The sequence below is a fragment of the Burkholderia sp. BCC0506 genome (assembly GCF_902833145.1).
Classification (GTDB): domain Bacteria; phylum Pseudomonadota; class Gammaproteobacteria; order Burkholderiales; family Burkholderiaceae; genus Burkholderia.
In genome coordinates, this window is the sequence record NZ_CADFEN010000008.1 from 337196 (window position 1) to 379407 (window position 42212).

General features: G+C 68.3%; 38 protein-coding genes and 1 pseudogene (1 of these 39 cut by a window edge). 29 read left to right on the top strand and 10 right to left on the bottom strand.

What is annotated here, in order from left to right:
• Positions 1-611, bottom strand: the start of a protein-coding gene (locus tag HWX62_RS20660) for an ATP-binding protein (RefSeq protein ID WP_175932098.1). Its footprint begins 1285 nt before the window's first position; only the first 611 of its 1896 coding nucleotides appear in the window; its start codon is at positions 609-611; the stop codon falls past the left edge of the window.
• A gap of 115 nt (positions 612-726) precedes the next feature.
• Positions 727-2091, bottom strand: a complete 1365-nt coding sequence (locus tag HWX62_RS20665) for a 2-hydroxycarboxylate transporter family protein (RefSeq protein WP_175932097.1) — start codon at positions 2089-2091, stop codon at positions 727-729.
• 422 nt (positions 2092-2513) lie between these two features.
• Here HWX62_RS20665 and HWX62_RS20670 point away from each other — a divergent pair, with 422 nt between their 5' ends.
• The 11 genes from HWX62_RS20670 to HWX62_RS20720 all read left to right on the top strand — a co-directional run bounded on the left by HWX62_RS20670 (position 2514) and on the right by HWX62_RS20720 (position 13575).
• The gene (locus tag HWX62_RS20670; protein ID WP_175932096.1) at positions 2514-3344 is read left to right on the top strand and encodes a MetQ/NlpA family ABC transporter substrate-binding protein; all 831 of its coding nucleotides are present in this window, start codon (positions 2514-2516) and stop codon (positions 3342-3344) included.
• A 10-nt stretch (positions 3345-3354) separates the two neighbouring features.
• Positions 3355-4767, top strand: a complete 1413-nt coding sequence (locus HWX62_RS20675; RefSeq protein ID WP_175932095.1) for an LLM class flavin-dependent oxidoreductase — start codon at positions 3355-3357, stop codon at positions 4765-4767.
• Between the two features lie 18 nt (positions 4768-4785).
• The gene (locus HWX62_RS20680; protein ID WP_175932094.1) at positions 4786-5964 is read left to right on the top strand and encodes an ATP-binding cassette domain-containing protein; all 1179 of its coding nucleotides are present in this window, start codon (positions 4786-4788) and stop codon (positions 5962-5964) included.
• Positions 5957-6613, top strand: coding sequence for a methionine ABC transporter permease (locus HWX62_RS20685; protein ID WP_027781522.1), 657 nt, complete (start codon positions 5957-5959; stop codon positions 6611-6613). The genes HWX62_RS20680 and HWX62_RS20685 overlap by 8 nt, the downstream gene beginning before the upstream one ends.
• A 51-nt stretch (positions 6614-6664) precedes the next feature.
• A complete protein-coding gene (locus HWX62_RS20690; RefSeq protein WP_175932093.1) occupies positions 6665-7507 on the top strand; it encodes a hypothetical protein in 843 nt (280 codons plus the stop codon).
• The gene (locus HWX62_RS20695; protein ID WP_175932092.1) at positions 7504-8715 is read left to right on the top strand and encodes an acyl-CoA dehydrogenase family protein; all 1212 of its coding nucleotides are present in this window, start codon (positions 7504-7506) and stop codon (positions 8713-8715) included. The genes HWX62_RS20690 and HWX62_RS20695 overlap by 4 nt, the downstream gene beginning before the upstream one ends.
• A 158-nt stretch (positions 8716-8873) precedes the next feature.
• Positions 8874-10082 carry a zinc metallochaperone GTPase ZigA gene (gene zigA / locus HWX62_RS20700; protein WP_175932091.1) on the top strand — a complete coding sequence of 403 codons (1209 nt, stop codon included), beginning with the start codon at positions 8874-8876 and terminating at the stop codon, positions 10080-10082.
• A gap of 60 nt (positions 10083-10142) precedes the next feature.
• On the top strand, positions 10143-11063 hold the full coding sequence (folE2, locus tag HWX62_RS20705; protein ID WP_175932090.1) for a GTP cyclohydrolase FolE2: 921 nt from the start codon (positions 10143-10145) through the stop codon (positions 11061-11063).
• A complete protein-coding gene (locus tag HWX62_RS20710) occupies positions 11057-11638 on the top strand; it encodes a 6-carboxytetrahydropterin synthase (RefSeq protein WP_175932089.1) in 582 nt (193 codons plus the stop codon). The genes folE2 and HWX62_RS20710 overlap by 7 nt, the downstream gene beginning before the upstream one ends.
• Positions 11635-12195, top strand: coding sequence for a carbonate dehydratase (locus HWX62_RS20715; protein WP_175932088.1), 561 nt, complete (start codon positions 11635-11637; stop codon positions 12193-12195). The genes HWX62_RS20710 and HWX62_RS20715 overlap by 4 nt, the downstream gene beginning before the upstream one ends.
• Positions 12196-12198: 3 nt before the next feature.
• Positions 12199-13575 (top strand): dihydroorotase, encoded by a 1377-nt coding sequence (locus HWX62_RS20720; protein ID WP_175932087.1) that lies wholly within the window; start codon positions 12199-12201, stop codon positions 13573-13575.
• Between the two features lie 211 nt (positions 13576-13786).
• On the opposite strand, the gene HWX62_RS20725 is transcribed toward HWX62_RS20720, so the two are convergent.
• Positions 13787-14635: a helix-turn-helix transcriptional regulator gene (locus HWX62_RS20725; RefSeq protein WP_175932086.1), complete on the bottom strand. Its 849-nt coding sequence runs from the start codon at positions 14633-14635 to the stop codon at positions 13787-13789.
• Positions 14636-14698: 63 nt separating this feature from the next.
• Here HWX62_RS20725 and HWX62_RS20730 point away from each other — a divergent pair.
• Positions 14699-15115: pseudogene (locus HWX62_RS20730) on the top strand (site-2 protease family protein); the annotation flags it as partial.
• 65 nt (positions 15116-15180) lie between these two features.
• Here HWX62_RS20730 and HWX62_RS20735 read toward each other — a convergent pair.
• Positions 15181-16575: an MFS transporter gene (locus HWX62_RS20735; RefSeq protein ID WP_175932085.1), complete on the bottom strand. Its 1395-nt coding sequence runs from the start codon at positions 16573-16575 to the stop codon at positions 15181-15183.
• A gap of 246 nt (positions 16576-16821) precedes the next feature.
• Between HWX62_RS20735 and HWX62_RS20740 the strand changes: the two genes are divergently transcribed.
• A complete protein-coding gene (locus HWX62_RS20740; RefSeq protein ID WP_175932084.1) occupies positions 16822-18399 on the top strand; it encodes an aldehyde dehydrogenase (NADP(+)) in 1578 nt (525 codons plus the stop codon).
• A gap of 193 nt (positions 18400-18592) precedes the next feature.
• Positions 18593-19147: a hypothetical protein gene (locus HWX62_RS20745; RefSeq protein ID WP_175932083.1), complete on the top strand. Its 555-nt coding sequence runs from the start codon at positions 18593-18595 to the stop codon at positions 19145-19147.
• 111 nt (positions 19148-19258) lie between these two features.
• Here HWX62_RS20745 and kdgD read toward each other — a convergent pair whose 3' ends face one another.
• The gene (gene kdgD, locus HWX62_RS20750) at positions 19259-20173 is read right to left on the bottom strand and encodes a 5-dehydro-4-deoxyglucarate dehydratase (protein WP_175932082.1); all 915 of its coding nucleotides are present in this window, start codon (positions 20171-20173) and stop codon (positions 19259-19261) included.
• A 229-nt stretch (positions 20174-20402) separates the two neighbouring features.
• Between kdgD and garD the strand changes: the two genes are divergently transcribed.
• From garD to HWX62_RS20770, 4 genes are all read left to right on the top strand, one after another.
• Positions 20403-21956 (top strand): galactarate dehydratase, encoded by a 1554-nt coding sequence (gene garD, locus HWX62_RS20755; RefSeq protein ID WP_175932081.1) that lies wholly within the window; start codon positions 20403-20405, stop codon positions 21954-21956.
• A gap of 184 nt (positions 21957-22140) precedes the next feature.
• Positions 22141-22533, top strand: a complete 393-nt coding sequence (locus HWX62_RS20760) for a nuclear transport factor 2 family protein (protein WP_175932080.1) — start codon at positions 22141-22143, stop codon at positions 22531-22533.
• 79 nt (positions 22534-22612) lie between these two features.
• Positions 22613-23068, top strand: coding sequence for an RbsD/FucU family protein (locus HWX62_RS20765; RefSeq protein ID WP_174434526.1), 456 nt, complete (start codon positions 22613-22615; stop codon positions 23066-23068).
• A 192-nt stretch (positions 23069-23260) separates the two neighbouring features.
• Positions 23261-23698, top strand: coding sequence for a DoxX family protein (locus tag HWX62_RS20770; RefSeq protein WP_006491342.1), 438 nt, complete (start codon positions 23261-23263; stop codon positions 23696-23698).
• Between the two features lie 102 nt (positions 23699-23800).
• Here HWX62_RS20770 and HWX62_RS20775 read toward each other — a convergent pair whose 3' ends face one another.
• On the bottom strand, positions 23801-25120 hold the full coding sequence (locus tag HWX62_RS20775) for an MFS transporter (RefSeq protein ID WP_175932079.1): 1320 nt from the start codon (positions 25118-25120) through the stop codon (positions 23801-23803).
• A 313-nt stretch (positions 25121-25433) separates the two neighbouring features.
• A complete protein-coding gene (locus tag HWX62_RS20780; protein ID WP_175932078.1) occupies positions 25434-26570 on the bottom strand; it encodes a branched-chain amino acid ABC transporter substrate-binding protein in 1137 nt (378 codons plus the stop codon).
• A 568-nt stretch (positions 26571-27138) separates the two neighbouring features.
• On the opposite strand from HWX62_RS20780, the gene HWX62_RS20785 reads away from it, so the two are divergent.
• Positions 27139-27933, top strand: coding sequence for an AraC family transcriptional regulator (locus HWX62_RS20785; protein WP_175932077.1), 795 nt, complete (start codon positions 27139-27141; stop codon positions 27931-27933).
• Between the two features lie 78 nt (positions 27934-28011).
• On the opposite strand, the gene HWX62_RS20790 is transcribed toward HWX62_RS20785, so the two are convergent.
• Both HWX62_RS20790 and HWX62_RS20795 read right to left on the bottom strand, forming a co-directional pair.
• Positions 28012-28275, bottom strand: coding sequence for a hypothetical protein (locus tag HWX62_RS20790; RefSeq protein WP_006489463.1), 264 nt, complete (start codon positions 28273-28275; stop codon positions 28012-28014).
• 281 nt (positions 28276-28556) lie between these two features.
• Complete coding sequence (locus HWX62_RS20795) at positions 28557-30449, bottom strand: sugar phosphate isomerase/epimerase and 4-hydroxyphenylpyruvate domain-containing protein (RefSeq protein ID WP_175932076.1); 1893 nt, start codon at positions 30447-30449, stop codon at positions 28557-28559.
• Between the two features lie 257 nt (positions 30450-30706).
• On the opposite strand from HWX62_RS20795, the gene aroQ reads away from it, so the two are divergent.
• The 3 genes from aroQ to HWX62_RS20810 are packed head-to-tail and all read left to right on the top strand — an operon-like array spanning position 30707 to position 33394.
• Positions 30707-31162 (top strand): type II 3-dehydroquinate dehydratase, encoded by a 456-nt coding sequence (gene aroQ, locus HWX62_RS20800; protein WP_175932075.1) that lies wholly within the window; start codon positions 30707-30709, stop codon positions 31160-31162.
• Positions 31159-32013 carry a shikimate dehydrogenase gene (locus HWX62_RS20805; protein WP_175932074.1) on the top strand — a complete coding sequence of 285 codons (855 nt, stop codon included), beginning with the start codon at positions 31159-31161 and terminating at the stop codon, positions 32011-32013. The genes aroQ and HWX62_RS20805 overlap by 4 nt, the downstream gene beginning before the upstream one ends.
• A gap of 37 nt (positions 32014-32050) precedes the next feature.
• Positions 32051-33394, top strand: coding sequence for an MFS transporter (locus HWX62_RS20810; RefSeq protein ID WP_175932073.1), 1344 nt, complete (start codon positions 32051-32053; stop codon positions 33392-33394).
• A gap of 102 nt (positions 33395-33496) precedes the next feature.
• Here the strand turns inward: HWX62_RS20810 and HWX62_RS20815 are convergent, their stop codons facing one another.
• Positions 33497-34606, bottom strand: coding sequence for a 2-aminoethylphosphonate--pyruvate transaminase (locus HWX62_RS20815; RefSeq protein WP_175932072.1), 1110 nt, complete (start codon positions 34604-34606; stop codon positions 33497-33499).
• A gap of 261 nt (positions 34607-34867) precedes the next feature.
• On the opposite strand from HWX62_RS20815, the gene phnS reads away from it, so the two are divergent.
• The 7 genes from phnS to HWX62_RS20850 are packed head-to-tail and all read left to right on the top strand — an operon-like array spanning position 34868 to position 42162.
• Complete coding sequence (phnS, locus tag HWX62_RS20820; protein ID WP_175932071.1) at positions 34868-35959, top strand: 2-aminoethylphosphonate ABC transporter substrate-binding protein; 1092 nt, start codon at positions 34868-34870, stop codon at positions 35957-35959.
• Between the two features lie 34 nt (positions 35960-35993).
• The gene (gene phnT / locus HWX62_RS20825; protein WP_175932070.1) at positions 35994-37097 is read left to right on the top strand and encodes a 2-aminoethylphosphonate ABC transport system ATP-binding subunit PhnT; all 1104 of its coding nucleotides are present in this window, start codon (positions 35994-35996) and stop codon (positions 37095-37097) included.
• Positions 37075-37995 carry a 2-aminoethylphosphonate ABC transporter permease subunit gene (locus HWX62_RS20830; RefSeq protein WP_175932069.1) on the top strand — a complete coding sequence of 307 codons (921 nt, stop codon included), beginning with the start codon at positions 37075-37077 and terminating at the stop codon, positions 37993-37995. The genes phnT and HWX62_RS20830 overlap by 23 nt, the downstream gene beginning before the upstream one ends.
• Entirely contained in the window at positions 37985-38845 is an 861-nt protein-coding gene (gene phnV, locus HWX62_RS20835) for a 2-aminoethylphosphonate ABC transport system, membrane component PhnV (RefSeq protein ID WP_175932068.1), read from the top strand. Before HWX62_RS20830 ends, phnV begins: the two co-directional genes overlap by 11 nt.
• Entirely contained in the window at positions 38842-40152 is a 1311-nt protein-coding gene (gene phnA, locus HWX62_RS20840; protein ID WP_175932067.1) for a phosphonoacetate hydrolase, read from the top strand. The genes phnV and phnA overlap by 4 nt, the downstream gene beginning before the upstream one ends.
• Positions 40149-41603 (top strand): phosphonoacetaldehyde dehydrogenase, encoded by a 1455-nt coding sequence (gene phnY / locus HWX62_RS20845; RefSeq protein ID WP_175932066.1) that lies wholly within the window; start codon positions 40149-40151, stop codon positions 41601-41603. Before phnA ends, phnY begins: the two co-directional genes overlap by 4 nt.
• Positions 41604-41607: 4 nt before the next feature.
• Positions 41608-42162 (top strand): phosphonate degradation HD-domain oxygenase, encoded by a 555-nt coding sequence (locus HWX62_RS20850; protein WP_175932065.1) that lies wholly within the window; start codon positions 41608-41610, stop codon positions 42160-42162.
• Positions 42163-42212: the final 50 nt, after the last annotated feature.

The window sequence follows — 42212 nt, forward strand, 5'->3', positions numbered from 1 at the left end:
ATCGCGGCGACGCCCGGCGCACGCCATGCCGATTCGAGCGGATCGACGCTGATCTTCACGGCGGCCACGCCGATCGGCGCGCCGTCGCTGCGTACCGCGCTGGCGAAGTAGACGCCCGGCACGCCGGTGTTGGTGCCGATGCCGAAGAAGCGGCCGCTGCCGCGCGCGAGCGCGTCCTTGAAGTACGGCCGGTACGACACGTTGGTGCCGACGAAGCTGATCGTCTCGTTCCAGTTGCTGGCGGCGATCACGTCGCCTTGCAGGTCGATCACGTCGACCGCGCCGCTGCCCGCGTCGCGGTTCACGGCCTCGAGATAGGTGTTCACCGCATGCACGAGCGCGGGCGCATCGTTCGGCGCGGCTTTCAGCATGGCCCGCACGCCGTCCTGCCGCGCGACCAGGCCGGGCAGGATCTCGAAGCGGCCGAGCTCGCTTTTCAGGCTCGACGCATACAGGTCGAGCCGGTGCGCGCCGGCTTCCTCGAGCGCGTCGATCGCGCGTTCCCACGCGAAATCGACGGCCGCGCCGGCCACGCCGACATACAGCACCGCGGCCGAGGCCCAGCCCCACCACGGGATTCCCTTGAAGCTCTTCTGCACGTTCGTCCTCATCGAAGCCCGCAACGCGCGTGAACGGGGCTCGTCCCGAACGACGCGCGCCGCGCGCCGGCAGGGCCGGCGGCGGCGCGTGAGAGGCAGCCGGCGCGACGACGCGCGCGGCCGCGCATCATCCGAAGTGCGCGACCAGGATCAGCGTCACCGTGACGACGATCGCGCCGCCGATGCGCGTGGCGATCTGCGCGAACGGCATCAACTGCATCCGGTTCGCGGCGGTCAGGATCGCGACGTCGCCGGTGCCGCCTTGCCCGCTGTGGCAGGCGTTCACGATTGCGGTGTCGATAGGGTACATCTTCAGCAGGCGGCCGACCACGAAACCGGTGCCCATCAGCGTCGCGACGGTCGACACGATCGTGACCACGTTGACGATCGTGAACGCGGCGGTCAGCTTGTCCCACGGCGTCATCGCGACGCCGATCGCGAACAGCAGCGGGTACGTGACGGCGGTCGAGAAGAACTTGTAGACGACGAACGCGCCTTCCTGCAGCGGCGGCGACACCGCGCGCGCCAGCTTCACGAGTACCGCGAGGAACAGCATCGCGACCGGCGCGGGCAGGCCGAACAGCTTGTGCGCCATCAGGCCGACGAGGTACAGCGTGATCGCCGTGATGCCGGCGCCCGCGATGTGCGTGACGTCGACGTGGCCGCGGATTTCCTCGCTTTCCGGCGTCATGTCGCCGCTTTCGCCGACCTGCAGGCGGCCGTTGCCGGTCAGGTGCGGCAGGCGCTTGCCGAGCATGTCGAGCGCGCCCGACAGGATGATCGCGGTCAGGCTGCCGAGCATCACCGGCGGCAGCACCATCGCGAACATCTCGCCCTGCGGCAGGTGCATCAGTTCCGAATAGCCGATCGACAGCGGAATCGCGCCTTCGCCGACGCCGCCCGCCATGATCGGCACGACGATGTACAGCAGCGTGTGGCGCGCGCCGAGGCCGAGCGCGGTGCCGACCGCCGTGCCGACGATCGCCGCGGCGACCGAGCCGGCCGCGAGCGGAATGAAGATCTTCACGAAGCCCTGGATCAGCACGCGGCGGTCCATGCTCAGGATGCTGCCGACGATGATCGACGCGATGAACAGGTACAGGAAGTTGGTCGACTTCGTGAATTCGACCGTCAGGTTCAGCACCGGCTTCGGCAGCACGTGGTAGTACGTGAGCGCCGACGGCACGAAGGTCGCGAAGATCGCGGCCGCGCCGATGTTGCGCAGGAGCGGCAGGCGCTTGCCGAGTTCGGCGCACGTGAAGCCGAAGAACGCGAGCACGGCGATCGCCATCGAGATCTCGCCGGGCACCTTGCCCGTCACCGCGAAGCCGACGATCAGCCCGAACAGGATCACGTAGACCGGCAGCGGGATGATGCCGATGCGGATTTCCATCAGCTTCCACCAGCCTTGCGGCCAGAAGCGTTCGCGTGTGGCGGGGCCGGCTGCGGCAATCGGCTCGGGATGGGACGGGGTATGGATAGAGGTCTGCAAGACGTGTCTCCTGATGTTTGGAATGCCTGCATCGCTTCGCGGCATCGTGTGCCGTCTATTACGCAACCCCCATGCCAGTATTCCGGTTGGCCGGGATATTTTTAATCCATTGATTCATAAGGAATTTGTTTCGTCTGAGGAAAGGGTTTGCCAGGCGGGATGGCCGAGATTTCGGAATCGGCGCGGCGCCCGGGCCGAGATTTCGGCCTGACGGCGGCCCGGTCGCCCGGCCGTGCCCGTCGCCCGCCATATCGCCGCGCGCGATTTTCTTCGCACAATCGCTTCGTAGACCGCCCTCCCGCCGCTCTCTATCATCGGCTGATCTTTTTCCGATGCGACGACGACTGTCCGGAGAACGCCCGCGCGTTCGCCGCGGCGTCGCTCATCCGTCGATACCGTCTTTGGACAGGAGAGTGGTTCCCATGCTGCATCCCGTGTTTTCCGCCCGCTTTTCCGCCGGGCGCCTCGCCCGCCTGTTGACGGCCGCGCTGCTCGGCGTCGTGCTGCTGAACGGCGCGCGCGCCGACACCGCGCCGCTGAAGGTCGGCATCTCGACCAGCCCGCAGATCGAGGCGCTGAAGATCGCCGCGAAGGAGGCGAAGGAGCAGGGGCTCGACGTGAAGATCGTCGAATTCACCGACTGGAATACGCCGAACGCGGCGCTCGCGAACAAGGACATCGACGTCAACTACTTCCAGCACATCCCGTTTCTCGAGAACGCGAAGAAGCAGGGCGGCTACAACTTCATCTCGATCGCGCCCGGCACGATCATGAAGATCGGCCTCTATTCGAAGAAGGTGAAAAGCTTCGCCGAGCTGAAGGACGGCGCGCGCGTCGCGATCGCGAACGATCCGGTCAACGGCGGGCGCGGGCTGTTGCTGCTGCAGCGCGCCGGGCTCATCACGCTGAAGCCGGGCGCGGACTACCGCGCGACCACGCACGACATCGTCGCGAACCCGAAGCACCTGAAGATCATCCCGCTCGAGGCGTCGCAGCTCGCGCGTTCGCTCGACGACGTCGATCTCGCGCAGGGTTACCCGAGCTTCATCAAGCTCGCCGGCACGACCGACCCGAACAGCGCGCTGCTGTTCGACGGCACCGAGAACAAGAACTTCGCGATCCAGTGGGTCGTGCGGCCGGAGAGCGCGAACGATCCGCGCATCCGCAAGTTCATCGCGATCTACCAGCACTCGCCGGCGGTGCGCAAGGCACTCGACAACGCGTTCGGCTCGCTGTACGCGATCGCGTGGTGACGGAGGCGGCATGACGACGGCGAACCGCAAGAAGATCCTGCTCAACGCGTTCAACATGAACTGCGTCGGGCACATCAACCACGGGCTGTGGACGCATCCGCGCGACCGCTCCGCGCACTACACCGATCTCGACTACTGGGCCGATCTCGCGAAAACGCTCGAACGCGGCAAGTTCGACGGGATCTTTCTCGCGGACATCGTCGGCGTGTACGACGTGTTCGGCGGCGGGCCGGACGTCGCGCTGCGCGAATCGGTGCAGGTGCCCGTCAACGATCCGCTCTTGCTCGTGCCGGCGATGGCGCAGGTCACGCGGCATCTCGGTTTCGGCGTGACCGCGAACCTGACCTACGAGCCGCCGTACCTGTTCGCGCGCCGCATGTCGACGCTCGATCATCTGACGAAAGGGCGCGTGGGCTGGAACATCGTCACCGGCTACCTCGACAGCGCCGCGCGCGGGATGGGCCTCGCGCAGCAGATCGGCCACGACGACCGCTACGAGCGCGCCGACGACTACATGGACGTCGTCTACAAGCTGTGGGAACAGAGCTGGGACGACGACGCGGTGATCCGCGACGCGCAGGCGCGCGTGTTCGCGCAGCCGGACAAGGTGCGGCGCGTGAAGCACGACGGGCCGTTCTATTCGGTCGATGCGATCCATCTGAGCGAACCGTCGCTGCAACGCACGCCGGTGCTGTACCAGGCCGGCTCGTCCGCGCGCGGCGTCGAGTTCGCGGGCCGTCACGCGGAATGCGTGTTCGTGAACGGACAGAGCAAGGCCGCGGCGCGCGCGGCGGCGCTCGACATCCGCGCGGCCGCCGCGCGGCAGGGCCGCGACCCGGCGTCGATCAGGATCTTTGCCGGCGTGAGCGTCGTGACGGCCGAGACCGAATTGCTCGCGCGCGAAAAGTTCGACGAATACCGGCGCTACGCGAGCCCGGAAGCCGGCCTCGCGCATTTCGCGAGCTCGACCGGCATCGACTTCGCGAAGTACGGCCTCGACGAGCCGATCTCGTACGTGAAGACCGATTCGATCCAGTCGGCCGTCGACGCGATCTCGAAGAAGAGCACGACCGGCACGTGGACCGTGCGCCGCATGCTCGAACAGATGTCGCTCGGCGGCCGCTATGCGCCGATCGTCGGTTCGCCGTCGCAGGTCGCGGACGAGCTGCAGTCGTGGATCGACGAGACCGGCATCGACGGCTTCAACCTGACGCGCACCGTGATGCCCGAGTCGTTCGAGGATTTCGTCGACTGGGTCGTGCCCGAGCTGCAGAACCGCGGCGTCTACAAGGAAGACTACGATCCCGCGCCGACGCTGCGCGAGAAGCTGTTCGGCGCAGGCCCGCGCCTGCCGGCCTGGCATACGGGCGCGCAGCATCGGCCGGCGGCCGTGGCCGAACCCGCGTATCCCGGGCATGCCTGAACGTGACGGAGCGAAGCGATGACGCAATTGTTCGATACGCTGGGGTTCATCGAGGCGTCGGCCGTGCGTGCCGGCGCCGGTGCGGCGGCGCATGAGGAAGGCGTGACGCCCGCCGCCGGCGCGGCCGTGTCGCTGGAACACGTCGGCAAGGTGTTCGCGACCCCGCGCGGCCAGGCCGCCGCGCTGCGCGACGTGACGCTCGACGTGCGGCGCGGCGAGGTATTCGGGATCATCGGCCGCAGTGGCGCGGGCAAGAGCACGCTGCTGCGGCTCCTGAACGGCCTCGAACGGCCGAGCTCGGGCCGCGTGCGCGTGCAGGGCGTCGACGTCGGCGCGCTCGACGAGGACGGCCTCGTCGCGTTGCGGCGCCGCACCGGCATGGTGTTCCAGCATTTCAACCTGCTGTCCGCGAAGACGGTGTTCGAGAACGTCGCGCTGCCGCTGAAGATCGCCGGCGTGCCGAAGGCCGAGCGCGCGCGCAAGGTCGACGCGCTGCTCGACCTCGTCGGGCTCGCCGCGAAGCGCGACGCGTATCCGGCCAGCCTGTCGGGCGGCCAGAAGCAGCGTGTCGGCATCGCGCGCTCGCTCGTGCACGATCCCGAGGTGCTGCTGTGCGACGAAGCGACGTCGGCGCTCGATCCGGAAACCACGCAATCGATCCTCGCGCTGCTTGCCGACATCAACCGCCGTCTCGGGCTCACGATCGTGCTGATCACGCACGAGATGGAAGTGATCCGCGCGGTGTGCGACACGGTCGCGGTGATCGAACAGGGCGAAGTCGTCGAAACTGGCCCCGTGTGGCGCGTGTTCGGCGATCCGCGCCACGGCGCGACGCGTGCGCTGCTAAGCACGCTGCAGCACGACCTGCCGGCCGAGCTGGCCGCGCGCGTGCGGCCGCTGCCGGAACACGCCGCGCTGCCCGACGGCGCACAGATCGTGCTCGACGTCCGCTATACGGGCGAGAGCGGCGGCGAACCGGACGTCGGCGCGCTCGCGGCGGCGCTCGGCGGCTCCGTGCGGTTCCTGCACGGCGGCATCGAAAGCATCCAGGGGCACGCGCAGGGGCGGCTCGTGATCGCCGCGACGCCGCGTGCGGATGACGCCGGCTCGCCGGCGGCGCGCGGCGGCGCGGTCGCCGCGCTACTCGAACGCGCGCGCCGTCATGCGAATCATGCGGAGGTGCTCGGCTATGTTTGAGCTCTGGTGGCCCGAACTGCTCGACGCGATCCGCGACACGCTGTCGATGGTCGCCGCGTCGGCCGCGATCGCGGCGCTGATCGGCATCCCGCTCGCGGTGATCCTCGTGACCACCGCGCCCGGCGGCATCTACGCGCGGCGCGGCGTGAACGCCGTGCTCGGCGCGCTCGTCAACGTGTTCCGTTCGACGCCGTTCATCATCCTGCTGGTCGCGCTGCTGCCGTTCACGCGTGTGCTGATCGGCACGACGATCGGCGTGTGGGCGGCCGTCGTGCCGCTGTCGATCGCCGCGATCCCGTTCTTCGCGCGGATCGCCGAAGTGAGCCTGCGCGAAGTCGATCGCGGGCTGATCGAGGCCGCGCTCGCGATGGGCGCGAAGCGCCGCCACATCGTGTGGCACGTGCTGCTGCCCGAAGCGCTGCCCGGCATGCTCGGCGGCTTCACGATCACCGTCGTCGCGCTGATCGGCTCGACCGCGATGGCGGGCGCCGTCGGCGCGGGCGGGCTCGGCGATCTCGCGATCCGCTACGGCTATCAACGTTTCGACACCACCGTCATGGCGACCGTGATCGTGATCCTGATCGCGCTCGTCTCGGCCGTGCAAATCACGGGCGACCGCCTGGTCCGACGCGTGACCCGGCGAACCTGAGCGACGCCACAAGCGTCCGCTCGCTTCATTCCTGATCCTGAGAGAAAACCTATGACTTTGCCCATCGGCGCGCCGCGCGAATGGAACGGACAATTCGAGGAAGCGCTGTTTCTCGACGTGGCGCGACGCCATCGTCCGGACTTCCCCGACAAGGTGGCGACGCCGCCGCGCGAGCCGCGCAACGACGACGAGCTGGCCGCCGTCGCCGACTACTACACGAAGATGGCGTCGCACGACCTGTTCATCGTGCAGGTCGTCGCGAAGGCGATCGACACGCTGTTCCGCGACGATCCGCATTTCCAATTGATCCTGTCGCGCCAGCTCGGTGACGACGGCGCGCACGCGGTGATCGGCCGCGAACGCGTGACCGAACTCACCGGGCGCGATCCGCTGCCGGAAGTCGACCGGCTCGTCGCCGCGCACTGGGCGCGTATCGGCGACATCGCGGTGCGCGACGTCGCCGGCTTTCTCGCGTTCGAATGGCATTACGAGCTGCACATCCTCGCGAAGCTGTGGATCCAGCGCAAGACCGGCCGCATCGGCGACGGCGCGATGCGCGAGCATGGCGAGAACCGGATCCGGCCGGACGAGGAATGGCATCGCGTGCAGATCGTCCAGTGGTGGTTCGACACGCTGCAGGCGCTGCCGGTGGCCGAGCGCGACGCGTTGATCGATCGCGTGATCGCGGCCGACGAGGAAACCCAGGCGCGGCTCGACGGCTACCTGCACGACGAGTACGCGCATACCGCACTGGTGTTCGGCGCGGATATCGCCGAATATCGTGCGATCTACGACGACTGGCGGCGCGAGATCCTGTCGCGGCTGACCGGCCGCGAGCTTCGCGCGCTCGTACCGCTGTCGGGCGAAACCGTTGAACAGGAAGCTGTCGCATGAACGATCCACGCGGCCCGGCGACGCTGGCGCCGGATACCGAACCACCGGCCGTCGACCGCGAAGCGCTGGCGCGCGCGATCGACGCGCTGCGCGTGAGTGCCGCCGAGCGCGACCGCGCGGGCGGCCATGCCGCGCAGGAAAAGCAGTGGCTCGCCGACGCAGGCCTGCTGACGCTCGCGGTGCCGCGCGCGTTCGGCGGCCAGGAAGCGCCATGGCCCGCGATCTACGACGCGATCCGGCAGGTCGCGCGGGTCGACAGCGCGCTTGCGCATCTCGTCGGCTTCCAGTGCCTGCAGGTGGTGAGCGTCGACGTGTGGGGCAATGCCGCGCAGCGCGAGCGCTACCTGCGCGGCACGGTCGACGGGCGCTGGTGGTGGGGCAACGCGGTCAATCCGCTCGACACGCGGCTCGTGGCCACGGCGACGCCCGACGGCGGCTACCGGCTCGACGGCGTGAAGGGATTCTGTTCCGGCACGCGCGGCTCGCAGCGGATGACGGTATCCGCGCACGATCCGGCCATCGGCCGCACCGTGTTCGGCGTGGTGCCGACCGATCGTGCCGGGATCACCGTCAACGACGACTGGGATCCGGTCGGCCAGCGCCAGACCGACAGCGGCAGCGTGCGCTTCGACGGCGTGACGCTCGCGGCGGACGAGGTGCTGCACCGCTCGGAAGCGCCGCCGACGCCGCGCGCGACGCTGCGCACGCTCGTGTCGCAGCTCGTGCTGACGAACCTGTTCGTCGGCCTGGCCGAAGGCGCGCTGGCCGAGGCGCGCGACTACGTGCGCCAGCATGGCCGCCCGTGGATTCACTCGGACGTCGAGCGGGCCGAAGACGATCCGTACACGCTGCAGCGCTTCGGCGACATGCGCGTGCGCGCGGTGGCCGCGGCGGCGCTGGCCGATCGCGCGGCCATCGCGCTGCAGCACGCATGGGCGCGGCAGGAGGCGCTGACGGCCGACGAGCGCGCCGAGGTCGCGCTCGCGGTATCGGAAGCGAAGATCGTCGCGCAGCGCGCGGCGCTCGACAACGGCGAGGCGCTGTTCGACGCGTGCGGCGCACGCGCGACGGCCGCGTCGCTCGGCCTCGACCGCTTCTGGCGGAATGCGCGCACGCATACGCTGCACGACCCGCTCGACTACCGGCTGCGCGACGTGGGCCGGTTCGCGCTGAGCGCGGAATTGCCGCCGGCGTCGCTCTATACGTGATGCGCAGCGGGGCGGTACCGGCGCGGCGCCGCGTACTGCCCTCGCTGTCAGCACAAGCACATCGATGAGCGGGACAGCTGGACGTTCGAAATGATATGTTATATCGTAGCGATACAATATATCATCTGATCCTCGACGTCCTCTTCCGGAATCGCCCGATGAACCCCGCCCTTCAACCGTCCACGCGGCTTCCCGTGACTGTCCTGTCCGGCTTTCTCGGCGCCGGCAAGACGACGCTGCTCAACCACATCCTCAACAATCGCGAGGGCCGGCGCGTCGCGGTCATCGTCAACGACATGTCGGAGGTCAACATCGACGCCGCGCTCGTGCGCGACGGCGGCGCGGGGCTGTCGCGCACCGACGAGAAGCTGGTCGAGATGAGCAACGGCTGCATCTGCTGCACGCTGCGCGAGGATCTGCTGATCGAGGTCGACCGGCTCGCGCGCGAAGGGCGCTTCGATCAGTTGGTAATCGAATCGACCGGCATCTCGGAGCCGCTGCCGGTGGCCGAGACGTTCACGTTCGAAGGCGAGGACGGCCGCAGCCTCGGCGAAGTCGCGCGGCTCGACACGATGGTGACGGTGGTCGACGCGCTCAATTTCCTGCGCGATTACGCGTCGCGCGACAGCCTGCAAGCGCGCGGCGAATCGATGGGCGACGACGACGCGCGCACGGTCGTCGATCTGCTGATCGACCAGATCGAGTTCTGCGACGTGCTCGTGATCAACAAGATCGACCTGATCGACGCCGGCGCGCGCGAGCGGTTGGTCGCGCTGCTGCGCGGGCTGAACCGGCGCGCGCGGATCGAGATCGCCGAATTCGGCAAGGTGCCGCTCGAGCGTGTGCTCGACACGGGCCTGTTCGATTTCGACGCGGCGTCGCGCGCGCCGGGCTGGCTGCAGGAGCTGCGCGGCACGCACACGCCGGAGACCGACGAATACGGGATCCGCAGCTTCGTCTATCGCGCGCGGCGGCCGTTTCATCCGCGGCGCTTCTTCGATCTCGTCGAAAGCGAATGGCCGGGTGTCGTCCGCTCGAAGGGGTTCTTCTGGCTCGCCACGCATCCGACCGTCGCCGGTTCGTGGTCGCAGGCCGGCGCGGTCGCGCGGCACGGGCCGGCCGGCCACTGGTGGGCGGCCGTGCCGCCCGAGCGCTGGCCGCAGGACGCGGAAGCCGTCGCGCAGATCCGCGCGCGCTGGGACGAGCACGTCGGCGACGCCCGGCAGGAACTCGTGCTGATCGGCATGGACATGGACGAGCCGGCGCTGCGCGCGCGCTTCGACGCGTGTCTGCTGACCGATGCCGAGATGGCTGCCGGCCCCGAACACTGGACCACGTGGGACAGCCCGTTTCGCGACTGGCCCTGACCTGAACGCGCGCTTCCTGCATCGATCCGGATGGAGAAGGCGCTTCACCGGATTTCAAGCATGAATGCAGCGCTTCCCGATATTTCCCTGACCGATGCCGCGCCGGGCCGTCGCCCGCTCGAATGGGTCGGCATGCAGGGCATCGACCTGCCCGTCGTCGTGGCGGAGCCCGGCTGCCGGCGCGACGTGCATGCGCGTGTCGACGTACAGGTCGATCTGCCCGCGCCGCAGGTGAAAGGCATCCACATGTCGCGGCTGTACGCGCTGCTCGACGGGCTGGCCGACGGCGAAGCGTTGTCGCCGGCCGGCCTGCGGCGCGTGCTGCGCGCGATGGTCGACAGCCATCGCGATTGCGATACGGGCCGCGCGCGCGCGCGGTTGCGCTTCGACCTGCTGGCTCGCCGCGCGGCGCTCGTGACCGACGGGCTGGCCGGCTGGAAGGCCTATCCGGTGCGGATCGACGCGACGCTCGCCGGCGACGCGTTCGAACTGCGCGCGCAGGCGACGGTTATCTATTCGTCGACGTGCCCGTGCTCGGCCGCGTTATCGCGGCACTGGATCGAACAGGCGTTCCTGAGCACGTTCGGCGGCGACGCTCGCGTGGAGCCGGCGGCGGTCGCCGCGTGGCTGAAACGGCAGGCGACGGCCGCCACGCCGCACAGCCAGCGCAGCGAAGCCGTCGTCAGCGTGGCGCTGCCGGCCGATCGCGCAACGTTGGGGCTGATCGACCTGATCGATCGCGTCGAGCATGCGCTCGGCACGCCGGTGCAGACCGCCGTCAAGCGCGCGGACGAGCAGGCGTTCGCGGTGCTGAACGGCGGGAACCCGATGTTCGTCGAGGACGCGGCGCGCCGCGTGCAGGCCGCGCTGGAAGATCGTCATGCGAGCCCGCGCGTGCATGTGCGTCATCTCGAAAGCCTGCATCCGCACGATGCGGTGGCGTGGGCTGCGCCGCTGGATGAAGGCGCCGACGCATGCTGATCCGCAAGCTGTTCCGCTTCGAGAATGCGCACGTCGTGCGCGGCTGCAGCACGCGGCGCTGCTCGCATTCGATCCACGGCCATTCGTACCGCGTGGAGCTGCTGCTCGAAGCGCATGCGCTGGACCACGGGCAGATGATCTACGACTTCGGGCTGCTCAAGGGCGACGTGCGCGACCTGATCGATGCGTTCGACCATGCGGTGACGCTGTGGTCGGACGACGATCCGTGCTACGTCGAAAGCATGCGTCGGCATTCGGAGCGCTGGGTGCTGCTGCCGGTGTCGCCGAGCGCCGAGCAGTTCTCGCGCGTGTTCTTTCGCCTCGTCGACGCGGCGCTGCGCGGGACGCGCATGTCGAACGGCGAAGCCGACGTGCGGCTGCATTCGGTGATCGTTCACGAGACCGAGACCGGCTACGCGCAGTGTTTCCGCGACGACGCCTTCAATCCGCGCATGGGCCGCATCGACCTCGATGCGATCGTGTTCGCGCCGGCCATCGTCGCGCAGTGGCGCGATCCCGGCCTGTTCGAGCGGCTCAAGCGAAGCCATGTCCTTTCCCGGCAGGAATCCTCATGATCCGAAAGAACCCGCGCGGCGACCTGCCGCAGATTCATCCGGACGCGTTCGTCGATCCGACCGCCATCCTGTGCGGGTGCGTGATCGTCGAGGAGAACGTGTTCATCGGCCCGTACGCGGTGATCCGTGCCGACGAAACCGATGCGCGCGGCGAGATCGCGCCGATCGTGATCGGTGCACATTCGAACATCCAGGACGGCGTCGTGATCCATTCGAAATCGGGCGCGAGCGTGACGATCGGCCGGCACACGTCGATCGCGCATCGCGCGATCGTCCACGGGCCGTGCACCGTCGGCGACGGCGTGTTCGTCGGGTTCAACAGCGTGCTGTTCAACTGCACGATCGACGACGGCTGCGTGGTGCGCTACAACGCGGTCGTCGACGGCTGCCACTTGCCGCCGGGCTTCCACGTGCGCTCGACCGAACGCATCGGGCCGGAAACCGATCTCGCCGCGTTGCCGCAGGTGACGGCCGACGCGAGCGATTTCTCCGAGGACGTCGCGCGCACGAACAACGCGCTGGTGCTCGGTTACAAGCGGATCCAGAACGAGTTCTGAGTCATGGACGAGCGGATGCGGCGCGAAGGGGACGACCGAGCGAAACGACGGCACGCCGATCTGCTGGTGCACGGCGGCACGGTGATGACGCCCAATGGCGCCGAGCGGATCGACGTCGCATGCGCGGATGGCCGCGTCGTCGCGCTGGGTGCGTTGCACGGCACCTGGAGCGCCGACGTGCAGCTCGATGCGCGCGGATTGCACGTGCTGCCGGGCGTGGTCGACAGCCAGGTGCATTTCCGCGAGCCGGGGCTCACGCACAAGGAGACCCTCGAGGCCGGCACGCGCGGCGCGGTGCTCGGCGGCGTCACGACGATCTTCGAGATGCCCAATACGCATCCGCTGACGCTGAGCGAGCGGGACTTGCAGACGAAGCGGGACCTGGCGCACGGCCGCGCATGGTGCGACTACGCGTTCTACATCGGCGGCTCCGCCGTGAATGCCGAACGGCTGCCGGCGCTCGAATGCTTGCCCGGCTGCGCGGGCGTGAAGGTTTTCATGGGCAGCTCGTTCGGCGATCTGCTGGCCGACGACGAAACCGTGCTGCGCCGGATCCTGCGCAACGGCCGGCGACGCATGGCCGTGCACGCGGAGGACGACGCGCGGCTGCGCGAACGCAAGGCGATCGCGGAAGCGAGCGGCGACGTGCGCGACCATCCGCGCTGGCGCGACGTGGAAAGCGCGCTGGCCGCGACGCGGCGCATCGTCGGGCTGGCAGCGGAAGTGGGCCGCCGGCTGCATGTGCTGCACGTGTCCACCGCGGATGAAATGGCGTTTCTCGCACGGCACCGGCGGCGCGTGACCGTCGAAGTCACGCCGCATCACCTGAGCCTGCATGCGCCCGATTGCTACGAGCGGCTCGGCACGTTCGCGCAGATGAATCCGCCCGTGCGCGAACGGCATCATCGCGACGCGCTGTGGCAGGCCGTGCGCGACGGCGTGGTCGACGTGATCGGCAGCGATCATGCGCCGCACACGCGCGACGAGAAGCGCCGCCCGTATCCGCAGTCGCCGAGCGGGATGACCGGCGTGCAGACGCTGCTGCCGCTGATGCTCGACCACGTGCAGGCCGGCCGCCTGAGCCTCGAACGGCTGGTCGACCTGACGAGCGCCGGGCCGGCGCGCGTTTTCGGCATCGAAGGGAAGGGGCGCATTGCGGCGGGCTACGACGCCGATTTCAGCATCGTCGACCTGCGCGCGCGGCGGGTCATCCGCGACGAATGGATCGCGAGCGTGAGCGGCTGGACGCCGTACGACGGATGCGCGGTCACGGGGTGGCCCGTGCATACGGTCGTGCGCGGGCAGGTCGTCGTGCGGGATGGGGCGCTGCACGGGCAGCCGACCGGGGAGCCGGTGACATTTCTGGATGCGGCGGCTTGACCGGAACGGTGTGCGGCCCGTTGCAGCGTCCGCTCGGTAAGCCGCATCCCGCACGAGCGCATCGGCCTTGCCCGCCTGCGCCTGGGCGATCGGCATGCCATCGGCGATCGGCCCGGCGGTCTTGCCGACTGCCGAATCCGAAGGTCGCGCTTTTCGATCCGACGCTCGAGCGCCGCCGATCGCGACCGCAGCGCCGGCATGCCGGCCGGCTTCACTCTGCCGGCAATGTAGCCGCCAGCGCCCGCATCGCCTCCCCCGTTTCCGGGTTCGCCGGAAAGAACGCCTCGATCGCGAGTTCCGACAGCGTCACGTCGACCGGCGTGCCGAACACCGTCGTCGTACTGAAGAACGTCAGCTCGCCGCTCGCCGTGCGTAGCCGCAGCGGCACGGCGATATCCGCGAAATCGGTGCGTGCGTGCGAATCGTCGGGCTGCCCGGCCGGCGCCGGATACGCGGCCAGCTCATCGCGCAGCGCATGCAGCGTCCGATCACCGCTCGCGTCGATCTGCCGCTGCAGCCGATGCAGGATGTGCGCGCGCCATTCGTGCCAGTTGACGATCTGCGACGCGAGACCGTCCGGATGCAGGCTCAGCCGCAGCACGTTGACGGGCGGCTGCAGCAGTGCCGGATCGGCCTGCGCGACCAGCGCGCCGAGCATCCGGTTCGCGGCGAGCAGCGTCCAGTGGCGATCCACCGCGAGCGCCGGATAAGGCTCGTGCCCGCGCAGCACGGCTTCGACCGCATGACGCGCGGCATCCAGTTGCGGGTCCGAAAACGGCCGTTCACGAAACAGCGGCGCGAAGCCGGCCGCGACGAGCAGCGCATTGCGTTCGCGCAGCGGCACGTCGAGGCGTTCGGCGAGATGCAGCACCATCTCGCGGCTCGGCTGCGCGCGGCCCGATTCGACGAAGCTCAGGTGGCGCGCGGACACTTCCGCATCGAGCGCGAGCGCCATCTGGCTCAGGCGCCGGCGTTGCCGCCACGTGCGCAGCAGCGGGCCGACGCCGGACGCGCGGCCGGCGGACGGGGAAGGCGAATGGAGGGGGGCGGTCGAGTTCATGGGGGAGATGATAGGCAATCCCGCGCACCCCGGGCATTACCTGCGAGGTAAGCATTCCGGAGCGGCGCGCTGGCCTGCTACGCGGCCGCACGGCACGCCGACAGCAACCTGCTGCTTGCGTTGTCGTACACGGGTTTCTTCCTCAATCTGTTCAACATGATTCCGCTGTCGCCGTTCGACGGCGGGCGGATCACCGCGGTGCTGTCGCCGCGCATCGGGTTCGCGGGCGTGCCGGTGCTGATCGCGCTGTTCGTGTATCGGCCGAGCCCGCTGCTGATCGTGATGGCGATCGTCGCGCTTCCGCAACTGAAGCGCGCGTGGCGCTACGATCCCGACGCGCCGGGAAACCGCGTGTACTATGCGACGTCGATCGAGACGAAGACGACCTACGCGCTCTGCTACGTCGGCCTGCTCGCGTTTCTCGCGCTGATGACGTCCGGCGTGCACGACATGCTGCGCGTCGTGCATGCGTCGACCTGACGGCGGCCGGATGCAAAAACACGGCGGCCGCTTCGACGCGGCCGCCGTGTTTCAAAGGTCGGACCTTACGCGTCGCGATGACGCAGTTCGACGCGCTTGATGTCCTTCACGATCACGAGATAGCTGAACACGGTGACGAGCGCATTCAGCCCGACGAACACGAGCGCGCCGTTGAACGAGCCGCTTGCGCCGACGAGATACCCGATCGCGATCGGCGCGACGATGCCCGCCGTGTTGCCGAACATGTTGAACAGGCTGCCCGACAGGCCGATCGCTTCCTTCGGCGCGGTATCCGCGACGACGGCCCAGCCGAGCGAGCCGATTCCCTTGCCGAAGAACGACACGGCCATCAGCATGATGACCAGCGCTTCGCTGTCGACGTAGTTGCAGCCGATGATCGCCATCGACAGCGCCATCCCGCCGACGATCGGGATCTTGCGCGCGAGCGTCAGCGATACGCCGCGGCGGATCAGCGCGTCCGACAGCATTCCGCCGAGCACGCCGCCGAGGAAGCCGCAGATCGCCGGCAGCGACGTCATGAAGCCGGCCTTCAGCAGCGACATCCCGCGCGCCTGCACGAGGTAGATCGGGAACCACGTGAGGAAGAAGTACGTGAGCACGTTCACGCAGTACTGGCCGAGGTACACGCCGATCAGCATCCGGTTCGACAGCAACTGGCGCACGTAGTACCAGCCGGCCACGCGGCTGCCTTCGGAAGCGCTGCCGCCGCTGCCGCGCGCGCCGGCCGGCCCGCCCGTCGACCGCACGAGGCCGCCGCCCTGCTCGATATGGTCGAGTTCCGCCCGGTTCACGGCCGGATGGTCGGCCGGGTCCTTCACGACGCGCAGCCACAGGAACGCGAGCGCGATGCCGGCCAGGCCGAGCCACAGGTACACCTGATGCCAGCCGTACGCATGGGTGAGCCAGGCCATCAGCGGCGAGAACACCACGGCCGCGAAGTACTGCGCGGCATTGAAGATCGCCGACGCGGTGCCGCGTTCGGCGGTCGGGAACCAGCTCGCGACGACCTTCGCGTTCGCCGGAAACGCGGGCGCTTCCGCGATGCCGACCGCGAAGCGCATCGCGAACAGCGCGGCGACCGCGAACGCGGCGCTGCCGCCGAGGCCGATCGTGCTCTGCAGCAGCGTGAACGCCGACCACAGGAAGATGCTCGCCGCGTACACGCGCCGTGCGCCGAAGCGGTCGAGCAGCCAGCCGCTCGGCAGTTGCGCGAGCACGTACGCCCAGCTGAACGCCGAAAAGATGTAGCCCATCGTCACCGGATCGATGCCGAACGCCTTGCGGATCGGCGTGCCGGTAATCGACAGCGTGGCGCGGTCCGCGTAATTGAGCGTCGTGACGACGAACAGCATCGCCAGGATCCAGTAGCGCACGGCGGTTCGGCGCGCGGTGCGCGCGAGGTCGAGCGGAAGATCGCGAGGGGAGGTCTGATTGTTCACTTTAAACGTACGTCGTCGTATGACATGGGCGAAAGTTTATTGATAATGGCCCGATTCAGAAACTTCGGGTTTTCCCTTTGGATCGTCGTCACAGTGTGGGAAGGTCGGGATTTTCTGGCCGGGACAGGCTTTCGGAGGTATCGTCGTCGCCTTCGCAGGCGGCGAGAATGATACGACCTTGTCGGCAGACATCGTATCTGTTGAGCTACAATGAGCAATCCATACCCGAACCACGGAGCACACCCCATGCAACTGACAGGAGAGATGCTGATCGGCGCCGAAGCGGTGGCCGGCTCGGCCGGCACCTTGCACGCGTTCGATCCGACGAAGGGCGCGCCGATCGACGTTCCGGCGTTCGGCGTCGCGACGCAGGCCGACGTCGACCGCGCGTGCGAACTCGCCCGCGACGCGTTCGATGCGTATCGCTCGCAGCCGCTCGCGGCCCGCGCGGCGTTTCTCGAAGCGATCGCCGATGAAATCGTCGCGCTCGGCGAGGCGCTGATCGAGCGCGCGCATGCCGAAACGGGTCTGCCCGTCGCGCGGCTGCAGGGCGAGCGCGGCCGCACCGTCGGCCAGCTCCGGCTGTTCGCGCGCGTCGTGCGCGACGGGCGCTTCCTCGCCGCGTCGATCGATCCCGCGCAGCCGGCACGCACGCCGCTGCCGCGCTCCGACCTGCGGCTGCAGAAAGTCGCGCTCGGGCCCGTCGCCGTGTTCGGCGCGAGCAATTTCCCGCTCGCGTTCTCGGTGGCCGGCGGCGATACCGCGTCGGCGCTGGCAGCCGGCTGCCCGGTGATCGTGAAGGCGCATGAAGCGCACCTCGGCACGTCCGAGCTGGTCGGCCGCGCGATCCGCGCCGCCGTCGCGAAAACCGGCATGCCGGCCGGCGTGTTCTCGCTGCTGATCGGCCCCGGCCGCGTGACCGGCGCGGCGCTGGTCAGCCATCCGGCGATCCAGGCGGTCGGTTTCACCGGTTCGCGACAGGGCGGGATGGCGCTCGTGCAGCTCGCGAACGCGCGTGAACAGCCGATTCCCGTCTATGCGGAAATGAGCAGCATCAACCCGGTCGTGCTGTTCCCGGCCGCGCTGGCCGCGCGCGGCGACGCGATCGCGACGGGCTTCGTCGATTCGCTGACGCTCGGCGTCGGCCAGTTCTGTACCAATCCGGGCCTCGTGCTCGCGATCGACGGCCCCGATCTCGACCGCTTCGAGACCGTCGCCGCGCAGGCGCTCGCGAAGAAGCCGGCCGGCGTGATGCTCACGCCCGGCATTGCCGATGCATACCGCAATGGCCGCGGCAAGCTGGCCGAACTGCCGGGCGTGCGCGAGATCGGCGCGGGCGAGGCCGCGCAGACCGACTGCCAGGCGGGCGGCGCGCTGTACGAAGTGGGCGCGCAGGCGTTCCTGGCCGAGCCGGCGTTCAGTCACGAGGTGTTCGGGCCGGCGTCGCTGATCGTGCGCTGCCGCGATCTCGACGAAGTCGCGCGCGTGCTCGACGCGCTCGAAGGCCAGTTGACGGCCACGCTGCAGATCGACGCCGACGACAAGCCGCTCGCGCGCCGGCTGCTGCCGATCCTCGAACGCAAGGCCGGCCGCCTGCTGGTCAACGGTTACCCGACCGGCGTCGAGGTATGCGACGCGATGGTGCACGGCGGGCCGTTCCCCGCGACGTCGAACCCGGCCGTCACGTCGGTCGGCGCGACCGCGATCGAGCGTTTCCTGCGGCCCGTGTGCTATCAGGACTTCCCGGACGACCTGCTGCCCGACGCGCTGCAGGAAGGCAATCCGCTCGCGATTCCGCGGCTGCGGGACGGCAAGGCGGAGTGACGCGGCGGCGGCCCGGCGGCGAACGCCGGGCTGCTCGCCGGATGGACGAAAGCGGAGGCGGCCGATGGCCGTCTCCGCTTTTTTTCAGGGTGCCTTCCCTGTTGCCGGCGTTTCTCCTACAGTAGCGAAGCCTCGGGCCGTCCGGCCCGCAGGCGAGCCTGAGAGACGCACAAGACCAACAAGGAACCATCCGATGAATATCAGCAAGCGAGGCGACCACCTGTTCGCGGCCGGGTTGTGGAAAGCGATCGGCGACGTCGCGAAATCGGTCCGTACCCAGATCGGCGAATACAGCGAGGGGCGCGTGCTGGCCGACGCGCTGTTCGCGCTGCAGCGCGAGCTGGGCGGCAGCGAATTCGACGTGACGATCAACCAGGGGCGGCCCGTCGCGGGCTCCGATCCGCATTCGTTGATTTTCGGCAGGGCCGTCGAGCGCTTCAAGCACGACATGGAGGCGGTGGTGTTCGCGCTGAAGCACCGCCGCAGCATCGACGCACCCAACGGTGCGCAGCGCGCCGGAGAACTGACGCAGGCCAACACGCATCTCGCGACCGCGAAGCAGTACGCGATGTTGACGGTCGGGCGATTCTTCGATGCGGTCGTCGACCGCGACGTGCTGGAGCAGATCGTGGCTGCCGAGTCGCCGGCGCGCGGCCGGCCGATCGCGGCGCGCAAGGGGATCGACGAGACGCAGCGCACGCTCACCAGTGTGCGCCAGCGGATCATCGGCGCGATCGCGCAGATGTAATGCAATGGCCGCGCCGGCTCGTCGAGCCGCGCGGCCATCGGGTGATACCGATACGGGGCGCGGCCGGCGCGCGGTGTCGATGCTGCAGGCCCGCGCCGCCGGCAACCCCGCTTACTGCGGGCCCATCTTCCTGATCAGCACGTCGAGCTCGGCCGCTTCTTCGTCGGTCAGATCGACGAGCGGCGCGCGCACCGGGCCCGCGTCGTGGCCGACGAGCTTCGCGCCCGCCTTCACGATGCTGACCGCGTAGCCTGCGCGGCGATTGCGGATCTTCAGGTACGGCAGGAAGAACTCGTCGATCAGGCGGCCGACCGTCGCGTGGTCGTCCTTCGCGATCGCTTCGTAGAATGCCATCGCCGTCTTCGGGATGAAGTTGAACACGGCCGACGAGTACACCGGCACGCCGAGCGCCTTGTACGCGGCCGCATAGACTTCGGCCGTCGGCAGGCCGCCGAGGTACGCAAAGCGGTCGCCGAGGCGGCGGCGGATCGTCACCATGCTCTCGATTTCGCCGACACCGTCCTTGAAGCCGATCAGGTTGGGGCAACGGTCGGCGAGGCGCTCGAGCATGTCCGCATTCAGCTTCGAATTCGCGCGGTTGTACACCACGACGCCGATCTTCAGCGCGCGGCACACCTGCTCGACGTGCTCGGCGATCCCTTCCTGGCTCGCTTCGGTCAGGTAGTGCGGCATCAGCAGCACGCCGCTCGCGCCGAGGCGCTCGGCTTCCTGCGCATATTCGATCGCGACGCGCGTCGCGCCGCCCGCGCCGGCGAGGATCGGCACCTTGCCCTTGCAGGTTTCCGTCGCGACGCGGATCACGTCCGAATACTCGCGCTGCGTGAGCGAGAAGAATTCGCCGGTGCCGCCGGCCGCGAACAGCGCGCTCGCGCCATACGGCGCCAGCCATTCGAGACGTTCGGCATAGGTGGACGGACGGAAGCTGCCGTCGGCGTCGAAATCCGTCAGCGGAAACGACAGCAGGCCGTGGGAGATGATCTGTTTGAGTTCTTGCGGTGAAGTCATGGTTGGGGTCGTCCGTCTAGCGCGAGTGCAGGTTCGTCGGGAACGGCATACGAGCCGAATTGGCGATGTCGTTGTATGTCATCGTACAACGCAAGAACGAGCGGCGCAAGCGGTTTGCTGGTGGGTCAAGGGTAGGGTCTTTCCGGATAAGGGTTTACGCAGCATCGTCGATTGAGGTTGAATGTCGTATGATGACTAACGATATCGCAGACCGCTTCCAGGAATTCCGATGACAGCCTCCCCTCTCTACATCCGCGTGCATCCGGACGACAACGTCGCGATCGTCGTCAACGACGGCGGTTTGCCCGAAGGCGCGACGTTCGCCGACGGGCTGACGCTGCGCGAAGGCGTGCCGCAGGGGCACAAGGTCGCGCTCGTCGACCTCGCGGCCGGCGATCCGGTCATTCGCTACAACGTGGTGATCGGCTATGCACTGACCGACCTGCGCCGCGGCAGCTGGGTCAACGAGCGCACGATGCGCATGCCCGAGCCGCCGGGCCTCGACGACCTGCCGCTCGCCACGCGCGCCGCGCCGCCGCTCGAGCCGCTCGAAGGCTACACGTTCGAGGGTTTCCGCAATGCGGACGGCTCGGTCGGCACGCGCAACATCCTCGCGATCACGACGACCGTGCAGTGCGTGTCGGGCGTCGTCGAGCATGCGGTGAAGCGGATCAAGGACGAACTGCTGCCGCGCTACCCGAACGTCGACGACGTGGTCGGGCTCGAACATACGTACGGCTGCGGCGTCGCGATCGATGCGCCGGACGCCGACATCCCGATCCGCACGCTGCGCAACATCAGCCTGAATCCGAACTTCGGCGGCGAGGTGATGACCGTGAGCCTCGGCTGCGAGAAGCTGCAGCCCGAGCGCCTGCTGCCGCCGGGCGCGATTCCGGTGGCCGCCGACGGCGCGACCGGCAACGGCGGCGTCGTCTGCCTGCAGGACGCCGCGCACGTCGGCTTCAACTCGATGATCGACTCGATCATGAAGATGGCCGAAGCGCATCTCGAGCGGCTCAACCGCCGCCGTCGCGAAACCTGCCCCGCGTCGGATCTCGTCGTCGGCGTGCAGTGCGGCGGCAGCGACGCATTCTCCGGGCTCACCGCGAACCCGGCGGTCGGCTTCGCGGCCGACCTGCTGGTGCGGGCCGGCGCGACGATCATGTTCTCGGAAGTGACCGAAGTGCGCGACGGCGTCGCGCAGCTTACGTCGCGCGCGGCGAACCAGGATGTCGCCCGCGAGATCATCCGCGAGATGGATTGGTACGACCGCTACCTGCAACGGGGCCGCGTCGACCGCAGCGCGAACACGACGCCGGGCAACAAGAAGGGCGGGCTGTCGAACATCGTCGAGAAGGCGATGGGGTCGATCGTGAAGTCGGGCAGCGCGCCGATCGCCGGCGTCGTGCGCCCCGGCGACCGTGCGCGGCAAAAGGGGCTGCTGTACGCGGCGACGCCCGCGAGCGATTTCATCTGCGGCACGCTGCAGCTCGCGGCGGGGATGAACCTGCACGTTTTCACGACGGGGCGCGGCACGCCGTACGGCCTCGCGCAGGTGCCGGTGATCAAGGTCGCGACGCGCAGCGATCTCGCGCGCCGCTGGCACGACCTGATGGATCTCGACGCGGGGCGGATCGCGACCGGCGCGGCGACGATCGAGGACACGGGCTGGGAGCTGTTCCGGCTGATGCTCGACGTCGCCAGCGGCAAGCGCCGCACGTGGGCCGAGCAATGGAAGCTCGCGAATGCGCTGACGCTGTTCAATCCGGCGCCGGTGACCTGACGCGTGCGGTGGTGGCGGCAAGACGATGCGGGCGCCTTCGGGCGCCCGTTTTCGCGGGAGCGGCGCGGGCGCGATTTCCTTACCTCGTACGTAATCGACCGCCCGCGCGCGCCCGGCGACGATAGCGGCACGCGGACACGAAACGTTCGCGACATCGTCCGTCACCGACTCAAGGAGCCTTGCCATGAACACCGCTCAATCCGCATCGTCCGTTCACGCCAACCTGATCGACCGCTACTTCGACGCGTGGAACGAACCCGACGCCGCACGCCGCCGCGCGCTGATCGACGCGACGTACGCGAGCGACGCGGCCTATCGCGATCCGCTGATGGCCGGCGACGGCCATGCGGGCATCGACACGATGATCGCCGCCGTGCAGCAACGCTTCCCCGCGTACCGCTTCCGCCGCACGACCGACGTCGATGCGTTCGGCCAGCATCTGCGATTCTCGTGGTCGCTCGTGTCGCCCGACGGCGCCGCGATCGTGAAGGGTTCGGACTTCGGCACCGTCGACGCGTCGGGCCGCCTCGCGTCGGTCACGGGTTTCATCGACGAAATGCCGGCCGCGGCGTCGTGACCCGAACGGCACATGCGCAACGGTCGCCGGGATCGGGTAACGTTATGCGATTCGTTCCCCACCCCGGAGACCAACCGACATGCTGAAGAATCTCGACCCGCTGCTGCACGCCGACATCCTGCACACGCTGCGCGCGATGGGCCACGGTGACGAAATCGCGATCTGCGACGCGAATTTCCCGGCGGAATCCGTCGCGGAGCACACGGTGGTCGGCCGCGCGCTGCGCATCGACGGCGCCGATTCGGCGCGCGTCGTGCGCGCGGTGCTGTCCGTGCTGCCGCTCGATACGTTCGTCGACACGCCCGCGTGGCGGATGGAAGTCGTCGGCGACGCGGCCGCGGTGCCGCCCGTGCAGCGCGAAGTGCAGGCCGAGATCGACCGCGCGGAAGGGCGCACGGTGCCGCTCACCGGCGTCGAACGTTTCGCGTTCTACGAGCGCGCGCAGCAGGCGTATGCGGTGATCGTCACCGGCGAGACGCGCGGCTACGGCTGCTTCATCTTCAAGAAAGGCGTGCTGTTGAGCGACGCGGGCTAAACGCGTTTTTCGGCGCGCCGGGCCGCCGGCGCGGCCGCCGCGGTGTAAAGATTTGCTACAACCTTTTTCTTGGACACCGCGAAAAGACCCTCTATGCTGGCCCATTTGCCGCGCGCCCTCCGGGGCCGCGCGGCCCCGAACCGCACGGGCGCGCCCGGCGCGGGCGGCCGAATTGCATACGAGGAGAAAGGCATGACGCGTACCGTCGATTCCGGCGTCATTTTTTTCGCACGCCTGGCGCTGGCGGCGTTGTTCTTGTGGGGCGGCATCATGAAGCTGCTCGGCTACAGCGACTTCGTCGCGTATCTGCACGGGATGAACGTGCCCTATCAGCAGGTCGTCGCGCCGATCGTCGTCGCGATCGAGGGGCTCGGCGGCCTGCTGCTGATCGTCGGCTACAAGGTACGGCCGCTCGCGTTGCTGATGGCGGTCTACACGATCGCGACCGCGATGGTCGGGCACAATTTCTGGGACGCGACGAATGCCGCCGTCCAGCACGACATGGTGATTCACTTCTGGAAGAACGTCGCGATCGCCGGCGGTTTCCTGCTGCTGTTCGTCACCGGTGCCGGCGGCGCGAGCATCGACGCGCTGCGCCGGCCGAGCTCGTCGTACGGCGTGCTGCGTTGAACTGAGCGAACGCCGCGCCACGGCGCCGAGCCAAAACGAAAGGGCCGGATCCCGCACGCCGCGGGATCCGGCCCTTCGTTCATGAAGCGGGCGGGTTGGCGCTCAGTGTGCGCTCTTCACGTCCTTCACATCCTTCGCATCCTTCGCGAACTGCACGGCGATCGCGCCGAGTACGCAGATCGCCGCGACGTAGACGACCGGCGCGAGCGGATTCGACTTCATCATCAGCGACACGATCACCGGCGTGAGGCCGCCGAAGATCGCATACGCGACGTTGTACGAGAACGAGATGCCCGAGAAGCGCACGACCGCCGGGAAGCTCTTGACCATCACGAACGGCACCGCGCCGATCGTGCCGACCATGAAGCCCGCGATCCCGTAGTAGAGCGGCAGCGTCGACGCATCGGCCGCGACCTGCGCGAACAGCAGGTAGTAGCACGCGGCCAGCCCGATGCCGCCGATGCCGAGCACGCGCTTCGCGCCGATCCAGCCCGCGAGCGAGCCGGCGGTGATGCAGCCGGCCGTCAGGCACAGCGTCGCGATGCTGTTCGCGAACAGCGTCGTCGCGGGCGTCAGGTGGAACTGCTTCTGCAGCAGCGCGGGCGTCATCAGGATCACGACGACGATCGCGGCCGACAGCATCCACGTGAGCAGCATCGACACGATCACCGCGCGGCCGTGGTCGCGCAGCACCGCCTTCAGCGGAATCTCGGCCGCGAGCGCCTTCTTCGCCTTCATCTCGGCGAACACCGGCGTTTCGTGCAGCCAGCGGCGCAGGTACACGGAGAACAGCCCGAACACGCCGCCGAGCAGGAACGGGATGCGCCACGCGAACGCGCCGACTTCGGCCGCGGAGTAGCGGCTGTTGATGCCGGCCGCGACGAGCGAGCCGAGCAGGATGCCGGCCGTGAGGCCCGCGGTCAGCGTGCCGCAGGCATAGCCGATATGGCGCGACGGCACGTGCTCGGACACGAACACCCATGCGCCCGGCACTTCGCCGCCGACCGCCGCGCCCTGCAGCACGCGGAACAGCAGCAGCAACACCGGTGCGAGGATGCCGATCGTGTCGTAGGTCGGCAGCAGGCCCATCAGCAGCGTCGGCACCGACATCATCAGCACGCTCAGCGTGAACATCCGCTTGCGGCCGAACAGGTCGCCGAAGTGCGCCATGATCACGCCGCCGAGCGGGCGCGCGAGATAGCCGGCCGCGAAGATGCCGAACGTCTGCAACTGGCGCAGCCAGTCGGGAATGTCGTGCGGGAAGAACAGCTGCCCAATCGCCGGCGCGAAGAACACGAAGATGATGAAGTCGTAGAACTCGAGGGCGCCGCCGAGTGCGGCAAGGCCAAGGGTCTTGTAGTCGCTGCGCGTGAGCGCGCGTTCGGCGGCGCGAGGCACGCCGCTCAATTCGGAAGCTTGCATGGTCAGGACGATCGGTTTTCGAATGTAGTTGTCGGTGCTGCGTCTCCAGGGCCCGCTTTTCGGCATGGACTGACAAGGCGCGGCTTGCGTCGTCGAAGCGTGCCGCGTACCGGGTGGGGCACGAAACACGCGCCGCCGCACCGGGATGGGGCATGGCGGAGACGAAGCGTCAAGGCGGGTGGGGGGATTCTACAGGAGCGCGAAATGCCTGCGCGCGGGCGCGCCGGAAACGGCCTCGGACCATGCAGCCGAAGCGCGCGGCGCGGGCGGCCGGTGAGCCGCTGGCGCGCCGCGCGGGGCAGGCGTGCGTGTATCAGTTCCCGGCGATCGTATCGACCGGCTTGAACGCACCGCGCTCGACCTTGTAGATCGTCACCGGCGCATCCTTCAGGTCGCCCTTCGCGTCGTACGCGATGCTCGGCGCCGAGACGCCCTTGATCGACACCTTGCCGAGATACGGCGTGTACACCTTCGGATCGGTCGAGTTCGCTTCCTTCATCGCGGTGAGCAGCGCGATCGTGCCGTCGTACGAGTACGGCGAGTACGTGATCACGTCTTCGTTGAAGCGCGCCTTGTAGCGTGCCGCGTAGCCGGCGAAGCCCGGCATCTTTTCCTTCGGCAGCCCGCCCATGTAGACGATCGCGCCCTCGGCCGCGTCGCCGCCGACCTTCAGGAACGTCGGCGAGCGCGACATCTCGCCCGTCACGAAGGCCGACTTCATGCCGAGCTGGCGCATCTTGCGGATCATCGGCGACGATTGCGCATCGCCGCCGCCGTAGAAGACCGCGTCCGGATTCACGCCCTTCAGGTTGGTCAGGATCGCCGAGAAATCGAGCGCCTTGTCGTTCGTGAAGTCGCGCTTGACGATCGTGCCGCCGGCCGCTTCCACGGCCTTCGCGAATTCGTCGGCGATGCCCTGGCCGTAGGCCGTGCGATCGTCGATGATCGCGATGCGCTTGAAGTGCAGCGTCTTCACCGCGTACGTGCCGACGATGCGGCCCGCCTGCGCGTCGCTCGTCAGCAGCCGGTAGGTCGTCTTGTAGCCGCGCGCCGTGTATTGCGGCGACGTCGCCATCGAGATCTGCGGCAGCCCCGCGCGATCGTACAGGTCGGACGCGGGAATGCTGGTACCGGAGTTGAAGTGGCCGACGATTCCGCGGACGTTGTCGTCGATCAGCCGCTGCGCGACGGTCGTGCCGGTGCGCGGGTCGGCCTGGTCGTCCTGCGAGTCGAGCTGGAACGTGACGGGCTTGCCGCCGATCGTCGGATGCGTCGCGTTGAAATCGGCGATCGCGAGCTGCACGCCCTTCTGCATGTCCGTGCCGTAATTCGACTGCGGGCCGGTCAGCGGCGCGGCGAAACCGATCTTGACGACGTCGGCGGCGATGGCGTGCGCGCCCGACAGTGCGCAGGCAGCGGCCAGCGCGACGTGCGATACCTTCAGCTTCACTTTCACTTCCCCTTGATGGCGTGGTTGGGCCGCCGCCGGCATGCGGGCCGGCGCCGGTAAACCGGGCGAGACGGTTCGATCGGCACGCCGCCCGCCGTGCGCGCTGTGCCGTAATCGGCGTGCGCGACGGCGGATGAAGCGGGCCGTGCATGCCGATTGCGGCAGCGCCGGGAGGTCGTCTCGTGACCGTGAAACGAAGTCTAGGTAGCGAAAATGCGTGCGTCTTGCGCGTTCGATGCGTGGCCGGCGACGATATCGGCATATCGTCGATTACCCTGATATATGCCGAAATCGTCATGACGCATGCGCAAACCCGCCAAGACGCGAGGCGCGGGCATTTTTAGGATGACGGCTTCGGGTGCGTGGCGCCGGTGTGTCGATGCACCGCGCCGGCCGCGCACGTGCTGCGTAGTGGTTGCGTGCGCAACCTGTTCCGCTGACCGGTGTAACGGGCCGGCGCGCACGATGTCACCGGCCGCCCGCTTGCGTGCCCCGCGTCCGGCGCGACGCGATCGAAGGGGCGCTTCTATAATCGACGCCATCTGCCACTCGCTTCGCGGTTGCCGGGATGACGACCTTGCTTGCCGTACCGCCCATGAGCCTGTCCGACACGTTGCGCTACCAGCCCGACAACGCCGATTTCGGCGCGATGCTCGCGCATTTCCGCCTGCTCGAACCGGTGCTCGATGCGCTGCCGGACGTCGCGTTCTTCGTGAAGGACGCGAGCGGCCGCTACGCGATCGTCAATCGCACGCTGGCGATGCGCTGCGGCTACAAGGACAAGCGCGACCTGCTCGGCAAGACGGCCGACGAGGTGTTTCCGCGCCGCTTCGGCCGCAGCTATTTCGAACAGGACATGGCGACGATCAACGCGGGCCAGCAATTGATGGACCAGCTCGAGCTGCACCTGTACCCGGGCCGTCAGCCGGGCTGGTGCCTGACCTGCAAGGAGCCGCTGCGCGACGCCGCGGGCCGGGTGGTCGGCCTCGCGGGCATTTCGCGCGACCTGAAGGCGCACGAGGGTTCGCACCCGGCGTACAGCCGGCTCGCCGACGTGGTCCAGCACATCCAGGATCACTACGTGCAGCCGCTGAACCTGAAGCAGCTCGCGCAGATGGCCGGGATGTCGGTCGCGCAGCTCGAACGCTACTTCCACAAGGTGTTCCACCTGACACCGCGCCAGGTGCTGCTGAAGACGCGGCTCGACGCGGCCACCGCGCTGCTCGTCACGCACGACAAGGTGACCGACGTCGCCGCGCTGTGCGGCTACACGGATCACAGCGCGTTCACGCGCCAGTTCAAGGCGACGGTCGGCGTGACGCCGACGGAATACCGGCTGATGCTGCAGGAGCGGGCGGGGTGACGCGACTCGCCGGCGTGGCCGGCGCGACGCAGGAAGCGGGGTAAGGCGGGGAAGCGGGAGAAAGGGGAAGGCGGCGGCTCAGCGGTAGCCGAGCCCTTTCAGGACGGCGGTGCCGTCTTCGGTCAGCCGGAAGCTCGGGGCCGTATCGGGGTCGAGCTTGACCATTTCGACGAGGCCGGCTTCCTGCAGCGCGGGCAATTCGGGTTTGGCATTCGCGCCGATCGGGGCATGCAGCAGCACGAGCAGCGTCGCGATTTCATGATGACTGAGCAGGCGGCGCAGCATCGTCTTCTTTGCAGGGGGCGCGGCCGGGCGGCCCGCGGGTGCTTCTACGGCGCTCATCGCTTTCCTCCTTTTCGAGATAACCATCGGGTACTGGTTGCGGATGGTGCCGTCGAAGACTTAAGCGATTCTTAAAACCGCGGCGGGCGCCGCGATGCTGCACTGCGGCACGGGTTACCGGATGTAACGCCATGCGGCGCGCGGCTGCGCGGAGGAGGGCAGCCGGCCGCGCGGGCTAGGGCGGCGCGGCCCGATTCACCAAGATGGTGCGGGCGAGGGAGCCCGGCCAATCGATCGCCGGATCGCGAGCGCGGCCCGGCCCCGAACTCCGCGTCCTTTCCTTATTTCCTGCGCTGCGCCTGCGCGGCGAGCCGCACGGCCGCGTTCGCCGCGCCATAGCCGTCGTATCCGCCGCGCCGCTCGACGATCTCGAGCGAGAAGCGGTTGTCGACCAGTTCCGTATACGCATGCAGGAATTCGCCGCCGTGCTCGTCGCGGTCGTACAGCAGGTGGTGCGCGCTGAGCGTATCGATCAGTTCGTCCGGCAGCGCGTAGCGCGCGGCGAGATCGTCGTAGTAGTTGGCTGGAATGCGCAGGAACGGCACGCCGTCGGCTGCGAACGCGGCGACCGTCTTCACGATGTCGTCGGTGCGGAACGCGACGTGGTTCAGCCCGGTGCCGTGGTAGCGGTCGAGCGACTCGGCGACGGCCGTATGGCGGTCGACCGACGCGTTCAGCGCGATTCGCACCGAGCCGTCGGCGCTGCGTACCGCGCGACTGCGCATCAGCCCGTACGGGTCGGGTACGAGCCAGCTGCGCTCGGCCTCGAAGCCGAACGCCGTCTTGAAGAACAGGATCCACGTGTCGAGCGCGTCGGCCGGCAGCGCGAGGCACACGTGATCGATGCCCGTCAGCGGGCCGACTTCGGTCGGGCCGTCGATGTCGGTCAGCACGAAATCCGATTCATACAGCGTCGGCGCATCCGGCGCTTCGTCGACGAAATACTCGAGGCTGCCGTCCGGCGCCTTCACGCTCGGCAGCACGCGCTCGTTCGGCCCGACCCGGCCGGAGAACGGTGCGTAGCCGAAGCCGGCCGCGCGTTCGAACGCTACTTTCGCGTCGTCGACGCGGAACGCGGACGCGCACAGCGACAGCCCGTGCTGCTGGAAGAACGCATCGGCGAACGAGTCGCGCTCGGCGTTCAGCACGATCGACGCGGCGCCGTGCTGGAACAGCGTCACGTCCTTCGAGCGATGCCGGCCGGCGAGCCGGAAGCGCATCCGGCCGAGCCATTCGCCGACGGTCGCCGCCGCCTGCGCGTCGACCGCGAATTCGATGAACTGGAACCCGACGTGCGCGGGTGGCGCGGGCGGGGCGAACAGCGGCTGGCTGGCGGCCGGCGCGCGACCGTCCTGTGCAAGTCGCGCGCGCGTCAGGTCTTCCAGATAGAGCAGCGAGCGGTGGCCGTCGGCGGCCGTGAGCGCGGTCGGCGCCGCGCGGAAGCCGTCGTTGAAGATCTCGAGCGACAGCGGCCCCGTATAGCCCGACTCGATCACGCGCGCGGTGAAGCGCGCCAGGTCGAAGTCGCCCTGGCCCGGGAACGAGCGGTAGTGGCGACTCCACTCGAGCACGTCCATCACGAGCTTCGGCGCGTCGGCGATCTGCACGAAAGCGATCCGGTCGCCGGGGATGTCGGCGATCCCGTCCGGCGAATCGTCGAGCGACAGCGTGTGGAAGCTGTCGAGCGCGAGGCCGAGGTGCGGGCTGTTCACCGCATTCACGAGCTTCCACGCATGGCCGTACCGCTTCACGACGCGGCCCCACGCGAGCGCCTCGTACGCGGCCACCACACCGGCTTGCCGCGCGGCCTCGGCGAGCGCGCCGAGCTGGTCGACGAGCAGCCCGTCGTCGGCGATCGTATCGGCCGCCACGCTGCTGCAGACGAGGATGCGATCGGTGCCGAGCGCATGCATCACGTCGAACTTGCGCTTGATCCGGTCGAGATTGCGCGCGAGCTGGGCGGCGCTCACGCCCTCGAAGTCGCGAAACGGCTGGAACAGCACGATGTCGAGGCCGAGATCGGCGGCCATGCGCCGGACGTCGGCCGGCGATCCGTCGAAGTAGACGAGATCGTTTTCGAAGATTTCGACGCCGTCGAAGCCCGCGGCCTGGATGGCGACGAGCTTCTCGGCGAGCGTGCCGGACAGGGACACGGTGGCGATCGAGCGCTGCATGGGCGATTCCTGCGGATGAGTGGGGCATGACGCCGGTCGAACCGACCCTGAATGAACCAGTCGTTGAGTTCGGCGCGCGCACCATATCCCGATTTTACTGGGCGAGTAGTGCATATTGTACAAACTAACTAGATGGTACAAATTAGCGAAAACCCGAAAAGACAGCCCGCTTGCACGGGCGCACACTAGCGCCACATTCCGATGTCTTCGGGGCGGCGCCGATCGTGGTCCGCCCCTGTTTCAGGAGCAGAAACACGATGAGCAAGCACAAGGTGCTGGTGCTGAACGGCCCGAACCTGAATCTGTTGGGCACGCGCGAGCCCCATATCTACGGCGCGGAAACGCTCGCCGATCTCGAGCAGCGCTGCCGCACGGCGGCGGAAGGGCTCGGGCTCGAAATCGACTTTCGCCAGTCGAACGCCGAGCATCAGCTCATCGACTGGCTGCATGCCGCGCGTCACGACACGCACGGCATCGTGATCAACCCGGCCGCCTATACGCATACGTCCGTGGCGCTGGCCGACGCGCTTTCCGCGATCGCGAAGCCGGTGATCGAGGTGCATATCTCGAACGTCCATCGCCGCGAGGCGTTCCGCCACCATTCCTATGTGTCGGCGCTCGCCGAAGCCGTGATCTGCGGCTGCGGCACCGAAGGCTACGTGTTCGCGCTGCAGCGCCTGGCGACGCTGTTCGCGCAGGGAGCCGCACGATGAGCCGCCCGTCGTTTCTGATCGGCCTGATCGGCCAGGGCATCGGCGGCTCGCTGTCGCCCGCGATGCACGAGGAAGAAGGCTTCCGCCAGGGCTTCGGTTACGTATACCGGCGCATCGATCTCGACGTGCTCGGCGTGAACGTCGATGCGCTGCCGCAACTGCTCGAGGCCGCGCAACGGATGGGCTACAACGGGCTGAACATCACGCACCCGTGCAAGCAGCGCGTGATCGAGCACCTCGACGCGCTGTCGGACGACGCGCGCGCGCTCGGCGCGGTAAACACCGTGCTGTTCAAGGACGGCAAGCGGATCGGCCACAACACCGACTGGTCGGGCTTCGCGAAATCGTTCCGCCGCGGGCTGCCCGGCGCGTCGCTCGAACGCGTCGTCCAGCTCGGCGCGGGCGGCGCGGGCGCGGCCGTCGCGCATGCGGCGCTGCAGATGGGCGCGGCCGAACTGACGATCTTCGACGTCGACGGCACGCGTGCCACCGCGCTGGCGGGCGAATTGCAGCAGCGCTTCCCCGCAGCCAGGGTCACGCCGGGCAGCGATCTCGCGGCCGCGATGCGCGCCGCGACCGGCCTGATCCACGCAACGCCGACCGGCATGGTCAAGCATCCGGGCCTGCCGCTGCCGGCCGACCTGCTCCACGCGGGCATGTGGGTGGCCGACATCGTGTATTTCCCGCTCGAAACCGAACTGATCCACGCCGCGCGCGCGGCCGGCTGCGCGACGCTGCCGGGCGGCGGGATGGCCGTGTACCAGGCCGTCGACGCGTTCGAGATCTTCACCGGACGCACGCCGGACGCCGAGCGAATGTTCAGTCATTTTCAGTCGCTCGTCGCGCGCTGACCCCCTTACAGACACAGAAAGAGACCAGGAGACGACCATGCAGCACACCACCCACACGAGCGCCGCGCCGGCGCAGGCGGCCGGTACGGTCCGGCGCACGTCAGCGCGCTACAAGATCCTCGCGCTGCTCGCGATCGGCACGATGATCAACTATCTCGACCGCACCGTGCTGGGTGTGGCTGCGCCGCAGCTCACCAAGGAGCTCGGCATCAACGCGGCCGTGATGGGCATCATGTTCTCCGCGTTTTCGTGGACGTACGTGGCGATGCAGGTGCCCGGCGGCCTGTTTCTGGACCGTTTCGGCAGCAAGGTCACCTATTACTGGTCGATGACGCTGTGGTCGCTGTGCACGTTCCTGCAGGGCTTCGTGCCGGGCGTCGCGACGCTGCTCGCGTGCCGGCTCGGTCTCGGCGTGACGGAAGCGCCGTGCTTCCCGACCAACAGCCGCGTCGTCGCGACGTGGTTCCCGCAGAACGAGCGCGCGATGGCGACCGGCACCTATACCGTCGGCGAATACATCGGCCTCGCGTTCTTCAGCCCCGTGCTGTTCGCGCTGATGGGCGCGTTCGGCTGGCGCTCGCTGTTCTGGGTCGTGGGCGCGGTCGGCATTGCGTTCGGCCTCGTCTGGTGGAAGTTCTACCACGAGCCGCGCAACCATCCGGGCGCGAACTCGGAGGAGCTCGCGTACATCGAAGCGGGCGGTGGTCTCGTCCACGGTGCGCGCAAGAACGGTGACAAGGGCGACAAGCCGGCGCAGGCCAAGTTCAGCTGGTCGATGGTCGGCCAACTGGTGAAGAAGCGCCAGCTCGCGGGCATCTGCCTCGGCCAGTTCGCCGGCAACTCGACGCTCGTGTTCTTCCTGACCTGGTTCCCCACCTATCTCGCGACCGAGCGCCACATGGGCTGGCTGAAGATCGGCTTCTTCGCGGTGATGCCGTTCATTGCCGCGTCGGTCGGCGTGATGTTCGGCGGGATCTTCTCCGACTGGCTGCTGCGTCGCGGCAAGTCGGCGAACCTCGCGCGCAAGCTGCCGATCATCGCGGGCCTGCTGCTCGCGTCGACGATCATTCTCGCGAACTACGTGCAGAGCAACGAAGCCGTGATCGCGATCATGTCGGTGGCGTTCTTCGCGCAAGGGATGGCCGCGCTCGGCTGGACCCTCGTGTCCGACATCGCACCGGACGGCCTGCTCGGCGTGACGGGCGGCATCTTCAACTTCGCGGCGAACCTCGCCGGCATCATCACGCCGCTCGTCGTCGGCTTCATCGTCGCATCGACCGGCTCGTTCGTCGGCGCGCTCGTGTTCATCGGCGTGATCGCGCTGATCGGCGCGCTGTCGTACATCTTCGTCGTCGGCGACATCAAGCGGATCGAGCTGTAAGCGCGAACTCCACGCACACTCGGTGCGTTCGCCCGGCAGCCCATCGGCCGCCGGGCTTTTTTATTTGCGCGCGCCGGCGGGCGGGCCGGCATGCTCCCATCTTCATGCGTGCTGCATCGCGATGCCGAGCGATTCGACCGCGGCCGCGATGGCGGCGACCGCGCGCCGGATATCGTCCGCGTCGATCGCGCCGATGCAGCCGACGCGGAACGTTTCGAGCCGCGTGAGCTTGCCCGGATACAGGATGAAGCCCGCGTCGCGCACCGCGTCGTAGAAGCGACGGAAATCGTAGGCCGGATGGTCCGGTGCGTGAAACGTGACGATCACCGGCGCCTGCACGCTCGCGTCGAGGAACGGCACGAAGCCGAGCGCGCGCATCGATTCGATCAGCGTCCGGCAGTTGTCCGCATAGCGCGCGCCGCGCGCCGGCTGGCCGCCTTCGGCGAGGTACTGGTCGAGCGCGGCGCGCAGCGCGGCAATCACGTGCGTCGGCGGCGTGAAGCGCCATTGGCCCGTCTTGCGCAGATACGCGTACTGATCGTGAAGATCGAGCGCGAGCGACGGCGAGTTGCCTTCGCTCGCGTCGAGCGCGTCGCGCCGCACGATCGCGAATCCCATTCCCGGCACGCCTTCGAGGCATTTGCCGCTGGCCGAGATCAGCGCGTCGATCCCGCTGTCTGCCAGCGCGATCGGCAGCGCGCCGAACGAACTCATCGCATCGACGATCAGCCGCTTGCCGTGGCGCCGGCACGCGGCCGCGATCGCATCGAGCGGATTCAGGATGCCGGCGCTCGTTTCCAGGTGCACGAGCGCGACGTGCGTGATGCGCGGCTCGCGTGCGAACGCGGCTTCGACGGCCGCCGCATCGACGGCCGCATCCTCGCCGAACGGCAACGCGATCGCGTCGATGCCGAGCCGGCCGAGAATCTTCAGGATGCGCGCGCAATAGGCGCCGTTGTCGGGCACCAGCACGACGCCGTCGCGCGGCACCAGCGTGCCGAGCGCGGCTTCGACCGAGAACGTGCCGCTGCCCTGCATCGGCACGCACACGTACGCGTCGCCGCCGCGCGCAATCGCGACGAGGTCGGCGCAGACGCTGGCCGTCAACTGATTGAAAGCGGTATCCCACGACCCCCAGTCATGTTGCATTGCGTGGCGTGTTGTGGCGGACGTGGTGAGCGGGCCGGGCGTGAGCAGGATCGGGTCGGGCATGGTTTTTATCTCCAGCGAAGGGCAGACGAAACACCGGGCGGCATGTCTGGGTGACTTGCATGATAGTGGCAAAATGTGTCATTTTTTGGAAATTGTGGCATTCGTCACGGCTTTGTCATCGAACGCTGTGATCCTTCGATTGCCGCGCGACACCCACCCTGGGCGCGGTAGCGCGGCGGGCCGTCCAGCGGCCTGCCCGGAGATAACAGGAGAGCCGGATCGTGCCCCGGCCGTTTGGTGTTCCGCCTACGGAGAAGTGAGATGACACTGCAGAATCCCTCGCGCGCCGCTGCCGGCGCGTTCCGCAAGCTTGCGCTGGCCGCCTGCGCCGCCGGTCTGCTGCAAGGCGCCGCGATGCCGGCGCATGCGGCGAACGCGGTCGTGCTGTACACGGCGGACGGCCTCGAGAACCTTTACCGCGACGTGCTGCCGGCTTTCGAGAAGAAGGAAGGCGTGAAGGTCAACATCGTGACGGCAGGCAGCGGCGAGGTGGTGAACCGCGCGAACATCGAGAAGAATTCCCCGAAGGCCGACGTGATCGTCACGCTGCCGCCGTTCATCCAGCAAGCGGGCCAGATGGGCCTGCTGCAGCCGTACCAGAGCGTGAACTACAAGAACGTGCCGGCCATCGCGAAGGCCGAGGACGGCACGTGGGCGACCTTCGTGAACAACTACTTCTCGTTCGCGATCAACCCGGATGTCGTGAAGAACCAGCCGAAGACGTTCGCCGACCTGCTCGCGCCGGCCTACGCCGGCAAGGTCGCGTACTCGAACCCGGCCACGGCCGGCGACGGGATGGCCGTGCTGATCCTGACGACGTCGCTGATGGGCGAGGACAAGGCGTTCGACTATCTCGCGAAGCTGTCGCAGAGCGTGAAGTTCCACACGAAGGGCACGGGCTACCTGAACGTGCTGCTGTCGCGCAACGAGATCAGCGTCGCGAACGGCGACCTGCAGATGGACCTCGACGACGCCGAACATGGCGCGCTGGCCGTCAAGCCGATCTTCCTGGCCGCGAAGGACGGCGACCAGCCGACCACGTTCCAGCTCCCGTACGGCATCGGCCTGATCAAGAGCGGCCCGAACCAGGACGCCGGCAGGAAGCTGATCGACTACCTGATGTCGACGGAAGTGCAGTCGAAGGTGCCGGATATGTACGGCATCCCGGGCCGCACCGACGTGCCGCTGGCCGGCAAGAACGGCGAAGCGGTCAAGAAGGCGATCGCGGGCGTGAAGCTGATTCCGGTCGACTGGACCCAGGTGATGGCGAAGAAGCCGGTGTGGATCGAGCGCTGGAAGAAGGACGTGATCGGCAGCTCGGGCAAGCAGCTCGACGTCGTCAAGCCGAAGTGAGCGGCACACGCCGCCTGTATCCGCGAGCAAGAGGATGAACCCGGTGGACACCACCCTGACCCATCCCGGCGCATTCGGCGCCGCCGAACCGCACGCGACGCTGCGGTCCGGCGCGCCGGGCGGCGTGCGGATCGAGCATTTGAGCGTGCGCTACGGCGCGCGCACGGTGCTGGACGATCTGTCGCTGTCGATCGGCGCCGGAGAATTTCTGACCGTGCTCGGCAAGAGCGGCTGCGGCAAGACCACGCTGCTGCGCTTCATCGCCGGGTTCGTGAAGGCCGATGGCCTGACCGGCACGCTGACGGTCGCCGGACGCGACCTGACCTATGCGCCGCCGCATAAGCGCAACCTCGGTCTGCTGTTCCAGAATTACGCGCTGTTCCCGCACCTGTCGGTGTTCGAGAACGTCGCATTCGGGCTGCGTGCGCGCGGCATGGCGTCGTCGGAAGTGACGCGCCGCGTCGCCGATGCGCTGAAGCTCGTCCAGCTCGGCGATGCGGGTCACCATCTGCCCGCGCAACTGTCGGGCGGGATGCAGCAGCGCGTCGCGCTGGCCCGCGCACTCGTGATCGAGCCCGACGTACTGCTGCTCGACGAGCCGCTGTCGGCGCTCGACGCCAACCTGCGCGCGTCGGTGCGCAGCGAACTGAAGGCGCTGCACGAGCGCCTGCCGAACCTGACCGTCGTGTGCGTGACGCACGACCGCGACGACGCGCTCGTGCTGTCCGACCGCGCGCTGCTGATGCGCGACGGCCGCATCGCGCAACTCGGCACGCCGCAGCAGCTGTACGACGCGCCGCAGGACGGCTACGTCGCGCGCTATCTCGGCCCGGCGAACCTGCTGCCGCCGCATGTGATTTTCCCGCTCGGCGATCCGCGCCACGACGTGCGCGACAAGGTCGCATGCGTGCGCCCCGAGCGCCTGACCGTGATGCCGCCCGCAGCCGGTGGCCTGCATGGCACGGTGTCATCGGTCGAATGGCAGGGCGCGGACCTGTCGATCGCGGTCGTGATCGACGCGGCGCCCGACGAGCCGGTGCGCGTCACGATGCAACGCGGCCGCGGTGCGGCCCCCGAGCGTGGTGCGCGCGTATCCCTGCATTGCGAGGCAGACGATGTCGTCCTTATCGAGCCCTGAAGCCGGCCTGCCGCCGCACGTGCTCGCGTCGGCCGCCGCGCATGCCGCCGCCGCGCGGCGCCGCAGGCGCATCGGCGACCTGCACCTCGCCGCGCTCGCGATCGTCGTGCTGGGCCCGCTCGTCGTCTATCCGCTGGTGCGGCTCGTGCTGCTGAGCGTGTCGGGCGAACACGGGCTGAGTTTCGCTGCGTACCGCGCCTTCTTCGGCAATCCCGACACGCGCAACGTGCTGCTGACGACGCTCGGCGTGCTGTTCGCGAGCGCCGGCACGGCGTCGGTGCTCGGCGTGCTGCTGGCCGCGCTGCTGTTCTTCAGGCCGTTCCCGGGCGCATCGCTCGTCACGCGCTTCCTGGAGCTGTACGTCGCGTTTCCGTCGTTCCTCGTCGCGTTCACGCTGATCTTCCTGTACGGCTCGCAAGGCTCGATCAGCATCGCGCTGCAGCACCTGTTCCATCTCGAGAGCCCGCCGCTGAACTTCCTGTTCGGCATCGGCGGCGTGATTCTTGCGCAGACCGTGTTCTACACGCCGTTCGTCGTGCGGCCGACGCTCGCGTCGTTCGCGACGCTGGACCTGCGGCTGATCGAAGCCGCGCGCAGTCTCGGCGCGCCCGGCTGGATGCTCGCGCGCCGCGTCGTGCTGCCGATCGCGTGGCCGGGCATTGCCGCCGGCACCGTGCTGTGCTTCCTGCTGACGCTGAACGAGTTCGGCATCCTGCTCGTGCTCGGCAGTGCGCGGCTCGTCACGCTGCCGGTCGCGATCTACAGCAGCGCGACCGTCGATCTCGACCTGCCGACCGCGTCGGCCGGCGCGGTCGTGATGTTGTCGCTGTCGCTGGCGCTGTACGCGGTTTATCGCCGGGTGAACCGGCGTGCGATGGGAGGAAACGATGTCCGTTGAATTCCGTATCGGGCAGACCGTGCCGCGCCACCGGATCGGCTGGACCGACGCGCTGCTCAAGCATGCGTCGCGCGCCGCGCTCGCGCTGGCTGCGTTCGCGTGCTTCTGGTTGTTCGTGCTGCCGGTGATCGTCGTCGCGCTGTCGAGCGTGTCGACGCAGTGGTCGGGCACGATCCTGCCGGCCGGCTACAGCCTGCGCTGGTTCGAGCGGCTCGGGTCGCAGGAATACGACGCGCTGCTGACGAGCCTCGAAATCGGCTTCGGCGTATCGGCGCTCGGCACGATCCTCGGGCTGTGGCTGGCGCTCGCGCTCGAAGGGCGCGACCGCCGCGGTCTCGGCGCGGTCGTCGACGCGCTCGTGATGGTGCCGAACGGCGTACCGAGCGTCGTGCTCGGGCTCGCGGTGCTGATCGCGTATCACCAGAAGCCGCTCGACCTGTCGAGCTCGGCGGGGATCGTCGTGCTGGTGCAGCTCGCGCTGATTCTGCCGTTCTGCTATCGCTGCGCGGCCGCCGCGCTGCGCCCCGAGCTAACCGTGCTGCGCGAAGCCGCGGCGAGTCTCGGCGCGCCGCCCGCGATGGTGCTGCGCCGCGTGCTGCTGCCGCAGCTCGTGCCGGCGCTGCGCGCGAGCCTCGCGCTCGGCTTTGCGCTGTCGCTCGGCGAGCTCGGCGCGACGCTGACGGTGTATCCGCCCGGCTTCGCGACCGTGCCGATCGTCGTGATCGGCCAGGTGGAGCGAGGCTATTACCTGCCGGCATCGGCGCTGTCGCTGCTGATGCTCGGCGCGTCGCTCGCGGCGCTGCTGCTGATCGCCGCGCGCGTGCCGCGCGGCAAGCGGGCGGCATCATGAACGCCGCGTTCGCGTTGCGGCTCCCCGGCGAGCAACGGGCCGCCGGCAATGGATCGACAGATCTCGCGGGACGCTCGATCGACGTCAACGGCCGGCGCTACCGGCTGCCGGTCGAGCCGACCGTCGTCATCTGTGTCGACGGCTGCGAATACGACTATCTCGAACGCGCGGTGGAAGCGGGCGTCGCGCCGTTCATCGCCCGGATGATCGCGGAAGGTACCGCGTGGCGCGCCGATTGCGTCGTGCCGACCTTCACCAACCCGAACAACCTGTCGATCGTCTGCGGCGTGCCGCCGTCGGTTCACGGCATCTGCGGCAACTATTTCTGGGATCCGGCTGCCGACGGCGGGCGAGGCGCCGAAGTCATGATGAACGACCCGGCCTACCTGCGCGCCGGCACGCTGCTCGCGGCGGCGTCCGATGCCGGCGCACGGGTGGCGGTCGTGACCGCGAAGGACAAGCTGCGCCGGCTGCTCGGCTGGCAGCTGAACGGCATCTGCTTTTCGGCCGAGAAGGCCGCGCAGGCCAATCTCGCGGAAAACGGGATCGTCGACGTGCTCGACTGGGTCGGCCTGCCGTCGCCGGACGTGTACAGCGCGGCGTTGTCCGAATTCGTGTTCGCGGCCGGCGTGCGGCTCGCGCAGACGCGGCAGGTCGACCTGATGTACCTGTCGACCACCGACTACGTGCAGCACAAGTGCGAGCCGGGCAGCGCCGGCGCGAACGCGTTCTACGCGATGATGGACGGCTACCTCGCGCAGCTCGACGCGCTCGGCTGGGCGATCGGGCTCACGGCCGACCACGGGATGAACGCGAAGCACGATCCGGCGACGGGCCGGCCGAACGTGGTCTATCTGCAGGATGCCTTCGACGGCTGGTACGGCACGCACGCTGCGCGCGTGATCCTGCCGATTACCGATCCGTACGTCGTGCATCACGGCGCGCTCGGTTCGTTTGCGACGATCTACCTGGCGCCGGGCGTCGACCGGGCCGACGCGATGTGGCGCGTCGGCGGCCTCGACGGCGTCGAACTCGTGCTCGACAACGCGGAAGCCGCCGCGCGTTTCGAACTGCCGGCCGACCGGATCGGCGATCTCGTCGTGATCGGCCGCCGCGACATGACGCTCGGCACGCGCGAGCGCGAACACGACCTGTCGGGCCTCACGGTGCCGTTGCGTTCGCATGGCGGGGTGTCCGAGCAGGAAGTGCCGCTGCTGTTCAATCGCCGTATCGAGCGGGACGATCCCGCCCGTCGGCCGCGCAACTTCGACGTGTTCGATTTCGTGTTGAACCGGATCGCGACATGATGGCTCATCCGCGGCAGGATCATCCGTCGTTTCGTGCCGAAGCGTTGCGCTGGTGCGGCACGCGCGCGATGCGCGAGCGCACGCTCGACGTCACGGATCCGTACACCGGCACCCGCGTCGGCACCGCGCCGCTCGCCAGCGTCGACGACGTGCGCGCCGCATTCGATTACGCGATGGCCTACCGGTCGACGCTCACGCGCTACGCGCGTTCGCAGATTCTCGAACGGGCGGCCGCGCTGCTGCGCGAGCGTACCGAGGAAGCGTCCGACCTGATCACGCTCGAGTCGGGGTTGTCGAAACAGGATTCGCGCTACGAGATTGGCCGTGTGGCCGATGTGCTGAAGTTCGCGGCGGTCGAGGCGCTGCGCGATGACGCGCAGAGTTTCTCGTGCGACCTGACGCCTCACGGCAAGGCGCGGCGCGTGTTCTCGCAGCGACAGCCGCTCGATGGCGTGATCGTCGCGATCACGCCGTTCAATCATCCGATGAACCAGGTCGCGCACAAGATCGCGCCGGCGATCGCCACCAACAACCGCGTGATCGTGAAGCCGTCGGAGAAGGTGCCACTGTCGGCGTTCTATCTGGCCGATCTGCTGTATGAAGCCGGATTGCCCGAGCCGATGCTGCAGGTGCTGACCGGCGATCCTGCCGAGATCGCGGACGAACTCGTCACGCATCCGCATGCGTCGCTGATCACGTTCACGGGCGGCGTCGCGATCGGCAAGGCGATTGCCGCGCGGGCCGGCTACCGGCGCATCGTGCTGGAGCTGGGCGGCAACGATCCGCTGATCGTCCTCGCCGATGCCGATCTCGACCGCGCGGCATCGCTCGCGGTGCTCGGCTCGTACCGGAATTCCGGCCAGCGCTGTACGGCCGTCAAGCGGATGCTGGTGCAGCGCTCGGTCGCGCCTGCGTTCACCGAATTGCTCGTCGAGAAGACGCGCGCATGGAAATACGGCGATCCGTTCGATCCCGCGAATGAAATGGGCACGGTGATCGACGAAGCGGCGGCGCGGCTGTTCGAGGCGCGTGTGAACGAGGCGGTCGCGCAGGGCGCTCGCCGGCTGACGGGCAATGTGCGGCGCGGCGCGCTGTATGCGCCGACGGTGCTCGACAACGTCGATCCGTCGATGACGATCGTGCGTGAGGAAACCTTCGGGCCGGTGTCGCCCGTCATCGCGTTCGACACGATCGACGACGCGATCCGGATCAGCAACGGGACGGCGTTCGGGCTGTCGTCGGGTGTCTGTACGGACAGCACGGCGGCCGTCGTGCGGTTCGTGAATGAGCTGAACGTCGGCACGGTGAACGTGTGGGAAGTGCCCGGATACCGGATCGAGCTGTCGCCGTTCGGCGGGATCAAGGATTCGGGGCTTGGGTACAAGGAAGGCGTCCAGGAGGCGATGAAGAGCTTCACGAACCTGAAGACGTTTTCGCTGCCTTGGGAGTAAACGGATGGCGCTGACGGTGGAAGAGATCCACGGGCTGTATCGCGAGCATGGCCATGTGGCCTATAGCGGCGAACCGGTCACGCAGCTCGAGCATGCATTGCAGAGCGGATGGCTGGCGGAGGCGTCCGGGGCGGACGAAGCGCTGGTCGCGGCGGCGTTCCTGCACGACCTCGGCCATCTGCTGAATCGCCAGGGCGAGACGCCGAGCGCGCGCGGGATCGACGATCTGCACCAGTATTACGTGCTGCCGTTTCTGCGGCCGCTGTTTTCCGACGCGGTGCTGGAACCGATCCGGCTGCACGTCGACGCGAAGCGCTGCCTGTGCCGCACGGACGCCGGCTACTTCGATAGCCTGTCGCCGGACTCGGTGCGCAGCCTGGCGTTGCAGGGCGGTGTCTTCAGTGAAGAGGAGGCGGCGGTGTTCCTCCAGCGCCCGTTCGCGGAGGACGCGTTGCGCCTGCGCCGCTGGGACGACACGGCGAAGGAGGCGGGCAAGGTGACACCGGATCTCGATCACTATATGGCGATCGTCGCGCGTCAGGTGCGCACGGCTTCCTGACGGGGGCGGTCACTTGCATATATAAGGCGCCGCACGCGGCAGCGTGCGGC

Bases quoted from the DNA above. Each gene is read 5' to 3' on its own strand.
- phnT (WP_175932070.1), top strand. From the start codon at position 35,994: ATGAACCCGGTGGACACCACCCTGACCCATCCCGGCGCATTCGGCGCC.
- HWX62_RS20830 (WP_175932069.1), top strand. From the start codon at position 37,075: ATGTCGTCCTTATCGAGCCCTGAAGCCGGCCTGCCGCCGCACGTGCTC.
- HWX62_RS20675 (WP_175932095.1), top strand. From the start codon at position 3,355: ATGACGACGGCGAACCGCAAGAAGATCCTGCTCAACGCGTTCAACATG.
- HWX62_RS20785 (WP_175932077.1), top strand. From the start codon at position 27,139: ATGACGACCTTGCTTGCCGTACCGCCCATGAGCCTGTCCGACACGTTG.
- garD (WP_175932081.1), top strand. From the start codon at position 20,403: ATGACAGCCTCCCCTCTCTACATCCGCGTGCATCCGGACGACAACGTC.
- HWX62_RS20775 (WP_175932079.1), bottom strand. From the start codon at position 25,120: ATGCAAGCTTCCGAATTGAGCGGCGTGCCTCGCGCCGCCGAACGCGCG.
- HWX62_RS20810 (WP_175932073.1), top strand. From the start codon at position 32,051: ATGCAGCACACCACCCACACGAGCGCCGCGCCGGCGCAGGCGGCCGGT.
- HWX62_RS20720 (WP_175932087.1), top strand. From the start codon at position 12,199: ATGGACGAGCGGATGCGGCGCGAAGGGGACGACCGAGCGAAACGACGG.
- HWX62_RS20790 (WP_006489463.1), bottom strand. From the start codon at position 28,275: ATGAGCGCCGTAGAAGCACCCGCGGGCCGCCCGGCCGCGCCCCCTGCA.
- HWX62_RS20745 (WP_175932083.1), top strand. From the start codon at position 18,593: ATGAATATCAGCAAGCGAGGCGACCACCTGTTCGCGGCCGGGTTGTGG.
- HWX62_RS20725 (WP_175932086.1), bottom strand. From the start codon at position 14,635: ATGAACTCGACCGCCCCCCTCCATTCGCCTTCCCCGTCCGCCGGCCGC.
- phnS (WP_175932071.1), top strand. From the start codon at position 34,868: ATGACACTGCAGAATCCCTCGCGCGCCGCTGCCGGCGCGTTCCGCAAG.
- folE2 (WP_175932090.1), top strand. From the start codon at position 10,143: ATGAATGCAGCGCTTCCCGATATTTCCCTGACCGATGCCGCGCCGGGC.
- HWX62_RS20715 (WP_175932088.1), top strand. From the start codon at position 11,635: ATGATCCGAAAGAACCCGCGCGGCGACCTGCCGCAGATTCATCCGGAC.
- aroQ (WP_175932075.1), top strand. From the start codon at position 30,707: ATGAGCAAGCACAAGGTGCTGGTGCTGAACGGCCCGAACCTGAATCTG.
- HWX62_RS20695 (WP_175932092.1), top strand. From the start codon at position 7,504: ATGAACGATCCACGCGGCCCGGCGACGCTGGCGCCGGATACCGAACCA.
- HWX62_RS20765 (WP_174434526.1), top strand. From the start codon at position 22,613: ATGCTGAAGAATCTCGACCCGCTGCTGCACGCCGACATCCTGCACACG.
- HWX62_RS20760 (WP_175932080.1), top strand. From the start codon at position 22,141: ATGAACACCGCTCAATCCGCATCGTCCGTTCACGCCAACCTGATCGAC.
- HWX62_RS20690 (WP_175932093.1), top strand. From the start codon at position 6,665: ATGACTTTGCCCATCGGCGCGCCGCGCGAATGGAACGGACAATTCGAG.
- HWX62_RS20740 (WP_175932084.1), top strand. From the start codon at position 16,822: ATGCAACTGACAGGAGAGATGCTGATCGGCGCCGAAGCGGTGGCCGGC.
- HWX62_RS20685 (WP_027781522.1), top strand. From the start codon at position 5,957: ATGTTTGAGCTCTGGTGGCCCGAACTGCTCGACGCGATCCGCGACACG.
- HWX62_RS20850 (WP_175932065.1), top strand. From the start codon at position 41,608: ATGGCGCTGACGGTGGAAGAGATCCACGGGCTGTATCGCGAGCATGGC.
- HWX62_RS20680 (WP_175932094.1), top strand. From the start codon at position 4,786: ATGACGCAATTGTTCGATACGCTGGGGTTCATCGAGGCGTCGGCCGTG.
- HWX62_RS20805 (WP_175932074.1), top strand. From the start codon at position 31,159: ATGAGCCGCCCGTCGTTTCTGATCGGCCTGATCGGCCAGGGCATCGGC.
- phnV (WP_175932068.1), top strand. From the start codon at position 37,985: ATGTCCGTTGAATTCCGTATCGGGCAGACCGTGCCGCGCCACCGGATC.
- HWX62_RS20710 (WP_175932089.1), top strand. From the start codon at position 11,057: ATGCTGATCCGCAAGCTGTTCCGCTTCGAGAATGCGCACGTCGTGCGC.
- HWX62_RS20770 (WP_006491342.1), top strand. From the start codon at position 23,261: ATGACGCGTACCGTCGATTCCGGCGTCATTTTTTTCGCACGCCTGGCG.
- phnY (WP_175932066.1), top strand. From the start codon at position 40,149: ATGATGGCTCATCCGCGGCAGGATCATCCGTCGTTTCGTGCCGAAGCG.
- zigA (WP_175932091.1), top strand. From the start codon at position 8,874: ATGAACCCCGCCCTTCAACCGTCCACGCGGCTTCCCGTGACTGTCCTG.
- phnA (WP_175932067.1), top strand. From the start codon at position 38,842: ATGAACGCCGCGTTCGCGTTGCGGCTCCCCGGCGAGCAACGGGCCGCC.
- HWX62_RS20795 (WP_175932076.1), bottom strand. From the start codon at position 30,449: ATGCAGCGCTCGATCGCCACCGTGTCCCTGTCCGGCACGCTCGCCGAG.
- kdgD (WP_175932082.1), bottom strand. From the start codon at position 20,173: ATGACTTCACCGCAAGAACTCAAACAGATCATCTCCCACGGCCTGCTG.
- HWX62_RS20815 (WP_175932072.1), bottom strand. From the start codon at position 34,606: ATGCCCGACCCGATCCTGCTCACGCCCGGCCCGCTCACCACGTCCGCC.
- HWX62_RS20670 (WP_175932096.1), top strand. From the start codon at position 2,514: ATGCTGCATCCCGTGTTTTCCGCCCGCTTTTCCGCCGGGCGCCTCGCC.